Raw genomic sequence first — 57671 nt, forward strand, 5'->3', positions numbered from 1 at the left:
GTCTTTAGTCACTACGCTTCCAGCGCCAATGAGGCTACCACTACCTATTTTGATATTGTTGGAAATCACTGCACCAGAACCTATCACTGTTCCTTCCCCAACCTCAACAAAGCCAGAAACAACTGCACCTGGGTTAATGCAAACAAAATCATGAAGGATAGAATGATGTCCAATGGATGCAGAGCGTTTGATTGTCACTCCGAATTTTAACTGAACCAAAGAAGAAATAACAGTCAATGGTTCGACGAATGCTCCCATTCCAACTTTTGCAGATTGCGCCATGTAGGAAGTGGGATGGATTAGACTAACATAGCTTGATTTATCAATCCCATATTTGCTGTTGAAATGATCAAAAAGGATCTTTTTTGCAGGGCAATTATGAACCCCAAATTGAACTGACCGGCTGCCTATTTTAGAGAAATCAAAATCCCTTTCTGAAAGAAAGCTTATTGAGAATCCGGATTTTTCTAATTCAATATCAGGTAGATCGAAGTTCTTAATTACTATAAACTTTTCAACTCCTAACACTTCTGTGGCTTGATCAACCAAGATCGGGATCCCTCCATTACTATGACCAAGTATAATCAGTTGTTTCATATCAAACCTTCTTTAGAAATCAAATTATTCATTTCAAGATTTAATGAAGTTGACATAATATCTTCTTAATTGATATAACATAGACCGGAGAAAATGAATAGGGTCTTTATGCAAATAGTAAAATAGAAGCCAATTAATCCTATACATTTCCAAATGGTTCTTCTTTTTTGAAGCTGACCTAAAAATCCCTCTTTGGTTGTTCACATAGCAGGAAGTAACTTTTGGGATAAAGATGGTATTTCCTCGAAGCTTGTAAAAAGTAAAAATGAGCATATCTAGATAGGAGGATTTTTCCAAAACCTTCTTTTGATGTAAAATATGCATTTCATTCCTCATCATCCAACTACTTATATGTCCCATATAGTTTTTTTTGCGTAATTGGGAAGGTGTAAAAATCGTGAAATTTGAGGGGAGATCCATTATATGGTCTTTCTCATCCCCCTCAATTAAGGTATTGGTGATACATATCGAGGCATCCGGATACTTTTCCATTACCTCTACTTGCATTTGTAGCTTTTTTGGGTCCGTCCAAAAATCATCTCCATCACAAATACAAACATATTTGCCTCTTGCTTCTCGATGAAGGGCCATATGGTTGTATTTTCCTTTCCACTTTCCTTTCCTACGGGCTTTTTCCTTCTCATCTCTAAGAAACAACCTAATTTTATTCGGGTACCGATCAGCTAAGGCAATACAGATTTCACGTGTTCGATCTGTGCTACAATCTTCTCCTACACAAATCTCATAATCAAAACTTGTTTCCTGTCTTAAGATACTTTCAAGGCATTTTTCGATAAAAGGCTCATGCTGAAATGCAGGAACACAGACCGAAACAAGAGGGATTAGTTGGTTAATTTGTTTATCTTCTCCTAAATATTCCACTATTAATTAATTGGAAGAAACTGGTAAATTAATTTTCTCCAATTTCTTTTTATTAAAAAAACCTATTTTTCTCAAAGTTTCTGAGGTTAGAAGTTCCCTTCCGTGGATTAAGATTAAGTCGTGAATTCGCCTAACCAGCTCTAAATTAGTACAATGGCGTGTTCTTTTTTCATCCCACCAAATATTATCCTCTAATCCTATCCTAACACCGTAGCCTTGAGCAATAGCTATAGAATTAACCGCCAATTGGTGTTCTCCCAGTCCTCCTAAAGAAAAAATATGACTCTCAGGGATTTCCTGAATCGCTGTTCCAATTTGGATTAAACTTGGTTGAAAACCAGCAATATTTCCAAAAAGCAAATTCCAATAAAAGGGTCCTTTTAATATGCCTTTTTTTATTAAATATTTTCCATAATTGATCATCCCTAAGTCAAAGCACTCCAATTCAGGAACAACACCATTATCTACCATTTTTTCTGCTAAGGCAATTATCATATCTGGGTCATTAACTGAAGCTTGCTTCAAAAAATTTAAAGAAGAAAGTGTTAATGAACACATATCTGGCTGAAGCTCTATTACCTCAGACCTTTTTTCAAACTCGCTGAAATTCCTGCCTGAACTACTGCCACAAATTATAAGTTTCGGACAATGCTTTCTTACCCCCTCAAAAATATCCCTATAAGTTGTCTTTTTATAAGTAGGAGTACCCTCTTCATCCCTTGCATGCAAATGGGCAATAGTAATACCTAACTCGTAAGCTTCATGAGTCTGTTCTATTATTTCTTGGGGAGAAATTGGCACATGTGGTGTGATTGATTTTTGTGGGACCATTCCAGTCGGACAAAAATTAATTAGAATTTGATTCTTCATTAATACACAATGCTATTTAGTTGATGGTTAATCAAAATTATAATTTTATTGAAATTATCTGAAATCCAATCACTTATAAAGTGTTCTGATTTTAAAGGAAGCATTCATACTCCTTTAATTACCAAGAAATAGAAAACCATATCCTTCATTTCGACATATGGTGCAAGCAATAAAATCAGAGTAGAATTTAAATTATAGCTCAAAAAACAAAAATCTATTTTAAATAAAAGCATTTTTTTTCCATAATGTTCCGAATCTTTCTAATTGGGGATTGAGCACTAAGCAATATACAAATTGAAAAAGGCTTTTTACAATGTAGATCAAATTCAAAATTCTCCGATAATTCCTTTTTATACTCGAAATTTTTGCTCTATATTTTCAACTTCATTAAAAATTTTTGAAAATGAGTTTTCAAATCAAAGAATCCGGACAAGCTTATGACGTGATCATCGTAGGTTCCGGAGCCGGTGGCGGGATGGCATCCAAAGTTCTCTCTGAAGCAGGATTATCCGTTGCCGTAGTGGAAGCAGGTGGAGATTTTGACCCTGCCAAAGACGAGGACAGAACACAACTTAGACCGCCATGGGAATCGCCAAGAAGGGGTGCTGGAACAAGAATCCGACCTTTCGGAGACTTTGACCAAGCAATTGGAGGCTGGGATATTGAAGGGGAACCTTATACCAGAAAAGACGGCACCCAATTCGATTGGTTTAGATCAAGAATGGTCGGTGGGAGAACCAATCACTGGGGAAGAATTTCTTTGCGATTTGGACCTAATGATTTCAAAAGAGCCAGCATTGATGGATTGGGAGATGATTGGCCGATTGGATACGAAGATGTCAAACCATATTATGACAAAGTAGATAAGCTGATTGGAGTTTTTGGAACTAAAGAAGGCATTTATAATGAACCTGATGGTTTCTTCTTACCCCCTCCCAAGCCTAGACTACATGAACTTTTCATCAAAAAAGGAGCAGACAAGGCTGCTATTCCGATGATTCCGTCCAGACTTTCCATGCTAACCCGACCTATCAACAATGAGCGGGGTGTTTGCTTTTTTTGCGCTCAATGTAATCGGGCTTGTCAGGCATATGCGGATTTCTCAGCAGGAACCTGTTTGGTGCACCCAGCTATGAAAAAAGGAAAAGTGGACCTTTATACTCACTCCATGGTGAGAAAGGTTACCACAGACGACCAAGGTTTGGCAACTGGAGTATCTTTTGTTTCCAAAATGGATATGAAGGAATACAAGTTGAAGTCTCGGGTAGTAGTATTAGGAGCTTCGGCCTGCGAATCCGCAAGAATTATGATGAACTCCAAATCCAAAAGCCATCCGAATGGGATTGGGGCTGATTCCGGTGCATTAGGAAGGTATCTCCATGACTCTACCGGAGCTGATCGAATGGGTATCATGCCTGATTTGATCGATCGTGAACGCTATAATGAAGATGGCGTTGGAGGTATGCATATGTATACTCCATGGTGGCTGGATAACAAAAAACTAGACTTCGCCCGGGGTTACCATATCGAATACTGGGGAGGCATGGGTCAGCCAGCCTATGGCACAGGCATGAGTATGGATAGTATGCGACAGTATATCAAAGATGAGTTTGGAAACCCTAGTCCAAATGGAGGCTATGGTGAAGGATTGAAAAAAGACATTCGAAGAATATACGGGTCTACCTTAGGCATGTCAGGACGGGGTGAAAGCGTTCCTCGTTATGACAATTACTGTGAAATAGACCCCAATGTGGTGGATAAATATGGAATTCCTGTTTTGAGATTCAACTACAATTGGACAGATCAGGAAATCAAACAAGCTAAACACATGCAGGATACTTTTGAAGAAATCCTGACCAATGCCGGAGCAATTCTTTTAGGCAAAAAACCTGGGCCGGAAAGCAAGTATGGTTTGGCTGCTCCGGGTAGAATTATCCATGAAGTAGGAACTACCAGAATGGGAAATGACCCTAAATCATCTGTGTTGAATTCCAATTGTCAGGCACATGACTGCAAAAACTTATTTGTAGTAGATGCTGGGTCATTTGTATCACAGGCAGACAAAAATCCAACCTGGACTATCTTGGCTCTTTCATGGAGAACATCAGATTATATAGTTGATCAGTTGAAAAAGAAAAATATCTAAGCCATGAACAGAAGAGAAAACCTAAAATTACTCTTTACAGGATCTTTGGGGGCAGGTTTGCTGATGACAGGCTGTGATCCTGAAGATAGCAGCATCGCTCATGAGCCTGTATTGACCGGAGGAACTCCGGGAGGAAGAACTGAAGAGGAAAAAATCAGGGATGCGAAATTACTGGCTGATCAATTTTTCACAAATGATGAGCGCAAAAAACTTGACACGCTGATTGATATCATCATGCCAGCTGACAATGAATCTCCTGCTGCGACGGAGCTTAAAGTGACAGATTTTATGGATTTCATGATGCTCGACCAACCCAACTATCAGACGCCTATGAGAGGTGGATTGATGTGGCTGGACTTTGAAGCGGATGAAAAATTCGGAAAACCTTTTAATGAGCTATCTAAAGATCAGGTTCTTGAAATTGTAGAATTAGTAGCTTGGCCTGATAAAGCAGATCCTGCCTATGAAGGAGGAGTGAAATGGTTTAACCTATTGAGAAATCTTACCTGTACTGGGTATTTTACCACAGAGGCAGGCTGGAAATATATGGGTTACAAAGGTAACCAGCCAAATGTATGGGACGGAGTACCAGAAGAAGTTCTGAACAAGCATGGCCTTTCCAATCCGGAAAAATATAGCACTCTCTACCTTAAACCTGAAGATAGAGCCAAAGTCGCCCAGTGGGATGATGAAGGCAATTTGATAGGTTAAACCCAATAAAATCCACAGGTTATTTTCTGTGGATTTTTTTTGATCTATTTTTCCGGAAAATTCCAGCTCTATGTTTAAAAGCTTCAAACCAGTCTCTTTTTTCTTAGTGATTTCTCTCGCTATTGTTTCAATGAGTTGCTCCAAGAGCGTAACTCTCACAAGATTGACACCAGCCCCTATCAATGTACCCTCATCTGTTCAGACCATTGTTATTGTGGACAGAACTAAGCCACAAAATGAAATGGTGAATGTCATTGAAGGCCTGATTACTGGAGAAATGCCCTTTGAAGTAAGAAACAGCATAGATGCTACTTTGGCCACTTTACAGCAACAGCTGAATACAAGCCCGCGCTATCAAATCAAACGTGCTAACCAAAGACTCACGGGTGGAATGTTTGGGCAGGTTTTCCCCCAACCTCTGGATTGGTTTACAATAGAAAGACTATGTGAGCAATATCAGGCTGACGCCGTTTTAGCTCTTGAAAATTTCAATTCTGATTTTATCACCACTGAAAAAGAAGCAATCATCAAAAAAACAGTTGGGGAAGGAAAAGATGCGCAAACAGTAGAAGTCAAAGGATTGAGATTAGAAGGGGTAGCTAACGTTTCAGCAGGATTTCGACTGTATGATCCTCAAAACAAAACGATTGTTGACCAGCAACGATTTCAAAAAACCAATACTTGGACTGCTGAAGCAGAGACCAAAACTCAAGCTCTCGCAATGCTGATTGCAAAAGCAGATGCCACTAGGATAGTTGGAGAGCTTGCCGGCTCCGGTTATGCTTATAAAATCGCCCCGATGTTTGTTAGTATTAGCCGAGACTATTTCAGAAAGTCCAAAACTCAACCAGCACTGGAGAATGGAAACCGCTTTGCAGAAGTTGGAAAATGGGAAGAAGCCATCCAAACATGGGAGGAAGGGATAGTTGGAGCTGATTATAAGACCAGTGCAAAATTACTTTATAATATTGCTGTAGGTTATGAAGTATTAGGAAGCCTACACATGGCTCATGATTATGCATCTCAGGCATACACCCAATATGGTTTAAAAAAGGGTAGAAATTATGCCCAAATGCTTTCTGCTGAAATACGAAATCAGGAACTCTTGGAAAATCAAATGAGAGTTGAGAGTAAATAAAAGATAGACCTTTACTCAGCCTTTTTAGAAGAGTCTTCCACGTTAACAGTTTCTAGACTTTTTGATTATTTATTATTATGGATATCCGCTTTCTTACCAGTATTGACAAAAATACGGCTAATTGTCTGCTAAAAGGATCAGAATCCTGAAGCTTCGGTCTTCGGTCTTCTAGCCTGTCAAGCAAAGAAAATAAGGCAACTGGCATGATTACAGATAATCAGATTTATTATTTTCAAAATAATAATAACCCTCATAATTAGACAACTAATAATTTTTAATTAGGTCATCCTTGACTATTTTTAGCGTTCATCTTTCTTTTTTGTAATATGAAGAATAATATTCTAGGCATCTGCCTTTTTTCAATCAGCCTTTTTGCCTGTAAGACTGAAATAGAACAAAATACTCCTGAGTCTAATGTATGGGAATTGGAAATTGTAGACTCGATTCAAGTTGATTATTTGGGAAGAATTTGGAGTGCTGATTTTAAAAATGGTTACGGCTACCTTAAGGACATCAGCACTAATAGCTTGGTGAAATTTGATACTTTAGGAAAAATTATTTCCCAAAAAACTTATCCTGAACAAGGTCCTTTTGCAGTTTATTTTTTCTCAAGTACTGCAATATCTGAGAATGATGAATTATATGCCTCTACTTACAGGGAAGTAATTCACCACTTTGACAAGGATTTAAACCTTTTAAAAAACTATGAAATGCCATTTATTTCAGAGTCCAGAGGTGGAAGGAGAAATGCTAAAAACATTGGTTTCTGGAAGGATAAAATTCTTCTTTGGTATCCTGGGAGGGATGGAATTAGTCCTTATATCGAGCACTTTTATAGAGATTACTCACTCTTAGAGCTCTTTGATCCAGCTTCACAAACCTCTGATTCTCTAATCCGGCTGGCGCCAACCTCTAAGTTTAATTCTGACCTATTTTTTGATACACCTTCAATCCAGTTTTCTATCTCCGGTGATTATTTATATCTAGCTCTTGGCAACGACCCTCAAGTACATCGCTACTCTTTGGCTGAGGAAGGTAAATGGCTGGAAAGCATTCCATTTAAACCGAGCGAATTTCATGTCATTGAAGGACAAAAGAAACCAGTTGGATACGTATCCGGCAATACAATGTATGAAGCTACTATTGAAAGTTTATATTCCATGGAAGATACTTTAGTAGTGTATTACAATGGAGGAATTTCAGAAGAAATTTTTCAACAGTATGACTTAAAAAAACCAGAAAACTACCCCATGTATCCAGATTTCAGAAAGCAATTTCTGAAAATCTATCATCCCGAAAGTGGACTTTCTAATGAGATAATTCTTCCTCCATCAATTGATTTTATCTTAAATATTGAGTCACTCAATAAGCCTTTTTATGCTCTACGACATGATGAATACTTAGGCGAAGAGCAGGATTATCTAATCTTTTATAAACTTCAACTCAAGCGAAAATGAAAAACCGACTACTGATTTTTCTATCTGCTTTTATTCTTTTGATTGGGTGTAGTCAAGAGAAAAGCGAAAAACCAACCACTCCCCTCAGTGAGCAAGAATTGCAATTTGAAATCTACGACTCTTTAGTTGTGGATTATTTGGGAAATCTTACTTTGATGGATATCAATCCTGCGGGAAATCGCTATTTATTAATTGATCAAAACACAGAGGATATCCTAGTTACGGATCAAAAAGGAACCATTCTTCACCAATACAACCTAAGTCAAGAAGGTCCTGATCAGATTTTGGGTAATCGTCTAGGAGTAGCAAAATTTATGGATAATGAGAAATACCTCGTACCTGGAAGTAATGGACTGACAACCTACACGCTGGATGGAAAACGATCAGATTCCTTCAAACCTGAATTCACCGGATTATCCAGCTTGGTGATTCCATCCAGTCAATCTCATTACGTTTGGGGAAATCAAGTAATTGTTCAAATGCCCGGTAGATTTTCCGATCTGGGTCAACAGGGAATCGATTTACAGCTCAAATCAAAAAGATTGGAAATGGTTGATTTGAATACAGGAAAATATCAAGCAATCATCCCCTTTCCTCAAGAGTCCAAGTTTAACAGCGAGACCAAAGAGTACGGCGCCCTCGATTTTTATTGCAGTTTTACTGTAAGTGGAGATTCGCTTCATTTGAGTTTCCGTAATGAAGCGAAAATCTTCAGCTACTCACTCAAAAACTTGGAAAATCCTCCATTGGTAAAGCCCATCCCTATCCCAAATTTCCAAGGAAGAAATACTGATAAAAAGCCAACAAATGGAGGCTTCAATGCCAGGGACTTTTTCCTAGGTTCTATCAATTCCGTCTTGAGCCTCAATCAGGAAGAACTTTTGATTTCTTATCTACCAGGCCTCGATGATGAAACTGCAAATCAAATAATTTCAGAAGCTGGATCTGATTTTAATAAGATGTTCGATGAAGCAGGTAAACTCAACAAAGGAGGCTTGGTGATTTTTGATGGGAAATCAATTAGCAAACTCATTGAAATCCCTGAAATTCTTGGAAACTTGAATAAAGTCAACTCTAGAGAAGAAATCTGGTTTTCTTTGAATTTTTCTGAAGCTGAAAATGATTACTCAGTGATTTACAAGACTAGGTTAGTGAATAAATAAAACCATTCAACATCCACCTTTTCCTCTTGCGGGCATTTCCATTCGGATTTGCCCGCTTATGCTTATATTCCTGTTCAATCAGAGAAAACCATATGAAAAAAACCACAACTTACCTGATTCTAGCTGCTGGAATCCTCACCTTTAGCAGCCTGCAGGCTCAGGATATCAAACCCACCAGCGAAAAGGCATTCAAGGAGTCTATGGAAAAACATCAACAGATGTTTAGCTCTACGCCATTGAAATCATTTAAAGCCCGAAATATCGGCCCTACCAACATGTCAGGGAGAATTGTAGATATCGAGGTGGCGCAAAACCCCAATACATTCTATATAGCTGCCGCTTCAGGAGGAGTTTGGAAAACTGAGGATAACGGACAGTCCTTCACCCCTATTTTTGACCATCAAGGAGCTTTGGGAATTGGAGATATGGCCCTTTCCCCTTCAAATAATAATATCTTATGGGTAGGAACTGGAGAAAATAATTCTTCCCGATCCACTTATGCCGGTGCAGGAATTTACAAGTCTACAGATGCAGGAAAAACCTGGGAATTCATGGGCCTTCCATATTCGCAGCATATAGGACAGATTCAAATTCACCCTACTAACCCTGATATTGTATGGGTGGGATCCATGGGAAGTCTGTATTCCAAAAACAAGGAACGAGGGCTTTTCAAAACCACTGATGGGGGTAAGAGCTGGAAAAAAGTATTATACATAGATGACAATACAGGGATCATCGATATCAAAATTCATCCTTCTAACCCTGATATATTATTAGCGGCTTCTTGGGAGCGATTCAGACAAGCACATGACTTCGTCGGTCAAGGCAAAGGCTCTGCGATATGGAGATCTGAAGATGGAGGAAACACCTGGAAAAAGGCAGTTGCTGGCTTTCCTCAAGATGAATTTGTGGGAAGAATTGGGTTTGATTTTGCACAGAGCAATCCCGATGTAGTTTATGCGCTATTAGATAATCAGGCAAAATCTGACCAGGTCCAAGAGGAACCTAGACAAAGAAGAGAAGAAGAGGAAAATCCCTTGAAATTTGATGATTTCAAACAAATGAACCTGGCTGAAGCTTTGGGTCTGGAAGAAAAGCGATTGAATTCTTTTTTACGCAGAAATCAATTTGCCAGTAAGTACACGGCTGAAGAGGTAAAAAGACAGCTTCGAACAGGTAAAATCACTTTGGCTCAAATAGCGAATTACAATGGGGATTCCAATGATGCCAACGCTGCATTATTTGATGCACCAATCAAAGGCGCTGAAATTTACAGATCTGCAGATGCAGGTAAATCCTGGACAAAAGTTTCAGAATCAGATTTAAGAAGGCTGTACAATACTTACGGTTATTATTTCGGAGAAATTCGGGTAAATACTCAGGATGAAAATGAGGTGTTCGTATTAGGTGTGCCTTTGATGGTATCTAGAGACGGAGGCAAAAACTTCTCCCGAACAGACTCCATAGGAAGACCACATTCAGACCATCAGTCCATGTGGATTAATCCTAAAGATGGGAAACATATCTTATTAGGAAATGACGGAGGCTTATATAGGAGTTATGGTGGCGGTGCGAGATGGGATCATCTCAACACGCAGATGCCTATTTCTCAATTTTATTCCATCATGACAGATAATGCCCGTCCATATAATGTTTATGGAGGTATGCAGGATAATGGAGTCTGGTTTGGAAGCTCAAAAAATGACCCTTCAGCTCCTTGGGAATCTCTGATGGGTGGTGACGGAATGGTGGTCGCCGTGGATACAAGAGATAACAATATCGTCTATACGGGATTCCAATTTGGAAATTATTTCAGGATAGACAAAAGTTCTGGAGATAGAAAAAGAATCACACCGGGCCATGATATTGGAAATACTCCAAACAGATGGAACTGGAGAACTCCGGCTCGTTTGAGCCATCATAACCAGGACATCATTTATATGGGTTCGCAATATGTTTATCAGAGCTTGGATCAAGGGAGTACTTGGACTACCATTTCACCGGACCTAACTAAAAACAAGAAAAGTGGAAATGTACCATTTGCAACCTTGACAGTAGTTGAAGAGTCTCCATTTGAGTTTGGAACTCTATATGCCGGTTCTGACGACGGCAATGTCTGGATCACCCGCAACAATGGAGGCAATTGGTCATCTTTGAATGCAGGATTACCTCAAGACAGATGGGTAAGTTCCATAGCCCCTTCCAAACATCAAGAGGGCTTAGTCTACATCACCTTGAATGGATATAGATTTGACGAGTTCAATACATATGTATTCAAAAGCACTGATTATGGAAAAACCTGGGTTTCTATCAAAGGAAATATGCCGGAAGAATCCAGTAATATCATAGTTGAAGATCATACCAACCCTAATATCCTGTATTTGGGCACCGACCATGGCTTATATGTTACCATGGACGGAGGAAATAATTGGAATCTATTCCAAGGTGAAATTCCAAATGTAGCGATCTATGATATGGTTATTCAAGAAAGAGAAAATGATCTTGTCATCGGTACCCATGGTAGAAGCGTATACATCGTTGAACTGGAGCCTATCCATAAATTGGCTAAACCAGATCAAAAAATAATGGATTAAGTATAAGCTAAAAAAAGAGAGGGCTGCAATTTATTTTGCAGCCCTTTTCTATTTAAAACAATCTGAACCCAACAGAAAGAACCCATTGATTGATTCTGTTGTCAGTTTGAAAACTCGAAATATTGTCGGTGAATTTACTCAATCCGCCTTCGTACTTTCCATCGATGGACAAGTTGCCAATATCCACCCCTAAGCCTGCCTGGTAGCCTAGAGTAGCACTATTAAAGTCTGCATCTCTGACCGTTCCAGCAGAGTCTTTTAAGTTTGAATCAATGTTCAAACTTGCAATGGGCCCAGCCTGAACGCGTAATACTTTCAGAACCCTAAAGCCCAGCATAACGGGAATATCCAAGCGGTTAAAGTTTGCTTCAAATTTTTCCCCCTGAGCCTGTGGATTTGATCTGAAAATGAATTCACCACTGGTTTGGGTAAATAGAAACTCTGGCTGCACAAAAAATCCTGCCCCACCAAACCTTGCAAATAAACCTACGTGATAACCTAGTTGGGAATCTGAAGGAATAAATTCTTCTGATTTAAAATCGACTTCAGTGCTACTTAAACCGGCCTTAATACCAAGGCCAAAGTTTTGAGAAAATGCTGGAATAGCACAAATAAGAAAGAGTGTGAAAAGAGCTGAAATTTTTTTCATGGTAGTGAAAATTGGTTTAATTCCTTAAACGACAATTTTCAAAAAAGATTTCCCTGGCAGGATAAATCTCAAAAAATCAATTCAAATTGCTGACAGCCTTTTTCTTGGCTAATTGATGTAAATCCCAGAAATCCATAGGCTTCGGAACCAAAATATCAAATGGGATTAAAGATTTTCTTCTGTAATATTCTACATCTCCTGCCGTAAAGCCTATCACTGGAATACTTTGGGTTTTCAAATCACCTTTTATCCTACCCAGTAACTCAAGCCCATCCATTTCAGGCATCATGATATCTGTCAGTATCACATTAAAATTAGGATCCTTCCTCAACTCCTCTATAGCTTCTATACCATTATGAGCTACAACCACTGTATCCTGAGACTTTTCGAAGATTTTTCGAAGAATCAATAGATGTAAATTATCATCGTCGACAACTAGTACTCTCATGAAATACAATTTTGTTGACATAAGATACACAAATACTTAATAAAATCGTTATTCTATGAAAATATTTTCAAAAAAAAAGGAGGCATATAGCCTCCTCATTTACAATTATAATTCAGTTAAGCAGCTTGAGGTGCCCCAAAAAGACCAATCATATTTAAGATAAGCAGTATGATAACAACTGGACAAACCCATTTGATAAAGAAGATCCAGCCCTTTCTATAAATACCTTTAAAACCAGGAGCCCCGCTTGCCAATTCATCAGCATAGTCTGCAATTTTCTGGCCCCACCCGGTATAAAGTGAAAGCATCAAACAAATTATAACCACCGCAAATGTTCCGAAGATGAAGTCCATAGCTCCAAAGAAACCTTGGATAGGATTGCTGAGGAAATTGAAATTAATCGTATTAAAGAAGTTTCCTTCAATGGATGACAAAGCAGACGGAACAGACATGATCATCGCTGCAATACCAACAATCCAAGTTGCTTTCTTACGATTCCACTTTCTATCATCAATCAAATAGGCTACAGGCACTTCCAACATGGATATGGTAGAGGTCAAAGCCGCAACCATAAGCAATAGGAAGAACAAAGAGCCAATGATGTTACCGCCTGGCATGGCATCAAATACTTTTGGCAATACGTCGAACACCAATGCAGGACCTGCCGCTGGATCTTTTCCAGGCAACAAAGCAAACAAGGCAGGGAAAACCATCAAACCACCCAATAGAGCGACCATGGTATCCATACCTGCGATCCAACCTGAAGATTGGATGATATTGGATTCTTTTGGCAAATATGAGCCGAATGTGATCATCAAGCCCCATCCCACTGACATAGAGAAGAAAGCCTGACCAAGGGCCTGCAGAATTACTGTTCCATTGATTTTAGAAAAATCTGGATTCAAGTAATACTGAATACCTGCTTCTGCCCCTTCTAAAGTCACAGATCTACCAGCAATAAAAATGATGATGATAAATAATACCGGCATCAAAAATTTAGCTGCCTTTTCAATACCTCCAGAGACACCTCCCAATACGATAAGGATTGTCAATAATATAAATAAGAAGGTCAATGGAATGACATACATAGGTGTCTGAACAAACACCTCAAAATCTACTGGCAGATTGATAATTTCAGTGAAAATATATCCAACTGTCCAGCCGGCGATCACTGAATAATAACTGAACACAAAAAAGCAGACCAATACGCAGAGTACACCTGCTAGTTGCCAGAACTTATTTCCGCCTGTATCACGAATAGCTCCGATAGGATTTTTACCGGAACGTCTTCCTAAAGCAATTTCATTAAATAAAAGAGGTATTCCGATGAATAAGACGCAGATGATGTAAACAAAAACGAATGCACCACCTCCATTTTGACCGGTTAAATATGGAAATCTCCAAATATTTCCCAAGCCTACTGCCGAGCCTGCTGCGGCCATGATAAAACCGAGACTAGATCCCCATTGGCCCCTGCCTTCGGTATTTGCGCTTACTGCCATAGATTATGCTAAAGTTAAATTAAAGGGTATAAACTGCTTTTCAAGAGCGGGCTAAGATAATTTGTTTTGCTAAAATACCAATTGCCGTTCGGAAACTTTTGGGCTCAAATCCCAGCTCTTTTTGGGCTTTTTCAATTTTAAAGCCTGTTTTCAAAGGCCTTTTTGCGGGTTGAGTAAATTGTGTTGAGTCTGTACGCTTGATCAAACTCTGATCTAGCTTGAAATACTCAGCTGTCTCAACTGCCATCTGGTAGGGAGTTAAAAAGTCAGGGCCGGAAATATTAAATATGCCATCTGCACCCTGATTGGCAATAAGAATACATCCCGCTGCAAGATCTTCTGCCAAAGTAGGAGTTCTGAATTGATCGTCCACTACCTGAATCTCTTTCCCCGCCTCTAAGCTTTCTTTCACCCAAAGAATGATATTGCTTCGGCTCATATCGTGTCCTAAACCAAATACCAAAACCGTTCTGGCAATTGCCCATTTACTTTTCATTGCCTGTACTAGTCGCTCACCTTCTAGCTTGGTCTCGCCGTAATAATTTATAGGAGCAGGAGCCGCTTCCTCAGAAAGTGGGCCCTCTTCACCTGAAAAAATAAAATCAGTGGAAACAAAAATAAAATGGGCTTTCAGTTTCTCAGCTTCATCTATCAAGTACTTGGTAGCCAACACGTTGGCCCTGTAGCAAGCCTCCTGATTCAATTCACACTGGTCCACCTGTGTCATTGCCGCGCCATGAATAATTACATCAGGCTGGGTTTCTGATAGCACTTTCGCCACCTCCTCTTGAATTTCAAGATCCAATTGAAAGTATTCAAAACCTCCCCCGGGTAACCTGCAAGGTCCTCTTCCAGTAGCAATGACTTGAAATTGTTGCTCTTCAACCAGTTGATTTACCAACTTTTGGCCCAAAAGACCATTAGCACCTGTGATTAGGATTTTCTTTTTAGTTGCCATTGGGAAATTGATAGCCGAATTCTTTGGTGATTTTTTCTTTAGACATTGGCTCTACTGACATTTTCAAATAGACCGGATTCAAAGGCTTATCCCTTGCTCCTCGCTGTTCTTGAGCAATCTTTTCCGCTACATCTATCCCTGAAATAACCTCGCCAAAAACAGTGTATTCATCATCCAAATGAGGAGTCCCTCCTACCGTGGTGTAAGCTTCAATTCTTTCAGGAGACATATCTTTGGTAAGCTTCATATTCAAGGACTGTTCGATTTCTTTTCGTTTGGAAATCATCAGATTAGTCAATGAATCAAACTCCTGTAACTCATAGAGTCGTGTATATTCCTGTCTAAGATTGTCCTGACTCTGTAGCTGGACATATTGCATAAAAGCAGCTTGCAATTTAGCCATGTCTGTAATGAGCTCGTCTTGTGTGTAGACTTTGCCTAAAACAATGTAAAACTGAGAACCACTTGACCGCTTTTGTGGATTGATATTATTGCCTTGCCTTGCCGCAGCAATCATCCCTTTTTTATGAAAATGATGGGGTAAGATCTCTGCCGGTAAAGTAGGCCACTCCTCGGCGGGCATTTCTTCTTTGGTAAAAACATCTCCTCCTTGAATCATAAAGTCCGGCAAAACTCTATGAAACTCGGTGGAATCAAATCTGCCTGACTCGGCCAAGTCCAGAAAATTATTTTTATGGGCAGGTGTATCATCAAATAAGATGGCAACAATTTCCCCATGGCGGGTGTCAATTCTGACAATTTGTTCTTTCTGCCCTGCACAAGACATCAAAAGACCTAGGGCTAAAATGCCCCAAAAAGCACAATACTTAATCATGAATTCAATGTTGATTTGATTTGATCTAAGATTCTCTTGCCTCCGGCAGCAAATACTTTTTCGGCGAGTTCTTGGCCAATCGACTCCGGATTTTCAAGACTACCTTTTACTTCCAATGTAATTCTCTCTGCTCCATCCAGACTAACAATCCCTCCCTTTAAAACCAATCGATCTTGCTCTGTCTGGGCCAAAGCAAAAACCGGAATACTACAACCTCCTTCCAACACCCTTAAATATGCACGTTCTGCCCTCAATTTGAGTGAGGTTTCTTGATGGTTACATGCTTGAATAAGTTGATTTTTGATTTCAGAATCCAAAATAGTAGCTACTTCTATGGCTACAGAACCCTGCCCAACTGCCGGCGTAAACTCCTCCAATGATAGCTCTTCAACTATCTGATCGTCGTAACCCATTCTATGTACCCCGGCAAAAGCAAGTAATAAGGCATCGCAAAGACCTTCCTCCATTTTTCGAATTCGGGTTTGAAGATTACCTCTTACCTCAACCGTTTTCACATGAGGATAAAAATGCTTTAATGTCGCTACTCTCCTGGTGGAAGAAGTACCCAAAACCAAAGGCTGAGATACGTCTTTCAAATTGATACCTTTTTTGTGAGAAAGCAGCACATCGTTTTCTTTTTCTCTTTCGGTAAAAGCAATGATTTCAAACCCTTCAGGAAGATTGGACTGCATATCTTTCGCAGAGTGCACAGCTATATCGATTCGGCCATCCAATAGTTGATCTTCCAATTCTTGGGTAAAAACTCCTTTACTGCCAATTTTGGAAATGGAGACATCTAAAATTTGATCCCCTTTGGTATCGATAATCACTATTTCAGACTCCAATCCGGATTTTTTCAGCAAATCCTCTACATGATAAGCCTGCCACAATGCCAATTTGCTGCCTCTGGTTCCGATTTTAATCTTTCTCATTGATCGTTGACCCTCTTTGGGCTATTCTTTTTGTTTACTCTTTCTTCTATAAACTTGATAATCTCAGCTGCTATATCAAGCCCAGTCGCCTTTTCAATTCCTTCCAAACCAGGAGAACTGTTGACTTCCAAGATCAAAGGGCCTCTGGCAGACTGAAGCATATCGACCCCAGCCACGTCAAGGCCTAAGGCTTTGGCCGCTCCCAATGCTGCCTGCTTTTCAGCTCTGCTCAGTTTAATGACGGTAGCTTTTCCTCCCCGGTGCAAATTGGATCTAAACTCTCCTTCTGCCCCTTGCCTTTTCATTGCTCCTACCACCTTTCCATTGACTACAAAGGCCCGAATATCTGCTCCTTTGGCTTCTTTAATAAATTCCTGAACAATGATTCTTGCTCTCAGACCATGAAATGCTTCTATTACTGATTGTCCGGCTTTTTTGGTTTCTGCCAAAACTACCCCTAGACCCTGGGTTCCTTCCAGTAGTTTGATGATCAGAGGAGCTCCACCGACATGTTCTATCAACTGCTTTTCTCCACCTTTAGAAAAGTTGGTAAATGCTGTTTTAGGCATGCCCAAGCCTGCTTTCGAAAGAATTTGTAAGCTTCTCAGTTTATCTCTACTTCGTACAATTGCCTGTGAATTGACAGCCGAAAATGCACCCATCAGTTCAAATTGACGAACTACTGCAGTGCCATAAAAAGTCACAGAAGCTCCCACTCGAGGGATGATAGCATCCACGCCGGTGAGTTTTTCTCCCTTGTAAATGATAGAGGGACCTTCCTGCTCAATAATCAAATCACAGATACTGTGATTGACAATCATAGCTTCATGCCCAGCAGCTTGAATAGCCTGATAAAGCCTTTTGGTAGAGTATAAATTAGGGTTCCTTGATAGGATTGCGATTTTCATAATTATTTTTTTCGGTAGGCTTTTGCGAGATTCATGCCTGACACGTCCACCAAGAATCGGTTTCGGAGTATTTTTCTTCCCAGTAAAATAGCGTTTTTCATACTGGACCTATCGGTAAGTGTCACTTCAGCATCAAAGGTTTCACCTGCCAAAATCATTTTTGTAATAATTAGAAACCGGGTTTCAGCATGACCAAAAGAGTTTTTCACTTTCTTTTCACGGAAATTTTCGACAACCACTTCCTTTCCTGTGAATTTTTTGTGGCCAGGAAGTAATGCTTCAAATACCAGTACTTCTTTTCCTTCTCTGTTTTCTAATCGAATATTTTCAGCATGAACCGAACTGGTATAAGCCCCGGTGTCCACTTTTGCCCAGACTAGCTTTAAACCCAAGTCTGGCAATGATATTTTCTCTTTCCTGCCAATGATTTTCTTTTCCATCTTAGTCTATTTTAGCCATTAGCAGCACAATCTCCATAGAAAGATCAGTAAAAATCAATTTAGCATTGCCATTTCTTTCTAAATGATAATAGGCATTATTGAAGTGCTCGTATAATCCTGGTATATGCTCTTCCTGAAGTACCTTGCCACTGATCTTTTCGATAAAATCCCTATCCTCACCTTTAGTCCTTAAAAGTGAATCTACTGCAGCATTTTTGAGCAGAATCTCTCTCAAAACATTCATTCCAGCCTGAATAATGGATTTTTGAGCCTCCTTATCAAATTTGTGAAATATATCAGCTATTGCGAAAACCTCCTTGAAGTTTTTACTGTGACACATTCTAAACCAGTTTCTGATCCACGAAACTTGCTGATCTTCCACCTGATTGACCAGTCTCATAGCCTCTCTTAAATTTCCATCTGCAATCATGGAAATTTGAGTGGCGGTTTGATCATCACATAGACCGGAATTCACTAGATATTGATGAACTTCCTCATCCCTGAATGCTCTAATAGATACTTTTTGAGTTCTGGAAAGGATAGTGGTCAAAAGCTGCTCAGGCTGGGTAGTGATAAGCATGAAAATAGTTTTCTGCTGAGGCTCTTCCAAAATTTTCAACAAGGCATTCGCAGCTTGTGGATTCAAAAACTCCACTCCCCAAATCATCATGATTTTGTATCCACCTTCAAAGGAAACCAACGACAATGTCTGGATGATCTGTCGAGCTGCGCCTACAGAAATATTCAGTTGCTTCTTTTCAAAGCCATTGAAATAGATGTAATCATGGACATTGCCGTAGGGTTGTTCTTGCACAAACTTCCGCCAATTAGCCAAGTAATCCACTTTTTTATCCTGCCCCTCTTCTCCGCTTTCTTCCTTTTTGGAAGAAATGACCGGAAAGGCAAAGTTCAAATCAGGCATGACTAATTTAGCCATTCGCTGGCAGGAAGAGCAGGTTCCGCAAGAGTCTGAGTCACTTGGATTTTGGCAATATAAGTAAGTTGCCAATGCCAAAGGCATAGTCAAATTGGCAGAACCCTCGGGGCCGTAAAAAAGAAGTGCATGCGCCAAATGGTTGTTTTTGACTGCATTGATCAGATGTTCTTTGGTTTCGGGAAGTCCCGGAATATCGGCGAATTGCATGATTTCTTAATCAGGAGTTCTTTTCCCAAATTCTATAGTTTCTAGACAAATCGAAAACTTTTTGAAGGATCTCGGCTTCCGTATCAGTCCACTCCAATTTTCTTCTGGCCATGACTGCCTTGGCTGTTTCTTCGAATTTAGGAAATTGAAAGGTAGATAATCCTGCAGCTCCACCCCAAGCAAAAGAAGGAATAAAGTTTCTCGGAAATCCATCTCCAAAAATATTTGCCCCTACACCGACTACCGTTCCCGTATTAAACATGGTATTGATTCCACATTTGGAATGGTCTCCCATCATCAATCCACAAAATTGAAGACCCGTATTTGCAAATCCTCCTCGGGTATAATCCCAAAGCTTAACCGGTGCATAGTTATTTTTCAGATTGGAAGTATTGGTATCAGCCCCCATATTGCACCATTCCCCTAACACAGAATTGCCCAAAAAGCCTTCATGACCTTTGTTTGAATAGCCAAAAATGACTGAGTTGGAAATTTCTCCACCAACTTTACTATGAGGTCCTACCGTAGTATCTCCCCTAAGTTTGGCCCCCATATTTACCGTTGAATGATCACAAAGTGCAAATGGCCCCCGAATTAAAGAACCTTCCTGGATCTCTGTATTTTTACCGATGTAGATTGGCCCGCCTTCAGCATTCAAAACTGCAGCTTTGATAATTGCCCCTTCTTCAATGAATACCTGCTCAGGATTGTAAACTTTTGTGAAAGGATCTGTAAGTTCTTTTGATTTCCTTCCCTTGGTCAATAGCTCAAAGTCTTTCTTGATCTCCGATCCATTATATTGGAAAATATTCCAAGTCTTTTGGATCAAAGTAGGCTCGCCTTGAATTTGGATTACTTTCTTTTCAGCTGCGTAACTAAGATTGGATTCACCTGGCTGGATTTTACTCGCCAGAAGTATTTTTCCAAAAAATAAAGACTCATCATCCTTTAAGCTTTTAATAGCCTCAATTGATTTTTCATCCGGAAGCCAAGCACCGTTTATACCCAACAAATGCCCCTCTGCTCTGGGAAATTTCTTTTGCAAATAGTCTTGAGTCAGAAAAGAAACAGATTTACCACTGCGCTTTTCCCATTTTTCAGATATTTTCAAAATGCCAACCCGAAAGTCAGCGATGGGTCTTGTAAAGGCAAATGGCAGCAAGGAACCTCTGATGGAGGGGTCATCAAACAAAAGTATATTTTCCATGGGGCAAAAATAAAAAAGTCTCCCGGAATCCATGCTCCGGAAGACTTTTTAGCTGTAAGCAAATAAGAATTACTTCTTTGCGTATCTTCTGTTGAATTTCTCCACTCGACCAGCTGTATCGAGCAACATTTTCTTACCAGTGTAGAATGGGTGAGACTCAGAGCTCACTTCGATCTTGTACACAGGATATTCTTTACCATCTTCCCAAACGATAGTTTCGTCTGTTTCGATAGTTGATTTAGTTAAGAATTTAAACTCAGAAGAAGTGTCATAAAACACAACGTCTCTGTAGTTTGGATGAATATCAGCTTTCATATTACTAGTATTTTTGGAGTAGCTTTTTCAAATGAGGCACAAAGTTATTCTTTTTCGTAAAACTCACCAAATCTTTATGGAAAATATTGAAGCTCATTGCCTGAATGTTTTCTCAGCAAGGATTATTTACAAGGAGTTTTAAAGCTCCAGAATCTTTCATTCCTATTCAGACTACTCTGAACTTTCAAAGTTTACCTAATTGCCCTCGTCTAGCCATCCTTTTCATTTTTTTATTGGCATAAATAGCCACCTCGACTCTTCTATTCTGGGCTCTTCCAGATGGAGTATCATTGGAGGCTACAGGATAATTTTCTCCTAAACCTTTATTTGTAATTCTTTGAGAACTTACCCCAAGGTTTGTCAAAAATGCGTCCACTGATTGTGCCCGTTGCTTAGATAGGGTCAAATTGTAGCCATCTTCCCCAACATTATCTGTATGTCCCTCAATCAGAATGTTTGTATCTGGGTACTTATTCAGGGTTTTAGCTAAATCCTGAAGGTTTGATTTAGAAGCTGGAGTCAAGGCTGATTGGTCAAAACCAAACAATAAACCTGAATCAAAAGTGATTTTTATTCCTTCTCCAACCCTTTCCACCTTAGCACCCTTGAGGTCTCTTCTCAACTCTTCTGCCTGCTTATCCATTTGCCTTCCAATGATAGCGCCAGCAGTTCCTCCTATTGCCGAGCCAATAATAATACCTGTTGCGGTATTTTTTTTACCCGCAATAATTCCGCCCAAAACCCCTCCAGTTGTACCGCCTATTGCAGCTCCCTTGACAGCATTACTAGTTTTACAAGAGGGAGTCCCCAGTAAAATTCCTCCCAATGCAAGGCCAATTAAAATTTGATTTGAAGTTTTCATATGGAAATTTATTTATAGGCATATGGGCAATTCCCATTCCAAGTAGCTATCTGATCATCCGGTTCGCTGATTATATTTTTGAAACCCTGTTTCAGATGAAATTATCGACAACACTATATCTTTTTGTGGATATTTATTTCGAATTTTCAATTCTTTCCTAGTTTTAAATGATGCAAAAACTTACCTGTCATTACCTTGCTTGGAGCAACCTGTTTTTTTTAATGTTGCTAACATCTCACACATCAACCCTTGCACAAGGAAGCTATATTCCTTACGAAAGAGATTATTATCACCGCATAGAGCGCTACGAAATTTTACAGGGACAAAACAACCCCTTTTTTCAAACTGGATTCAAACCCTACAGAAGGGATATTGTAGCAAAATACTTGGATAGCTTGGTGAACGATCCAATAATTCAGAGTTCTTCTGATAGGTTTAACTTAGCATATTTGGCACAAGACAATTGGGAGTTTGTCAATCAGGAAACCCCAGAATCCAAAAATCCTTTTCTCAAAAAGATCTATAGAAGACCAGGAGACTTCGCCCATTATTACAGTGATGATTTTGACATACATCTGAGCCCTGTCCTTTATATTTCAGGAGGTATGGAAAGCGAAAATGATCAAAACCCTGCACAGTTGAGCAGAGGGATTGTCGTCAGGGGTGCTATTGACAAAAAAGTCAGCTTTTTCACCTACATGACTACTTCGGAGGTTTTCTTTCCTTCTTGGGTTAAAAATTACGCAGCATATAACGGTGCTGTTCCCGGAGAAGGATTCTGGAAAGAGTACAATGCTGATGGATATAGCTATTTTTCAGCGAGAGGACATGTCAATTTCCATTTGACCAAAAGTATTCAAGCGCAGGTTGGGCATGACAGAAATTTTGTAGGAGAAGGTTACCGCTCCTTTTTACTTTCCGACTTTTCCAATCCCTACATGTTTGTCAAATTGAACACCAAAGTCTGGAAGTTTCAGGTGACAAACCTATGGACCCAAATGACTGCGGACGTTCTATACAACAGAGGAAGACCAACTGACGGGCGCTATCCGCAGAAATACTTTTCTATGCACCGACTGGGATTCAATGTGGGCAAAAAATTGAACCTAGGATTCTTTGAATCAGTCATGACAGACAAAGTCAACTTTAATTATTTTAACCCTATTGTATTCTTCCGTTGGGTGGAGCAGCAATTGGGAACTCCGGACAAAGTCATGCTGGGAATGGATGGTAAGTGGAATTTTTATCCAGGCATGCAATTGTATGGGCAATTTGCCTTGGATGAGTTCGTGTTTAATGAGTTTTTTGGCATCGATGGCAAAGGATCTAAAAGAAACAAATACGGAGTTCAAGCCGGATATAAATTTATCAATGCCTTCGAGATTTCTAACCTGGATATGCAGCTAGAATTCAATTCTGCTAGACCTTATACTTTTCAGGAAAAGTTTGACTATCAATCCTTCTCCAACTGGAGAACTCCCCTAACCCATCCTTTGGGTGCCAATTTCAAGGAGTTTTTGGGAATAGTCCGATTCCAACCAATTCCAAAATTGAATATCAGCCTATTGGGAATGTATCAACTTTATGGAGACGATCCTGATCAGAATACCAATTGGGGTGGTGATGTCTTGAAAAACAGATTAAATGGTAGTCCTACCGGCCTTTTCGGAAATACTACAGGACAGGGAATAGAAAATACTGTTGTCCAATCTAACCTAGTGGCGAGCTATATGCTGAAACATAATTTCTTCATTGATGCATCTCATACTTTCAGAAGAAGAACAGCTCAAGACTTAAATGCTCCTGAAAACAGCCAGTTTTTGCAATTGGGAATTCGATGGAACTTTATCCGTCCTGATTTCAATTTCTAGGCGGAATTCAATTTTGCGTAACTTGCCGCCTGGATTACCGAATAAACCTGCATGAAGACTTATTTACGAATTCTATCCTACGCTAGACCCTTTGGAAGATTCGTTCCCACATATATTTTCTACACGCTTTTTTCCATCATTTTCGGCTTAGTAAACTTCACTTTATTAAAGCCCTTATTTGATGTCATATTTGAGCAAGTAGATCCTCAGACCTTGGAGCAATACAGGACTCTACCTGAATTCTCTCTGTCCATTGAATACTTTACGGGCTTATTCAATCATTATTTTCTCGATATTCAGGATGATTATGGAAAAGTGGGAACCCTGATATTCGTCTGTATCATTATTGTTTGCTCCGTTTTTCTTTCCAACTTATTCACCTATCTCTCGGGAGTAGTATTAGCCAAAGTTCGCGCTGTTGTCATCAAGCATATGCGCTCCGATATATTCGGTCAGGTGACCAGGTTTCACATTGGATATTTTTCCAATGAACGAAAAGGTGATTTGATGTCAAAAATGACCAATGATGTTCAGGAAGTTGAAAACACTATTGTACAGTCATTGAGAGTTGTTTTCAGAGAGCCAGCGACCATCATTCTCTATTTTGCCGTGCTGTTTTTCATGTCTGTTAAATTGACTCTGTTCACCATTTTAATTATTCCCATTTCTGGAGCAATTATAGGAGGGATCACCCGTCGCTTGAAAAAAAGAGCTGTTCAAAGTCAGCAATCTTTGGGTAGAATTGTCAATATCCTAGACGAGACTTTAGGAGGAATGCGGGTGATCAAAGCTTTCAACGCAGAGCGATTCATGTTTGGTAAATTTGATCAGGAAACTGATTATTATGCAGCCGTCAATGTGAATATGGCCCGCAAAAATGAGTTAGCCTCTCCTATTTCCCAGTTTTTGGGAGTCACTGTAGTTGCAGGGATTCTTGTTTATGGTGGCAGTTTGGTATTAAGTGGAAATTCAGACTTGAGCGCATCTGACTTCATCACCTACATTATCATCTTTACGCAAGTACTCAATCCAGCTAAAGAAATCTCTAGAGCAGTCAGCAGTATTCAAAGGGGGATAGCCTCTGCGGAGCGGATTTTCGAAGTAGTAGATACTCCCTCTAAAATAAAAAATCCTGAAAAGCCCATATTTCCGGAAGGATTCAATCAAGGCATTGAATTCAAAAATGTCAGCTTTGCTTATCAGGATCAGAGGGTACTTCAGGACATCAATTTTTCTTTGGAAAAAGGGAAGACTATCGCATTGGTTGGCCCTTCAGGGGGAGGGAAATCTACGCTTGCCGACTTAGTTCCCAGATTTTATGATCCTACAGAAGGAGAAATCCTGTTAGATGGAAAAGACCTGAGAAAGTTTGACATGGAAGGTCTTAGAAGGCTCATGGGAATAGTTACCCAAGAATCCATCTTATTCAATGACACTGTTTTCAATAACATAGCTTTTGGGCTTGAAAACATTACCGAGGAACAAGTCATGGAGGCAGCCAAAATTGCCAATGCCCATGAGTTCATCATTAAGATGGAAGATGGCTACCAAAGTAATATAGGAGAACGAGGATCTCTACTTTCCGGAGGACAAAGACAAAGACTGAGTATTGCCAGAGCAGTTCTAAAAAACCCTCCAATTTTGATTTTGGACGAGGCGACTTCTGCACTGGACTCTGAATCTGAATTACTAGTCCAGGAAGCCCTTACCAAATTGATGAAAAACAGAACTACATTAGTAATTGCCCATCGCCTAAGCACCATCCAACATGCAGATGAAATTCTCGTAATTGAAAAGGGAAGGATTGTTCAAAGTGGTACACATACAGAGCTGATGCAAAGAGAGGGCTTATATCAAAAGCTTTCCAGTATTCAGTCAGTTTAGTATATTCGAAAAATTTAATTGATAAAATTATGAAAAAGTTTCACCAAGTACTTCAGATTGTCCTGTTGGTCTATTTCCTTCTTTATTTGGTGTTTTTTATGGCTTTTGACACATTAGGAGGCCTTTTTGGAATGCAGGAAGTCACCTCTCAGTCCATGGTTACTATCCTTTTGATTGGTTTTGTCTTGTTTTTGATTAACTGGGGAATAGGTAAAGCAGTTTCCTCATCCCAAAATTCCAAAATCAACAAAATGGAAATTGAGATTAATAAATTAAAAGCTAAAATCTATGATTTTGAGCATCCTGACTTACCTGAAAAACCTAAATCAGCTCCTACGAAAAGTTCTGAACCTGAATCTGGAACACTTCCTCCAAGACAAAATTTCACGAAGGATTGATAAATAATTATTAACTAATAGTATATTTAAGGAAACCAATCGGTTTCCTTTTTTCATTATGGTCGCAAAAACTTTTGGAAGCGCAGTCTCAGGAGTAGACGCAAATCTTATAACAATAGAAGTCAATGTTGGACAAGGTACCAGTTTTTACATGGTAGGCCTGCCTGATTCTGCTGTGAAAGAATCTCAACAAAGGGTGGAATCAGCTCTGAAATATTTTGGTTTTAGAATGCCTCGCCAAAAAGTAGTCATCAACCTGGCTCCCGCTGATATTAGAAAAGAAGGGTCTGCCTATGACCTTCCTATTGCAATGGGGATTTTGCAGGCCTCTGAGCAGGTGGAATTTCCGGAACTAGACCGATATGTCATTATGGGCGAACTCGCATTGGATGGTAAACTAAGGCCAATCAAAGGAGTACTTCCCATTGCGATTGAAGCTAGAAAAAGAGGTTTTAAGGGCTTTATTCTTCCTTTGGAAAATGCCAAGGAGGCCTCTATAGTCAATAGTTTGGATATCATCGGAGTAGAAACTCTAAATCAAGCAGCCGATTTTTTAATGGGGGACCTCGCCATTGAGCCTTTGATCACTGATACGAGAGAAATTTTCTACCACTCGCTGGATGATGTAGAGTTTGATTTTGCGGATGTACAAGGTCAGGAAAATATCAAAAGGGCTATGGAAATCGCAGCAGCAGGAGGGCATAATGTCATCATGATTGGGCCTCCCGGGGCAGGAAAAACCATGCTGGCTAAAAGACTGCCTTCGATATTGCCTCCACTATCCTTACAGGAAGCTCTGGAAGCTACTAAAATACATTCAGTTGCGGGAAAACTAGGAAAAAATGCCTCTTTATTGGCTAATAGGCCATTTCGAAGCCCCCACCATACGATTTCCGACGTAGCCTTAGTTGGTGGAGGAGGCAATCCCCAACCTGGAGAAATTTCCCTAGCTCATAATGGAGTTCTTTTTTTAGACGAATTACCCGAGTTCAAAAGAACAGTGTTAGAAGTGATGCGCCAGCCTTTGGAAGAGCGGAAAGTGACCATTTCAAGGGCAAAAGTCTCAGTTGATTATCCTGCGAATTTCATGCTAATCGCAAGCATGAACCCTTGCCCATGTGGGTATTACAATCACCCGGAAAAAGAGTGCGTTTGTGGCCCGGGAATAGTTCAACGCTACCTAAACAAAGTTTCTGGTCCACTTCTAGACCGAATAGACTTACATGTGGAAGTGACTCCTGTTAAATTTGATGAGATGACCTCCACCAGAAAGAGTGAATCCAGCAAAGCTATTCGAGAACGTGTAATTCAGGGAAGAGACAGGCAAAAAGAGCGTTTTTCCAACAATCCTGAAGTTTATTGTAATGCAATGATGCCCTCTCATATGGTGAAGGAAGTTTGCCAAATTAATGAAGCTGGCAAGGCTCTACTCAAAACTGCTATGGAAAGGCTTGGCTTATCAGCCAGAGCCTATGACAGAATCCTGAAAGTAGCCAGAACCATTGCTGATATTGCGGATTCAGCCGATATTAAAGTAGAACACTTAGCAGAAGCCATTCAATACCGAAGCCTGGACAGAGAGGGATGGGCAGGTTGATGTTTTGATATTTTTTATTGAATATGAGTTCTCAAGAATTAAAAGAAATAGAAAATAAAATTCTAACAATCAGAGAACAACAGGTGATGTTGGACAGTGATTTGGCCGTACTTTATCAAACCGAGACTAAATTTATAAATCGAGCAGTAAACCGTAACCCTAAGAGATTTCCAAATTCTTTTGTGTTTCAATTGACCAAAAGTGAATGGGGAAACTTGAAGTACCATTCTGGTACTTCAAATACCCACGGAGGAAGAAGAACTTTACCTTATGTTTTCACCGAACAGGGTATAGCCATGCTTTCATCTGTATTACACACAGATACAGCAGTTCAGGTAAGTGTAGAGATAATGAAAGCGTTTGTTGAAATGAGAAAATTACTGATACAAAGCGCTCCACTTTTTCACCGTTTGTTTCAATTAGAAACAAAGCAGCTTGAAAATGAAAAAAAGTTTGACCAATTGTTCAATGCTTTGGAAAAGGACCTATTGAAACCTCAAAAAGGAATTTTTTTCGATGGACAAATTTTCGATGCATACACTTTTGATGCTGGTTTAATTAAATCAGCCAAAAAGGAAATAATACTAATCGACAATTATGTTGATGAAACAATCTTAATACTATTAAATAAACGATCATCGGAAGTTGAAGCAACCATTTACACAAAGGAAATTAACAGAAACTTCAAGCTAGATATAGAAAAACATAATAGTCAATATCCGAAGATTTTTATCAAAGAATTCAATAAAAGTCATGATCGATTTCTAATTGTTGATAATTCTGACTTATACCATTTTGGTGCTTCTCTTAAAGACCTGGGTAAAAAATGGTTTGCCTTTTCACAAATGAATGATTTTGTTGAAATACTTCTGAAAGAAATTAAAGTCAAAAATGAAAAAAAGTAAAAACCAGGCAGAGTTTGTACAATGGTTTGGTCCTCTGTTAGACGCTTTAAGAGAATTAGGTTACTCAGGAAAACCAAAAGAAGTTTCTGAGAGAATAGCTCAAAATCTTGAACTAGATGAAAGTTTCTTGGATGAGACCCTCAAATCAGGGGGAAATCGTTTTCACAATCAGGTAGCTTGGGCTCGTCAATATTTAATTTGGGAGGGTCTCCTAGATTCCTCTACAAGAGGAACATGGAAGCTCACCGAGAAAGGAAAAAAGACTATTTTAACGCCTGAAGAATCAAGGGAAATATTTCTGAAATGGGTTGAAATCAATCAGAAAATCAGAAAGGATAAATCAAAAAAAGAAATAATTGAGAACCAAGAAGAGGAAACACCTGAATCCGCGGAAGTAAGTGCAGAAAACAATCTTTTATCAGTTTTAAAGTCTCTTTCACCAAGTGGATTTGAAAATGTTTGTAAGGAACTTCTAAGGGAACATGGTTTTGAAAAAGTTGAAGTCACAGGAAAATCTCATGATGGAGGAATTGATGGTTTCGGTGTTTTAGAATTAAACCCCTTTGTCAGTTTCAAAGTGATTTTTCAGTGTAAACGTTACGAGGGTGCTGTCTCAAGAGCTCAAGTTGGAGACTTTCGAAATGCAATGATAGGTCGAGCTGAAAAAGGAATTATTCTTACTACAGGATCTTTCTCTAGAGAAGCTGAAAAAGAAGCTTCTCGCGACGGAGCTCCTCCAATTGAACTCGTAGATGGTAAGAAACTCGTTGAAATGTTTGAAAAAGTTGAATTGGGGCTAAAGCCAAAAGTAGTCTATGATGTAGATTTTAGTTATTTTTCGAAATTTAGGGAATAATCAAATTTATGAAATGAGAAAAATCACCAAAAGAGAAATCATCGCCTTTGTTTTAGGATTATTTACTTTTCTAATAATTGACACTGCTCTAAATTGGGAGGAAGCAAAGGCTGCTATTCGAAAAGGGTATGAAAGAGGTTATAACGATATGAAGCCAATAAAAAACAACTAATAATATCTGAAATTATCCTCTTTGTATAATCTAGTCATTCTGACTTTCTAACTCCTCCTTTTTACTGGTTAATAACCATTTGATTTCGTTTCATAAATAACGAACTTTCATGAAGTCCAATCATTTTTATCATGGAGATTTTGTTACGCTACCTTCATTTTGTTTCCATATTTGTTTTAGCAGGAACATTATTCGCTGAGTTTTTTTTGATAGAAAAATCATTAAACAGAAAGCAAATTCAAGTTTTAGGAAAAATCGATGGACTTTACGGTATTTCGGCTCTAACGCTCCTTGCCGTCGGCTTAACCCTCTGGCTTGGAGGATATGGGAAACCCACTGAGTTTTACAGCCAGAATCCTACCTTTCACTTGAAACTAGGTTTATTTATCGCAATTGGACTAATATCGATCTATCCTACTGTATTCTTTATCAAACAAGGGAAAGGACTTCCCGACCAAATTGTCAATATCCCCAAATTGGTCAGGTGGTCCGTTTATACTGAATTAATCCTTTTAATTATCATTCCCATTCTTGCTGGTTTGATGGCTAAGGGAATTAGAATATTATGACTTTCAGTCTCCAAAACTAATCCCTAATCCTTTCGCTGCCGCTACTAAAGTTCCCTTTGGATCTACATAATTGTATGCGGAAATTGCTTCCTTGATTGGTACTGAAGTATACTCATTATTCAACAGGACGATTAATTGCCCAAATTTTTTCTCCAAAACCAACTCAAAAGCTTTGACCCCAAAAACAGAAGCTATCACTCTATCAAAAGCAATAGGAGTTCCACCTCGCTGGGTATGACCTAGAACCGTCTCTCTGATATCTGCATCAATTCCGGCAGCCTTCAATTGTTCACTGAGGGTGTAGGCTACTCCACCCAGACGAACAGAAATCCTTCCCTCTTCTCCCTGACTGGAAGTAATTGAGCCTTCTTTGGCATGTGCTCCTTCGGCAATGACAATGTTCACAAATCCTCGCCCCTTATTATATCTGGACTCGATTTTCTCGACAACTTCATCAAGGTCATAGGGAACTTCAGGAATCAGGCAGATTTCAGCACCTCCTGCAATGGCAGTGTAAAGCGCAATCCAACCGGCATTTCTGCCCATCACTTCCATGATCATCACCCTATGGTGACTGGCTGCAGTTGTTACTAACCTATCAAATGAATCTGTGGCTATCTGAACGGCAGTTTGGAAACCAAAAGTGAAATCAGTGGAAGACAAGTCATTATCGATGGTTTTAGGTACTCCGACTACTGGCATTCCTGCTTCATGCATAGCCTGAGATATTTCCTGTGAGCCATCACCTCCAATATTGATTACTGCTTCAAACCCTTCAGCTTTTAATTTGGCCACCAAATCTGGAATCTTGTTAACCACCTTAATGCTTCCATCAGCTTGCTTTTCGGAGAATCTGATAGGATTTCCCTTATTGGTAGTTCCTAGCATAGTCCCTCCCAAAACATGAATCCCCGCTGTATTTTTTTCATCTAATTTGATCAGCCTGGCAGGTTCTTCCATCAATCCATTAAATGCTTCAAAACTTCCCCAAACTTCCCATCCCCCTTCCTGTAACGCTCTTTTGGTGATGCCCCTAATAACTGCATTCAATCCCGGACAATCACCTCCGCCAGTCGATATTAAAAGTTTCTTCATAATGTGAACCTTGTAAAATATTGTGGAATATAATCGATAAATACCCGATATTAAATCAAATATCCAAACAGCGATTAGGCTTTTCTTGTTAAACCCCAAATACATTCGCCATGAAAAAACTGACCATTCTTTTTCTCTTCTTTACAAGTATCGGATTTGCCCAAGATATAATTCCTACAGAAAAAAACCCTGTAAAAGTTACTCCTATCCTGCATGGTACGGTGGTATTGGAATATGAAAACTTAACAATCTATGTCGATCCTTACGGTGGCGCTGAGCGATTCTCCAATCAAAAAAAGGCAGATATAGTACTGATCACTGATATTCACGGAGACCACCATAATCAAGAAACATTGGATGGCTTAGATTTAAGTCAAACCATTATCATCGCACCTTCGGCTGTGGCTGAAAAACTGCCAACCAATACATACAAGAGTGTGGAAGTTTTGGGGAATGGAGAGTCGAAAAGTATTTTAGGGGTGGGAATTTCAGCCATACCCATGTACAACCTACCGGAAACTTCTGACTCTAGGCATCCAAAAGGACGTGGTAATGGATATATTTTGAATCTCGGAGGAAAGAACTTTTACCTATCAGGAGATACAGAGGACATACCTGAAATGAGGTCCTTAAATAATATTGATGTTGCCTTTGTATGCATGAATCTTCCTTACACCATGGATGTAGAACAGGCTGCAAGTGCAGTGTCAGCATTCAAACCGGGAATAGTTTATCCCTATCATTACCGAGGAGGAAATGGTTTGAGTGATGTAGAAAAATTTAAAACCTTGGTAAGTGGATCTACTCCAGAGGTAGAAGTTAGACTGAGAAACTGGTATCCGGAAAATTGATTATAAACGATTGTAATAGCTTCAAAAAGAATAAGTATTGCCCTCCCTACACATCTCGATTTGAAAATCGAAAGTTTGATCTTTCAAATTATTCAAAAGAATCTCATCTAATTGCTGATCGGTATTGGTCGGTTCATGATGAAATACAGCAAGTCTCTTCACCTTACACATTTGGGCAAATAATATAACGTCTTTTACAGCACTATGTCCCCAACCTATTTTTTGGGGATACTCCTTGATAGTATATGACCCATCGTGAAAAAGTAAGTCTGCATTATTGGCTATTTCAAAGCCACTTGTCCATTCTGGATTATTAGGAAAATCAGCTGACCCAATTCTTAATTCGTGATCTGGAATGTAGGCAAAAATTGAATTTTCATATTGAATTCTATACGCGAGAGTCGGCCCAGGGTGGCATACGTATTCAGACTTAATTTTAAATCTTCCAAGTTCAAAATCAGTCATACTCAACTCATGAATAATCGGATGATTGGGCAGATCTCCAAGTCTCACAGGAAATAAGGGAGCTGAAAAATATCTTCTCAATCGTTGCAATAAAGGATCTGTGCTGGAAGAAGGTCCCCATAAATGAACCTCAACCGTTGGATTGTATAATGGCAGAAAAAAACCCAGACCCATCGTATGATCTATGTGAAGATGAGTCAGTAAAATATGTATTTCCTTAATTTCAGGACTCAAAAATCTTCCAAGGCGTTGGATACCAGAGCCAGCATCCAAAATAATACAGGTATCCTTATCGTAGACCTGAACGCAGGATGTATTCCCTCCGTATTTATTATTTTCAGGTCCTGGAGAAGGAAGGGATCCTCGACAGCCCCAAACTTTGATATTCATAGCATTTCGCTTTTCCAAAACATAGCCATAGCTCCTAGATACCTATCTGGCCTACCAATAATTGGAAATGCCGTCACCGTGATAAAAATCCTTTCACCGTTCAAATTATCTATATAAAAAGATCCATGGGCCGGTTCTTTGGATGTCAGGGTCTTTACGAGTGGTAGTCCTTCTGGAGGGAGCAGTTTGCCATCTTTATCTGTAGGAGTAAAAATTGTAGACCATTCCTCTACTCTCATCCCACCAGTCTCACCGAATCTAAGCCCAAATATTTGTTCTGCAGGTTCATTATAAAACAATAAATTACCCTCGGTATCTACCAAAAATGCGGGCATACTGAGACTATCTACAAATTGTCTACCTAAGATTAATTCTAAGGCTTGTGCTGGCATGGTTCTTTTTTATTATATAACCTTCTAAAAAGTTAAGAAAAATCCTAATATAATTCGCTAAATTATTGAAAAACAATCAATTTGTAAGGAAATTAATATACATCCAAAATCTCATATTGCTTTTGATTGATAGAAAAAGTATCTCCCTTTTTCTTTCCTTTCATGGCCTTATACAGTGGAGCCTGAACGGAGATACCGAAGATTTTACCACCATTTACATTCAACTCTTCAGCAGAAATCGAAACAAAAAAACTGAGAGAATCAGTAATTACTACCGCTCCAAGCTCAACTGTTTCACAAATCTTTTCAGCAGAAATAGAATCCAAAACACCTAACTCCTGTTCCAAATGTTCAAGCTCCTGCTCATATCTGAGCAAGACCTGGTGGCGCTCTGAAGAACTTGAGTCACCTTGACTTGGAATAACATCCCGATCATAGATTTCACTCTTTAAATTGGATATTTCTGTCTTAAAATCAGAAATAATCTGCTCTTGCTTGAGTTTACACGCTTCGAATATTTGAGCCTTGGGAATTCTCATCATTTTGCCATTTGCTTCCCTAAGTATAAAACTAATTTTCTAAAATTTCTATGATTTGTATCAGCTTTTTCTTTGTATCCTCATGAAGAAATGTGAAAAAAATCACCAAGAATTAGAATAAACCTTCTTTTTTTTGCTGTATGAAAAACCTAGCTCTATTACTTTTCCTCATAACCAGCGTATTGGCCTGTACTCCAAAAGGAGAAAATCAATCCAATGAAGAAGCAGCAAATTCGGTTGTCTCACTGGACGAGAAAGAATTTTCTGAAAAGCTTTCCTCTGGAAAAGCACTTTTGGTAGATGTTAGAACTGCCGAGGAGATCGCGTCAGGTAAAATTCCCAATGCCATTTCCATCGATTTTTATCGAACCGATTTTCAGGATGAAATTCTAAAACTCCCCAAGGAACAAGAAATCTTGATTTATTGCAGCGCAGGAGTCAGGAGCTTGCAAGCTTCTGAGTTCTTGGCTAAAAATGGGTATAGCAAAATATACCATTTAGAAGGTGGTTTAGGTAACTGGATTAGAAAGGGATACCCTTTTGAATGATTAAACCTTGGAAAAAGCATGATCCAAATCCTCCAGCAAATCATCGGTATGCTCTAAACCTACAGAAATTCGAATCAAATTTGGCGGAGTTTTAGTTTCTGGACCTTCTACAGCAGCTCTTCTTTCGATCAAACTCTCCACTCCTCCTAGACTGGTTGCATTTGCAAAAAGTTGAAGATGAGAGATGAATTGATCTGCCCTTTGGGCATCTCCCTTAATTTGAAAAGAAACAATTCCTCCAAACCCGCTCATTTGACCCGCTGCCACCTCATGTCCCGGATGAGATTTCAATCCTGGATAATGTACTTTTTCTACTTTTGGGTGAACGCTTAAATACTCCGCCAGAATCATGGCATGCTCAGCATGACCTTTCATCCTATAGGCAAGAGTCCTTATGCTGCGACACAACCAATAACAATCCATCGCAGAAGGAACAGCTCCTCCTACTTTCTGAACGGTTTTGATTTTCTCCCAAAAATCATTTTTACTTTTAGTAACCAAGGCTCCACCTAAGATATCGCTATGCCCTCCAAAATACTTTGTACTGCTATGCATGACCATGTCTGCGCCAAGCAATAGTGGATTTTGAAATACTGGCGTTGCAAAAGTATTATCGCAAACCAATAGCGCTTTTTGGGCTTTTGCAAGCTCGGAGATTTTCCTGATGTCTGTGACTTTCAACAAGGGATTGGAAGGAGTCTCAACCCAAAATAATTTAGTGTTAGGCCGAATTGCTTTTTTCACTTCTTCAAGATTGGACATGTCTACAAAGCTTACCTCATGAACTCCCTTGAATAACATGGTCATGGAATTATGAAGTCCATGATACATGTCATCAGGAGCTACAATGTGAGAACCCGGTTCCAATGCCTGAAAAACAGCTGTTCCTGCAGCATTCCCTGAGGAAAAAGCAGCTGCATCTTCTCCCCTTTCCAAAACTGCAATTACTTGCTCCAAGGACTGCCTATTGGGATTATTTGCTCTAGTATAAAGCATTTCACCCTCTCCGTGATGGAAAGTAGTACTCAGTGTGATAGGTTGAACAACCGGATTATTTTTATCCGAATTGGTATTTCCTTTATGTATGGCGAGGGTTTCGAATTTCATGTTAAAAGTATTTGCCATGAAATTAAGAAATGAAAATAGAATTCAATTCATTCCAAAATTTTAAACCCATAAAAAACCCTGAGAATTTAAATCCTCAGGGCATCTTTTATCTGATTCTATCTACTGACCTGACCAGAGCCTCATCTTTTCTAATAAACCGATTGGCTAGCATGTTAAAAACCATTGCAGCCAAAATAACCCAAAAACCTAACTGATAGCTGCCTGATTCTACTGCATTGATTGCTGAGTTGATTCCATTAGTAGTAAGAAACACGGCAACAACCAAGCCTACCATAATCAAACTATTGATCATATTAAACATCATCTGACGGGTTCGATTCTTGTACTGAAAAATTGAAATCAAAGCTAATAAACCGGCAAATGAAGCTAATGTGGCAATATACCATTTGGAAGAGGATTGAATCACTTCTCCGCTAGAATCCACATTATTCAACATAAAGGCAGTTAACTCCCAAGAATCTCCAGTACCTGAGCCAGTTTGGCTTTGTACCCAAAGAGTTGAACCAATAGTCACTCCCATACAGATGACTACCAAGAAAAGAAATATGGTTTGAACGCGCTGAATCATTTTTCTATAATTTTTGGCAAAGAAAAGCCCAAATCCCCGCTTTCACAAGGAAAGCCTTATGGAAGCTATCGGAATCAGGCAGGAATTGTATCTTTGCGCCTTATGAGCAGGATTCAGCGATATTTTCTGGAATTGAGTTACCACGGAGGTCCTTTTCATGGTTGGCAGATTCAACAAAACGCCTTTACGGTGCAGGAATCCATCGAGTCTGCCCTGAGCACCTATTTTAAAACACCCTTGACTATCATGGGAAGCGGAAGAACTGACACCGGTGTTCATGCCAGCATGCAAGTTTGTCACGTGGACATTCCTCAGGAATTTGACCGGGAAAAGTTACTGAAAGGGCTCAATGGAATTCTCCCTAAGGAAATTGCCATTCATTCGATTAGAAAGGTTACAGATGATGCACATGCCCGCTTCGACGCGATAGAAAGATCTTATGTTTACCGGATGATTTTCAGAAAAAGCCCATTTTTAGATGAGTTTGCCTGGACTTCTTTTTTCACTCCTGATCTCCAGAAAATGAATGATGCGGCTTTAGTTTTACTGAATCATGAGGACTTCGAATGTTTCAGTAAAGTCCATACTGAAGTCAATCATTTCAGATGTCAAATAAAACAAGCCCACTGGGAACAAAAAGATGGGGAATTGTTATTCCATATAACCGCTAATCGTTTTTTACGTGGCATGGTACGGGCGATTGTCGGAACTTTAGTGGATATAGGTTTGGGAAAAAAGCCAGTGGAATCAATGGATGAAATAATTAAATCCAAAGATCGAAACAAAGCTGGAAAAGCTGCTCCGGCAAAGGGGCTATTCCTGAGCAAAATCGTATATCCGGAAAATATTTACTTAGATTAGCATACCTTGAGCTTACAGAAAGAAAAAGAATCATCCGGCGAAATAGTCGACACCAAAGTACTGAGGCAGCTTTATCAATACGTAAAGCCTTATAAGGCCCAATTCTATTTTTTGGTATTCTTAACTATTACTTTGGCTCTTTTGGCCCCAACAAGGCCCTACTTTATTCAGGTTGCCATCGATGACTATGTTGCAATTGGAGATAGTCAGGGACTGATTCGAATGATCTACATTCTAGTGGGTCTTATGATTTTACAGGCCATAGTTCAATGGGCGCAAACCTATTATTCAGGCTGGATTGGTCAAGTGATCATCAGGGATTTAAGGGTTCGACTTTATAATCACCTGTTAAAATTAAAATTGAAATTCTTTGATACTACTCCTATCGGTAGATTGGTTACTAGAAATATCTCCGATATCGAAACGCTGGCAGATGTATTCAGCGAGGGCCTTGCTGCTATTATTGGTGATCTTCTCCAGTTGGTAACCATTTTAGGAGTGATGTTCTACATCGACTGGAAGCTTACTTTAGTCAGTTTATGTACGCTGCCATTGATGATCATTTCGACCTACATTTTCAAAGAGAAAATCAAGGTGACGTTCAATGATGTAAGGAATGCTGTTTCTAACCTCAACTCATTTCTTCAGGAGCATATCACCGGGATGAACATCGTGCAGATTTTCAATCGGGAAGATAGAGAGTTTGAAAAATTCAAAGAAATAAATCGAGAGCATAGAAGAGCGCATATTCGATCAGTTCTTTACTATTCCATTTATTTCCCGGTTGCTGAAATCATCCAAGCTATCGGTATTGGATTAGTGGTATGGTATGGAGCTGTGGGAGTTTTGGGCATGGAACTCCAAATAGGCGTTTTGATTTCCTTTATCATGTATTTGCAGCTTTTCTTCCGTCCAATTCGGATGATTGCTGATAGATTCAACACACTTCAAATGGGCGTGGTGAGCTCTTCCAGAATCTTCAAATTGCTGGATAGCAAGGAACATATTGCAAATGAAGGAAATTTCAATCCTGAAAAAGTCAAAGGAGATATTCAAGTCAAAGATCTTTGGTTTGCTTATGTTGATGAAGATTATGTATTGAAAAATATCAATTTCGAAGTAAAACCGGGACAAACAGTAGCACTGGTCGGAGCTACAGGGGCCGGGAAATCTTCAATAATCAATTTGCTTTCCCGCTTTTATGAAATCAACAAAGGCTCCATCACCATCGATGGTACGGACATTAGGGAGTTTGAATTAAGCACCTTACGAAAACACATTGGGGTTGTATTACAGGACGTGTTCCTTTTTTCCAATACCATTTACTACAACATCACCTTAGGCAATCCCAATATCAGTAGAGAGCAAGTAATGGAGGCGGCTGAAATGGTTGGGGCAAAGAAATTTATTGAGCGCCTTCCAGGAGGTTTGGATTACAATGTAATGGAAAGAGGTGCGACTTTATCAGTTGGACAGCGTCAGCTGATATCCTTTGTCAGAGCGATGGTATATAATCCTGAAATTATCATCTTGGATGAGGCGACATCTTCTGTAGATACTGAGACAGAAGAACTAATTCAGGAGTCTATAGAGAGGATGATGAAAGGGAGAACCTCCATAGTCATTGCTCACAGGCTTTCCACTATTCAAAAAGCAGATAAAATTATCGTCTTGCATAAAGGTGAAATAGTAGAGCAGGGAACGCACGATTCTTTACTGAATCAGGGTGGCTATTATACCCAATTGCATCAAATGCAATTGAAAACGATGGCTATTTAGCCCGAATTTTGCTTAGAAGTTCAAAAACCAACTATTATCGTGAAATACAGATTAGTAACACTTTTATTTCTGTTGCCTTTTCTTGCTATGGCACAGGAAAGAGGAGCAGGCGTTCGTCTAGGAGAACCATTTTCTTTGACTTACAAAGACTTCTTTGATGACTACATCTCTTGGGAATTGATGGTCGGAAGCGGAGGAGTCAATGGAAACTCTTATTATCAGAGAGATTTTGAAAATAATCCTCCTGCATCCAATGCCTTTTACATTGGTCACAGTGCCAAAAAAGGAGCATCAATCCACGGCAGAATAGCTTTGCATGAAGACATCACAGATATGTTTGAGATCACTGAAGGCTATCTTTTAGGCTATGCAGGGATAGGCGCCCAATTGCGCTCCACGAGAGTGAATTACTCATATAGCCAAGGCCAGGTCGGAGGTCCCGGATTAGTACCAAGGACAGAAGAAAGAAGCAATATTGATTTTGGGCCTGAGCTATTCGGGGGAGCGGAATATTATTTCAGTGAAGCCCCAATTTCAGTTTTCGCTGAGGTAGGATTCTTTTTAGAGCTGTTAGATAGAGTGGGCCATATCAAAGGTCAAGGCGGGATTGGAGTTCGATACTTATTCTGATTATGGCAAAGAAGGTTTTTGTAATTCTATTGGTTCTTCTTTTTCTTGGAGCTTCAGCCTATTACGTTTTTGTAAATCTTGGAGGAAAAAATCCAATTGAAATTACTTGGGAGCAAAAAAACCCTCCACCTCTCAGCGGAATCTATTTTATAGGCATACCTCAAGATGAGAAGCTTGCAGAAGCCTTTAAGGAAATGGAAGGGCAAAAAAACTTACGTCCAGGATCTAGCCTTCATACCATCTATGAAGTGGAGCCGGCAGGTAAATTAGACACGATGAAAGTATTCATCGGATTAAATCAATCGCTCACAGGCGAGAATTATGAAACTCGGATTTTTACTGAATCAAGCTATTTACTCGCTACGATTAGGGGAAATAAATGGGTGATGCCTGGACCGGAAACAGTGAAGGAGGAATTAAAAACTTATGCTGACTCAGCCAACCTGACTTTGACCGGAATATTTATCGACCAGATTATTTCGGAAAGTGAGGTAAGAGTTATTGCTCCGATTAAGGAGTAAATCTCCTCTTAAGGATTTTTAACCAACTTTCTATTCCGAAATTTCGTGTTAAAGATTAAATCAATTACCAAATAATATTTTAATAAACTAAACTATTTTGAACAAGAGTTGCGTCTCTAAGTTTTCGATCTAGTTTAAACTCTTTTAATCACTTAACCCATAATTAAACATGAAAAGACTTAGCGCAATTTTCAGCCTTATAGCCTTATTGGCTTTTCAGGCATGTGAAGGTCCAATGGGACCTCCAGGACCTCCGGGATTGGATGGTTTAGATGGAGTAACTATTGTAGGGAAAGCCTTTGAATTTGGGGGCAATTTTACAGCCGCCAATGATTACCAAATTTCATTTACATTTCCTTCTGCCAATTTAGCAAGTGATAAGGTCTTGGTCTACTTATTAGTAGGAGAATTTGAAGGTGAAGACATTTGGAGACTAATGCCTCAAACTTATTATCTGGACAATGGTATTTTGGTTTATAATTTTGACTTTACCCGAAGAGATGTGATTTGCTTCTTAGATGGCGCAATTGATCCTTCCACTTTAGGTTCAGATTTCACCCAAAATCAAATTTTCCGGGCAATTGTAATTCCTGCAGATCCTGCCAACTTTAGAATGGACTACTCGGATTACACGGCTACCATGGAATATTATGGAATAGAAGAAGAGGATTTTATAAAAACCTATCCTAGAAATTAAAAACAACTGTGCGCTTTAAAGAAAATTAGGACCGGAACTTGATTCCGGTCTTTTTTTATGTGCAAGAATTATCAGCCAAATATTATTTGCTTCCTATCTTTGCACCATGCAAATCCAAAACGATCTGCTGCTAAGAGCAGCAAAAGGTGAAAAAGTGGAGAGAACTCCTGTTTGGCTCATGCGCCAGGCAGGTAGAATTCTTCCGGAATACAGAGCGGTAAGAGAATCTGTTTCCGGTTTTATTGAATTAGCACAAACTCCAGAGCTAGCGGCTGAGGTGACCATTCAGCCTGTTGATCTTTTGGGAGTGGATGCAGCGATCATTTTTTCAGACATTTTGGTAATTCCGGAAGCTATGGGCTTACCTTATGAAATGGTAGAGAAAAGAGGACCTTGGTTTCCAAACACTGTGAGCTCGGCTTCTGATCTTCAAAAACTTCGGGTCGCTGATGGAGCAAATGACCTAAGCTATGTTATCAAAGCCATAGAAATCACCAAAAAAGAATTGAATGGACGCGTTCCTCTGATTGGATTTGCAGGTGCACCGTGGACAATTTTCGCCTATATGGTAGAGGGAAGCGGCAGCAAAACTTTCTCCAAAGCAAGGGCTATGCTCTATACTGAGCCTAAATTATCGCACCTACTGCTTCAGATGATTACTGACAGCACTATCAACTATCTCAAAGCTCAAATTCAAGCAGGTGCAGACTTGGTTCAGATTTTTGATAGTTGGGCTGGAATATTAGGACCAGAACAATATGAAGAGTTTTCTCTTCGATATATCCGACAAATCTGTGATGCAGTAAATGAAGTTCCTAAAACAGTTTTTGCAAAAGGAGCCTTTTTCGCAAGAGAAGCCATGGGAAAATTAAACTGTGAAACTATCGGCTTGGATTGGAATATGGGGATCTCTGAATCCAGAAAGATGATTGGAGAAAATAAGACCTTACAAGGAAATCTGGATCCTGCTGCTCTATATGGCAACCACGACCAGGTAAGGACCGCCACTATACAAATGATGGAGCAATTTAAAGGCAGCAGACATATTGCGAATTTAGGACACGGAGTATATCCAGACATAGACCCTGACATGGTCAAAGTATTTATACAAACAGTAAAAAGTTTTAAATGATTAAGAGCCTTCGGGCTCTTTTTTATTGGATGCTAACCTGATCACCCACCTTGAGTATTCCATGAGATAGTGCTACCATATTCTGCCCAAAAAGCACTTTGTTATTGACAGTTCTAAAGCTTGCTAAAGTTTTAAGAGGCTCCTTACTTTTTGTTGCATTCTCCTGATCTATGGTAGTCATCACACAACGGGCACAAGGTTTCACAATTTGAAAATCGACCTCGCCTACCTTGAGCGTCTTCCAAGAATCTTCCTCATAAGCTTTGGCTCCACTGAAAACCAAATTAGGTCTAAACCTATCCATAGGCACAGAGCTCTCCAACCTGGAGTTGAGATCATCCAAGGACTCTTGTCCTATCAGCAAATACGGCATACCATCTGCAAAACTGACAGACTCATTGTCAACAGCGTACTTAGGACTCACAAGTCTATGGGTGGTTTCAGGCATTTTGACCAAATGAACCTCCATGCCCAATTTTTCAGAAAACCATTTATCGATATTGGGATCTAATTTTTTGGCGAGCATGGTATCATCCCATACTACTACTTCCACTGATTCATATCCTTCTAAAATTAAAGGGATTTGAATGTAATCCTCAGGTCTTTCTGAAGAATATACTTTCAGAAAATCAGATTCCAACTGTACTTTCAACAAGGCCAATCGGGGATATTCTCTCTGAGTGACAAACCTTCCCTGAGGATCAATCAACATCCATCTTCTGTCAAATTGAAATCCTCTTTCCTCCACCCGACAGACCTCCATTCGGATTCCCCCCAATGATTTAATGGGGTATATGTAAATATCCTGTAAAAAAATATCTTGACTCATATATGTTTTTTTTTGACCCTTCAAGATAAAACAGGTTTGGCTGAGAATCTTCTTTTCCAGCATACAATTTTTACTAGCGAATGCTTAAATCAAAATAGCCTGTATTTGGAAAAAGGCACTATTTGCTAAAAATCGTAAACAATACTCGTTTAAAGTCTAAAAAATGATAATCAGGAATCCAGCTTTCCCAAGTCTCCCAATTACATAAATACGTCAGGAATAACTCCCTAATGCTCCAAAATGAGAATCCTAGAAGCAAAACAAACATCCATTTAGCTTTATCCGATTTGAAGGATTTAAAAATTACTTTTCTCATAACCTAAAGATGCTACATAGCCAATGAAAGTTGCATGGCACAATATTTTTTTGCCTGTCATAATCTCAGCCAAATTCCGAGTTGTCTTGACAAAAACTGAAAATCCAGCTAAAAAATTGTCTTGTTTTCTGCCATTGTGACACGAATAATAGAAAAATATGGGCTGGCATAAGCATTGAAGATAGGGAGACGTATTAATTCAGCAACTAAATTAAAATTTATAATCATGGGAAAAATTATAGGCATTGACTTGGGTACCACCAACTCCTGCGTAGCTGTAATGGAGGGTAACGAGCCTGTAGTCATCCAAAACAGTGAAGGAAGAAGAACCACTCCATCAATTGTGGCTTTTCTTGACAATGGAAATGGAGAGCGCAAGGTGGGTGATCCTGCAAAGCGTCAGGCAATTACCAACCCGGGCAATACCATTTCCTCCGTAAAGAGATTTATGGGTAAGAAGTTCTCTGAAGTTTCAGAAGAGAAAAAACATGCTTCTTATAAAGTAGAACAAGGATCAAACGATACAGTTGCCGTAAAAATCGGTGACAGATCATACACTCCTCAGGAAATTTCTGCGATGATTCTTCAAAAAATGAAGAGTACAGCAGAAGACTTCTTAGGACAGGAAGTAACGGAAGCAGTAATCACAGTACCAGCTTACTTCAATGATGCAGAGCGTCAGGCTACGAAGGAAGCCGGTCAAATCGCTGGTTTGGAAGTAAAGCGTATCATCAACGAGCCTACTGCAGCTGCATTGGCTTATGGTATGGATAAGAAAAACCAAGACATGAAAATTGCAGTGTATGACCTTGGTGGTGGTACATTCGATATTTCAATTCTTGAATTAGGTGACGGTGTATTTGAAGTAAAGTCTACCAACGGTGACGTACACTTGGGTGGTGATGACTTCGACCAGGTTATCATCAACTGGTTGGCTTCTGAATTCCAAGCTGAAGAGCAAATCGATTTGAGAAAAGATCCAATGGCTCTTCAGAGATTGAAAGAAGCAGCTGAGAAAGCAAAAATTGAATTATCCAGCTCATCATCTACAGAAATAAACCTTCCTTACATTACTGCCACTCAGTCAGGCCCTAAGCACTTGGTGAGAAACTTAAGCAGATCTAAGTTTGAGCAACTTTCAGAGGATTTGGTAAAAAGATCAATGGAGCCATGTAAAAAGGCTTTGTCAGATGCAGGAATGTCTCCATCTGACATAGATGAAGTAATCTTGGTAGGTGGTTCTACCAGAATACCAAAAATCCAGGAAGAAGTAGAGAAATTCTTCGGCAAGAAACCTTCTAAGGGTGTAAACCCTGATGAGGTAGTAGCTATCGGTGCTGCTATCCAAGGTGGTGTATTGACTGGAGAAGTGAAAGATGTATTGCTATTGGATGTAACTCCTCTTTCTCTTGGTATCGAAACCATGGGTGGAGTAATGACCAAATTAATTGAAGCAAATACGACTATCCCAACCAAAAAATCAGAGGTCTTCTCTACAGCAGCTGACAATCAGCCAGCAGTAGATATTCACGTCCTACAAGGTGAGAGACCATTGGCGAAGGATAACAGAACTATTGGTAGATTCCAGTTAACGGATATTCCGCCAGCACCGAGAGGAGTACCTCAAATTGAAGTTACTTTTGATATCGATGCGAATGGTATCCTGAATGTGTCTGCTAAAGACAAAGGAACTGGCAAAGAGCAAAAGATTAAAATAGAAGCTTCTTCTGGTCTTTCTCAGGAAGAAATCGACAGAATGAAGAAAGAGGCAGAAGCAAATGCAGCTGCTGATAAAGCTGAGAAAGAAAAAATCGAAAAGTTGAACCAAGCTGATAGCTTGATCTTCCAAACTGAAAAGCAGTTGAAAGAATATGGTGAGAAACTTTCTGAAGGCAATAAAACTGCCATTTCAGGAGCACTTGACACCTTGAAAGCCGCTCATCAGTCTCAAGATTTGGCTGGAGTTGATTCTGCCATGGAAGGCTTGAATAAGGCTTGGGAAGCAGCTTCACAAGAAATCTACAATGCAACTCAGGGAGCTGGAGCTCAGCCGGGTGCTGATGCAGGAGCTTCATCTGGAGCAGAAAATGCCGGTGACGGAGTTTCTGATGTAGATTACGAAGAAGTAAACGAAGAAAAGAAATAATAAACTAAACCAACTTAGGCATCCGTCATTGGCGGATGCCTAATCCTTTTAAGAGCCAAGGATCAAGATGATAGTATCTCGACTCTTGGCTTTTTTCATGTGTTTATAATTTGTTTCTCAAAGGTCACATGGAATCTCACTTATGTTCCCCGATACATCGGGGCATCCCAGTGTGTGTCGGCTCCGACATGCTCGATTTCATCAATAATCATTCGATTATGCAACTCACGGCAGACAATAAATTGAAAAAGCTAATTGTAGTGGGAGATAGGGTATTAATTCGCCTGAAAAAACCCAACGAAAAAACAAGCACCGGACTTTATCTGCCTCCTGGAGTTCAGGAAAAGGAAAAAGTTCAACAAGGCTACATCATAAAGGCTGGCCCGGGATATCCTATTCCTATGCCTGCAGATGATCATGAACCCTGGATGGAAAATGAAGAAAAAGTAAAGTATGTCCCTTTGCAGGCAAAAGAAGGAGACTTAGCCATATTCCTTCTTTCTGGAGCTCACGAAGTAATGTATGAAGGAGAAAAATACTTTATAGTCTCACAGGCATCAATCTTGATGCTGGAAAGAGAACAAGATCTATAATTAAAAAAGCTCGGAATATAAACCGAGCTTTCTTTTTTAATGCCACCAGAGTTTTTTCTTCCTCATGGATTTAGGCTCAATATAGGATGCCTTTGAATTAACCTGAATTTTTTGAGATTTCTCCCAGACCTTTCTGTTTTTAGCTTCGAGACCTTTAGGATTGTTGATTTCCGATCTAGTTCTAATCTGAAGTTTTGCCGACTCAGAATTCCACTGCTTAAAATTTTTAGCTTCTGCTCCGGTTAGAGTTTGAGGAGAAGAATGGAAAACAACTTTGAGCGACTTATCTTGGGTTTTCCAGACTTTAGCATTTTTGGCTTTAGGTCCTTTGGATAAGCTTTGTGCTTGAGCGAAACCTAGGATGCAAAAGGCTGATAGAAAGAGCAATAACTTTTTCATATCTGTATATTTGGGTTGTACAAAGATATACAGCAGAAAAAAGAAATTGTTTCACTTTTCAGTATTTTTTCTTCAAAAAATCCGATCATTAGAAATTAAATTTTAAAAAATGTTTAAAAACTTATTTTCTGTTCAGTTTTAATTTCATCCTAATTATTGAAAAATCGCAGCATTATTGTTGGTTCATCATTCCATTTGATCCAAAAATCCTAAAGAAATTATGAAATAAAAAAAACCGAGGCGAAAATCACCCCGGCTTTCACACAACAATAGACCCTGTTTATTAGCTTAAAATGCAAATACTGCAGCCAGTAAAAACGAAGAAAGATTTTTGGTTGCAGCCAAATCTTTATTCATAAAGAATTCATTTCCCATGGTATCCAATCGGATTTCAGGGATTAGGGTCAAATTCTTGCCAATTTTTGCATTCCCTGAAAGAGTCACCGCAAATACATTTCCATCACCGGAACTATCTAATCCTACAACACCGTCCAACCCTGAGTTGAATACGCTGAAGTACTCACCTCGTAAGCCCAAGGCAAATTTTTCAGAAGTTGTAGCTTGCAAGTAGCCCGCAAATCCATAAAAACCATAACCATCACCTTCGGAGTCTTGCACGTCCGAACCACTGAAAAACTCTCCAGAAGAAGTGGTGTTATAGGTGGTATTTACACCTAAATACACGGCATCAGTTAGATTAAAGCCCGTAGTCAAATCTACCTGAAAGGTATTTCCTCCGGAAGTTTGCCCGGACATTAATGATCCGTCGTTGCTTAGTTTCCCGTCCTGATCTCCGTACACCACATTCAAGAATGTACTTCCCGCATCAGTTGAATACCCCAACTGAGCTCCTAGCGTATAGGTCCCATTTAGGTTAAACTCCGTCATATCTGTTGGATTCATCACAGCGGCCATGAAAGAAAATTTATCAGAAAGTGCGATATCAGCCTTCAAGCCTGTATGAGAGAAAGGTCCATAAGAAAACATGTAGGAAGTCGAGTAATTAAAATTTCCAGTCGGAGAAATCACTTCGTAACCCAAGAAGGTGTTGAAGTTCCCCAAAGTGAAAGTCACTTTGTCACTCGCATTCCAATAGACGTACATCTGATTGATAATCTGGGAGCTTCCAGCCATTCCTCCTGCATAAAGTGGAGATCCAAAAACGGCGTCTTCGCCTCTTGGGCCAAATACTAAATCAACCACAGCTCCAATCTTATCGCCCTCATAAGTGGCTATAATATTTGCCATACCCAATGAAAATCCAGGGAGATTTCCGAAAGAAGTGGCCGGAGCCATGATGTTTTCACCTTTATTAGGTGCATTGAGATTAGTTCTGAAATACGCATCAACAGAACCGGAAAGTGTCAAAGAGGGAGGAGCTTTTTCAGTTTCTTCTTGAGCAAAAGATACATGGAAGGAAGAAACAACTATGCATAGGATTAGTAGTAATGTATTTTTCATTTTAATTTTGAGTGTTGGTGAATGATAGAGTTGACCAATAGGACCCCTGCCCGCTTGAAAGAGAGTCGCATTTTTTTCTACGGGCGGGGTTCTTTATTTTTTTGATACTATTCGTCGTAAACGATAGTGTAACCTCTGATTCCATGTTCGTGGGAATCAAGACCTGTACGCTCGTGCTCTTCTGAGACACGGATACCAACCGTCTTCTTCAAAACAAAGAAGATCACAAAAGCTGCAGTAAAGGCAGTAACGCCACAGATTGCAACACCGATAAGTTGAGTTAGCAATGTATGCTCAGGATTAGTGGAAAAAATACCCACTGCCAATGTTCCCCAAACCCCACAGGTCAGGTGAACCGACACGGCTCCTACTACATCGTCAAGGTGAAATTTATCTAAAAGGATGGCAGAAAGCACTACCAAAACGCCTCCGATTAAACCAACCAGCACTGCGGAACCTGGGTTAATTACATCGGCTCCAGCTGTAATGGCTACAAGACCAGCCAGAATACCGTTCAAAACCATCCCTAAGTCTAATCTCTTGAAAGCAAAGTAGGCTGTAAGGAATCCACCCAATCCTCCTGCACAGGCTGCAAGAGAAGTGGTTACCAAAACAAAGGAAACCAATCCAGGATCAGCAGATAGCACTGAGCCACCATTAAATCCAAACCAGCCTAACCAAAGTAAGAATACACCGATTACGGCCAAAGGCACAGAAGCACCAGGCTTTTCTACAATTTTTCCGTTTACGTACTTACCGATTCGAGGGCCAACCAAGATCACACCGGCTAAGGCTCCCCATCCACCTACAGAGTGTACCAGCGTACTTCCTGCAAAGTCATAGAATCCCATGGCATCCAACGCGCCTCCACCCCATTTCCAGCTGCCTATCAAAGGATAAACAATTCCAACAAAGAAGAGAGTAAACACCAAATAGGCACCTAGTTTCACACGCTCAGCTATCGCGCCAGATACAATTGTGGCAGCTGTTGCGGCAAACATGGCTTGGAACAAGAAATCAGTCCAATAGGTGTAGCCTCCATCTGCATAAGCAGAACTTACATCAGCACTGGCAGGTGAAAACCAGAACATGTTCCAACCGGCGAAATCAAAACTTAGCCATCCTGGTGTTTCAAAACCAGGATACATTAGATAAAATCCAATGGCGGCATAGGAGATAATTCCGATAATTGGGGTGACGGTGTTTTTGAACAGGATGTTCACCGTGTTTTTGGCTTGGCCAAATCCTGCTTCCACTCCAGCAAATCCGAGGTGCATAATAAATACCAAGGCGGTGGAAAGCATCATCCAGACATTGTTCGTCGTGAGGATGTTTTGAGATATCTCCAAAGAGAGATCCATCGCGGCCACATCATTGGCCAACAGGGTTGCGAAATACTTCATAGGTTTGAGATTAAAATTTGAACTTATTTCAAAATTTTCGATAGGTTTGAAAGCAAAAGCTTTGAACGAATGTAATTTAATTTTTGATTAAAAAACAAATCACATTTTTATAAAAAGTCATATTTACTTGAATTTTTAATTGATTTTTGAACCAAATATTAACGATTTTTCAAAAAATTATTTAAAATAGATCATTTTACAGACCAATTGATTGATAAAATAATATTTTGAAGAGGTAAGTATTATTTTTTGAAATCGGTTGCGGGAAATTGAAATCAGAATAAATAAAAATTAAATAACCTATTTTCGAACTATTATTCTGAAAAACAGAAAAAAACTAAATTTAATACTAAAGTATCAGGATTATCAAATATATAAATTTTAAAAAATCAGTATTTTTTTTAATCAAACCTCGAAAAAAAATCAGTTTTAACCGAAATAGAGGGTTAATTTTTAACTACAAAAATAAAAAAACCCGATAATTACCGGGCCTTAGGATTTAAATAAATCTAACTATTTACCTGGAAAGAAGAGCAAACTCCTTTGCAAAATAAGTTAGGATAATCTTAGCTCCTGATCTCTTGATACTTGTAAGCATTTCTATCATAGCACGATCATTATCGAGCCAACCTTTCTCTGCTGAAGCTTTCAGCATACTATACTCACCAGACACATTATAAGCAGCAATAGGCAAGGGATAATTATCTTTTAAAAGCTTGATAATATCTAAATAAGCTAAGGCAGGCTTAACCATTAAAAAATCTGCACCTTCCTCCATATCCAGATCAGCCTCAACTAGTGCCTCCTGAGAATTTGCAGGGTTCATTTGATAGGTCTTTTTATCTCCAAACTTCGGAGCTGAATCCAATGCATCCCGGAAAGGACCATAAAATGCACTTGCATACTTTGCAGTATATGACATGATAGAAGTATCCGAAAACCCATTCTGATCCAATAATTCTCGGATATAGCCCACTCTTCCATCCATCATATCAGAAGGCCCTAAGATATCAACCCCGGCATCAGCCTGAGCCAAGGACATTCTTCCCAATACTTCCAAGGTTTCATCATTCAAAATCTTTCCACCTTTCACTACGCCATCATGACCATCGCTGCTATAAGGATCCATAGCAACATCAGACATCAAACAGATTTCAGGAAAGTTTTTCTTTATTTCCCTCAAGGCTTTTAGATAAAATGTCTCCGGATTATAGCTTTCAGTAGCCATCGCATCCTTTAGACTTTCAGGATATGCCGGAAAAACATCAATTGCCCGAATCCCCAACTTCATACAGGATTCAACCTCGCTTAGTAAGGTATCAAGAGAATATCTATAAATGCCAGGCATGGAGTCTACAGGAATTCTCTTTCCACTCCCTTCCACCAAAAACATTGGAAAAATCAAATCCTTGACAGATAAGGAAGTCTCTTCTACCAAGTTTCTGACAGCCTCTGACTTTCTGTTTCTTCTGGGTCTTCTATTCATTTTTTGAAAATTTCAATCACAAAGGTATGCTCCTATCTTATTTGAATACTAAATCAAGAATTTAAAATTTCCAGCACTAAGTCTGGAGTTATCTCCCTGTAATCCTGAATGTAATAATTACTTGAAGGTAATTCTTCTTTTTTATGGGAGGATAACACCGCTACAACTTTCATCCCTGCATTCAACCCCGCAGTTACCCCAGAAAAAGAATCCTCAAACACCAAACAATTCTCCGGCTTTACCTTAAGATTTGAAGCAGACTTCAGATAAACTTCCGGGTCAGGCTTATGTTTATTCACATCCTCACTTGCCATGCTGGATTCAAAATGCGGAAATAGATCCAGCTTCCCAGCAATTAATTCCAAATTTGCTTTTGGCGCTGATGTCGCTACTCCGGTTTTTAGGTTGTTTCTTTTCAGACCGTGAAAAAATTCCAAGAAACCATCAATTGGATTGACATGGTGCTGATAAATTTCACGAAACAAGCCTTCTTTTTCATCTTCCAAACTCAATAGCTCCTCTCCTTCTATCTTTCGCCCAAAAAAATGACTCATTATATATGAGTTACTTTTCCCATACATATGGGCCGCAAACTCTTCTTCTGTTGGAAATAAGTTTCTTTTTGCAAAAAACTCTTTGAATGCCATCGAATGAAATGGATTGGTATGACAGATCACTCCGTCCATATCAAAAATCACTGCTTTACTCATAGTTATATAATAAAAGAGTCGCTTTCCATATTCAAATGAAAAGCGACTAATAGAAATGACAAGAAATTATCGGTTGAATTCAGCAATTACTCTTTCTATAATATCGCAGCACTCATGCAATTGCTCCTCGGTCATCACCAAAGGTGGCGCAAAGCGGATAATATTCCCATGCGTTGGTTTAGCCAAGAGACCATTTTCTGCGAGTTTAACACAAATATCCCATGCTGTAGAACTATCTTCAGAGTCATTAATGACAACAGCATTCAACAACCCTTTGCCACGAACCAATTTTGCAATAGGGAATTTGTCCACCATTTTCTGCATGCGATCCCTGAAAAGTTGTCCAAGTTTTCTAGCATTTTGGGCTAATTTTTCATCTCGAACAACCTCTAAAGCTGTCATAGCTACTTTTACCCCCAGAGGGTTTCCTCCAAAAGTAGACCCATGCTGACCTGGCTTGATCACGTCCATGATATCTTTATCTGCCAAAACTGCAGAAACCGGATAGAAGCCGCCTGAAATTGCCTTCCCCAAAATCAGCATATCCGGTTTTGTATAAGTCTCCTGCTTTTCACAATGACCTTGGCAAGTACAGTTGCCGCAAACTGCCAATAAAGACCCGGTCCTTGCAATTCCTGTTTGAATCTCATCAGCAATCAACAACACATTTTGCTCCTGACAGGCTGCCTTTGCTTGTCTGATATAATCATCTGCCGGTGTATACACTCCAGCTTCACCTTGTATAGGCTCCACCAAAAATGCAACTACATCTTCCTGTTTCAAAGCGACCTTTAATGCTGTTATATCATTATAAGGTATGCGAATGAATCCATCAGTATAAGGACCAAAATTTTTCCTAGCATTGGCATCATTGGAAAATGAAATGATAGTAGTGGTTCTTCCGTGGAAGTTGTTTTCAGCAACTATGATTTTGGCCTTGTTTTCAGCAACTCCTTTTCTCTCATAACCCCATTTCCTAGCGATTTTGATGGCAGTTTCCACACCCTCCGCACCAGTATTCATCGGTAGCACTTTGTCAAAGCCGAAATACTCGGTGATATATTTTTCAAAAGGCCCAAGCACATCATTATAAAAAGCTCTGGAAGTCAAAGTAAGAGTTCCAGCCTGCTCAATTAATGCATCTTTTATACGAGGATGACAATGTCCTTGATTGACCGCGGAATACGCAGATAGGAAATCATAATATTTTTTTCCTTCCACATCCCATAGGAACACCCCCTCACCCTTGCTTAATACCACAGGCAAAGGATGGTAATTATGTGCTCCATATTTATCTTCCAAGGCGATTGCCTGCTTGCTCGAAGTGATAGTCTCCATGTTTTTTCGTAAATTTGAGTTCTTAATTAATTCCTCTAATGCAAATATAACAAATGCAGAAGAGGGCTACTATGAAATCAGAAAAGAAGCAGGGTAAATTACCTGCCTTGGAGCCGGGAGATTATTATTTGAATGAGCAAGGCCTGATGGTCTTCACAGAAAAGTACCACCTCAAACGTGGTTATTGCTGTGGCAGTGGCTGCAAACACTGTCCCTATCCCAAAGGCTGAAAATATTCCTGGATATTTTTAAAAGCCTTTGTTGTTAATTCCCAAAAAGTTCCGATATTTGCAGACTCATTACAGAAACGCATACAAATTACGATACATAATCATGGCAAAAGTTTGTGACATTACCGGAAAAAGACCTCGAGTAGGTAACAACGTGTCCCATGCAAACAACAAAACGAAGCGTAGATTTTACCCAAATCTTCATAAGAAGACATTCTACGTACCTGAAGAGGATGCATGGATCACTTTAAAAGTGTGCTCTAAAGCATTGAAGACGATCAACAAAAAAGGTATCACTGCAGTTTTGAAAGAAGCTCAGGATAAAGGAATGATTGTAATCAGATAATCAAAGTCACGACGCAATAAAAGAATAAGAAGATGGCTAAGAAAGGAAATAGAGTACAAGTGATAATGGAATGCACAGAGCACAAGAACTCTGGCATGCCAGGTACTTCCAGATACATCACTACCAAGAACAGAAAGAATACAACTGAGAGATTGGAGTTGAAAAAATTCAACCCTATTCTTAAGAAAGTTACTGTTCATAAAGAAATTAAGTAATTTAAGCTCGGATTTAATCCGATAAAACGACAAAGATATGGCTAAGAAAGTAGTAGCAACCCTAAAAAAAGAAGGTGGCGTGTCTTACGCCAAAGTGATTAGAGCCGTGAAGTCTGAGAAGACCGGTGCATACACCTTCAGAGAAGAAATGGTTCCTTCCACATTGGTTCAGGATACCCTTAAGAAATAATTTGCCGAAAGCATCGTAATGATTTCTAGTCCCTCTGTCCATCGGTCAGCAGGGACTTTTTCATTATATTCCACTTTTAAATCATACTATCATGGGAATCTTTGGTTTCTTTTCAAAGGATAAAAAAGAAAGTCTGGATCAAGGACTTCAAAAGTCCAGCGACAATATCTTTTCCAAACTCAGCAAAGCTGTAGTTGGGAAATCCAAGGTAGACGAAGATGTATTGGATGAGCTGGAGGAGATCCTAATCACCTCTGATGTGGGTGTTGACACCACCATTAAAGTCATCCGAAGAATTGAGGAAAGAGTAGCTCGTGACAAATACCTGAATACTGAGGAGCTGGATGTTATCTTAAAAGAGGAAATAGCGGCTTTGTTGGAAGAGAATAATTCTCAGGATTTTCTGGACTTTGATTTACCTGAAGACAAAAAGCCTTATGTCATAATGGTTGTTGGGGTGAATGGAGTTGGCAAAACAACTACTATCGGAAAACTCGCTAACCTTTTTAAAAGTGCCGGTAAAAATGTGATTTTAGGAGCTGCTGATACTTTTAGAGCAGCCGCGGTAGACCAATTGATTCTCTGGGGCGATCGTGTCGGAGTACCTGTAATTTCTCACGGGATGAATACTGATCCAGCTTCTGTAGCATTTGACGCGGTTAAGCAAGGCGTCGACCAAAAAGCTGACGTTGTAATTGTAGATACTGCAGGTAGACTTCATACGAAAATTAATCTGATGAATGAGTTGAGCAAGATCAAGCGGGTAATGCAAAAGTTTATCCCGGACGCACCTCATGAGATATTACTCGTACTTGATGGTTCTACGGGACAAAATGCCTTCATTCAAGCAAAAGAGTTTACCAAGGCAACGGAAATCACATCCTTGGCCATTACCAAGTTAGACGGAACAGCCAAAGGAGGAGTAGTTATTGGTATTTCTGACCAATTCAAAATCCCGGTTAAATACATAGGGGTTGGGGAAAAAATGACTGATCTACAAATCTTCAATCGAAAGGAGTTCGTTGATTCTCTTTTCACCAAGAAATAATAGAAAGCCACAAACCAAAGAAGCTCTGGAATTTCCGGAGCTTTTTTTTTGCAAAAATTTGAACATTTAATTTTTTCTATCGTAATTTAATATGATATCATTTTAACATCATATTGAAATGGAAAAAATAACCAAACCCATCTCAGGCTATGTGATTCTTTTATTGAATCTAGCCTTAATTCCAGCAGCCATCTTTTCATTAATAAATGAACAAGCGGTGCTGGGAGTAGCCTCTATACTTGCATTCGTCCTACTTATACCGGGCTACTTTATAGTAGAACCCAATAAAGCCATGGTATTGCTTTTGTTTGGAGAATACAAGGGAACAGTGAAGGCAAATGGTTTTTTCTGGGTCAACCCCTTTATGACCAAGAAGAAAATTTCACTTCGGGTAAGAAACTTTGAAAACAAGCCATTGAAGGTGAATGACAAAATCGGTAATCCGGTCATGGTTGGTACCATCGTAGTTTGGCAGGTGGAAGACACTTTCAAGGCTACTTTTGATGTGGACGATTATGAAAACTTTGTACATCTTCAATCGGATGCGGCAGTTCGAAAAATGGCCGGATCCTATCCTTACGATAATTTTGAAGATGAAGAGGCCGAGGTTACTCTACGTTCAGGTGTGGAAGAAGTAAATCATTCCTTAGAGGAGGAGATTGTAGAAAGACTTAATCATGCCGGGATTAAAGTAATTGAAGCTAGAATTTCCCACCTAGCCTATGCTTCAGAGATCGCCTCAGCCATGCTTCAAAGACAGCAAGCCACTGCAATCGTAGCAGCAAGACAGAAAATTGTAGAAGGGGCTGTTGGCATGGTGGAAATGGCTTTAGAAGACCTCAAAGTGAAAGATATTATCGAGTTTGATGAGGAGAAAAAAGCTACCATGGTTTCCAACTTGATGGTAGTTCTTTGCTCAGATAAGAGTGCTAGCCCGGTGTTGAATGTAGGAACCTTACATCAATAAAATGGCTAATAGAGTCTTCAACGAAAATCAAAACTATAGAGGAACTTGGGTCATGTACCTTTTGCTCATGACAGAACTGCCCATACTCATACTTCTTTCTGTGGTTTTGATAAACTCTGACAAAGAAGTCACAGAGAACTTGGTGGGCCTTACTATTGCATCCATCGCCATCATTGGCACATTCTTGTTAATAATGAATATTCAACTGCAAACAAGAATTGATGATCAGGGTATATCCTATAAGTTTTTCCCATTCATCAACAAATGGAGACATATTCCAAGAGAAAAAATCAATTCTATAGAAGTGATCCATTACAGTCCAATCACCGATTATGGAGGATGGGGTTTGAAAGGAAACAAGTCCACCAAGGCTTATAGCATAGTAGGGGATGAAGGCTTATTAATCGATACTGGAGAGTCTAAAAAGATAATGCTGGGAACACAAAAAGGGCCTGAGTTACGAGTTTTTATCAATGATTGGAGGGAGGATTAGATTATGTCAAAAAAGAAAGCATTTGCACTTCGTATCGATGAAGAAACCATGAAGGCCATCGAAAAATGGGCTGCAGATGAATTTCGTAGTACCAATGGTCAATTAGAATGGGTGATCAGAGAAGCGCTTAAAAAAGCAGGCAGGCTTCCGAAAAATTCTTAGTCAAAGGCTAATAATTGAACTCCAAAGAGAATCATTTCCTTATATTAAGTGAGTAAATTAGATAAACGAACTTTAAAATGAACACGATAAAGAAAACACTTCTTTTAAGCCTGATTGCAGTTTTTGGATTGATTACAATTCCAAATCTTGCTTCAGCTCAGACGTCGGAGATGTCTAAAGAAGAAAAAAAAGAAATCAAATCGGCCGAAAAGCTAGTCAAGGCGAAGATTGATTTGGGGAAAAAATTAGAAAAGCTTCAAAAAGAAGAAGCAAAGCTGGTCAAAACCCAAACCAAATTTGAAAAAGACAATGCAGCGGGGAAACTTTCCCCAAATGATGTCGAGAAAATCACAAAGAAAATTTCCAAGCAAAAGAAAAGTATTGAAGGCTTGAAAAAGGACATTGAAAAACTCGAGAAGTATATTAGAGAAAATGAAGACGGCATATAGCCGTCTTTTTTCATTTAAATCTCAGGTTTATACAATAATTCCTCTTTTTCAAAGTCATACAAGGTCAAAGCCCTTAATTCATAATAGGCGACCCAAAAATCTTTCAATGCATCGAAATAAGCTCTCTTATTGCTGTCTTTTTCATTTTGAGCAATATTCAGATCAGTCACCGTGACATTGCCTGTCTGGTATCGTTTCAAAGCAATTTCGTATCTTCTTTGAGCCACTTCATCGGAAGTTTTGGTCACATTCAGCCGTTCCTTGATCATAAGGAAGTTTTTGACTTTGGTAAATATTTCCTGTTCAAAATTTATCACATCCTGCTGCACAGTATAATTTACGAGCTGCTGATTAGCTTCCGCCTGAGCCATTCTCGCCTTATTTCTTCCCCAATCCAAAATAGGCACCGAAACCCCTAAATTCACCAGAGCCTGGGTATTTGGATTATTGAAAATATCAGGAAAAGCAAAAGCTGCATTATTATAACCGTAACTCGCATTCAGTTGCATTCCTATTCTCTGACCTTTGGCTTCTGCCACCTGAGCTTCTGCCTCCAATTTCCTGCGATCAAACCCCAGGGCTTCAGACCGGTTTTGAAAAGCCAATCGAATTGCTTCTTCCACATTGACTTCAAAATCAGGCAAGTTTTCAGGAGACAACAAATTGATTTTGGTGCTTGGATCTAATCCAATAAATGAGTTGACTGAAAGCGCCGAACTCTCCAAGTCTAATTTCGCCTGAGCTAAATCCTGTCTTGCCTGTAAGGCCTGTAATTCAACCTGCAAAAGTCTATCTTCGAAAGTAGTTCCTAATTCGTAACGCTTCTTTTCAATAGAGAAAATCTCCTCTGTATTCTCGAGATTTTGAGTTGCGACCTGTAAGTTTACCTGAGCTATCAGGTAGTCAAAAAACAATTGAGTCACAAACAACGAAACTTCTTCCATCTCCTGTACATACTCTCTTTTGCTTTCTTCGAATAGCAAAGGCTGAATCTTCTTATCCCATTTGAATGGATTATAAGCAAAAAGCGGCTGTTGCAATCTGACATTTACAGGAACTCCCGACCAGCGAGTTTGTATCTCATTAGGTCCAGCTAAGAAATTATCAAAGCGGTTGGTTGAAGTATTCACCGAAATTACACCACCCGTAGGTGCTATTACCTGCTGCAGCCCCAGCTCCAAGTCCATGAAATTCTGTCTTACCTGCAAAAACTCAATGCTACCATCTGGCTGAGTGATACTATTAAAAGCCTGAGAGTAACTGGGAATTGTCCCATTAAGGCGA

The 57671-nt window shown here is 39.4% G+C and carries 62 protein-coding genes (2 of these 62 running past the window's edge); 33 read left to right on the forward strand and 29 right to left on the reverse strand.

Annotated elements, in window-relative coordinates; all coding sequences use genetic code 11:
• The 3 genes in view from B2906_RS16135 to B2906_RS16145 are tightly spaced (at most 33 nt apart) and all read right to left on the reverse strand, a layout consistent with a single transcriptional unit that may run on beyond the window.
• Positions 1-597, reverse strand: the 5' portion of a protein-coding gene (locus B2906_RS16135) for a hypothetical protein (RefSeq protein ID WP_286941721.1). The gene continues 63 nt to the left of window position 1, outside the view; 597 of the gene's 660 nt are visible here — the first part of the coding sequence; the start codon lies at positions 595-597; its stop codon lies off the left edge, out of view.
• 33 nt (positions 598-630) lie between these two features.
• On the reverse strand, positions 631-1479 hold the full coding sequence (locus B2906_RS16140) for a glycosyltransferase family 2 protein (protein WP_286941723.1): 849 nt from the start codon (positions 1477-1479) through the stop codon (positions 631-633).
• Between the two features lie 6 nt (positions 1480-1485).
• A complete protein-coding gene (locus B2906_RS16145) occupies positions 1486-2349 on the reverse strand; it encodes a 3-keto-5-aminohexanoate cleavage protein (RefSeq protein ID WP_286941724.1) in 864 nt (287 codons plus the stop codon).
• A 403-nt stretch (positions 2350-2752) separates the two neighbouring features.
• Here B2906_RS16145 and B2906_RS16150 point away from each other — a divergent pair, with 403 nt between their 5' ends.
• From B2906_RS16150 to B2906_RS16175, 6 genes are all read left to right on the forward strand, one after another.
• Positions 2753-4495 carry a GMC family oxidoreductase gene (locus B2906_RS16150; RefSeq protein WP_219956802.1) on the forward strand — a complete coding sequence of 581 codons (1743 nt, stop codon included), beginning with the start codon at positions 2753-2755 and terminating at the stop codon, positions 4493-4495.
• A 3-nt stretch (positions 4496-4498) separates the two neighbouring features.
• Complete coding sequence (locus B2906_RS16155; RefSeq protein WP_219956803.1) at positions 4499-5206, forward strand: gluconate 2-dehydrogenase subunit 3 family protein; 708 nt, start codon at positions 4499-4501, stop codon at positions 5204-5206.
• 70 nt (positions 5207-5276) lie between these two features.
• Positions 5277-6344, forward strand: a complete 1068-nt coding sequence (locus B2906_RS16160; protein ID WP_219956804.1) for a DUF6340 family protein — start codon at positions 5277-5279, stop codon at positions 6342-6344.
• 326 nt (positions 6345-6670) lie between these two features.
• Positions 6671-7801: a hypothetical protein gene (locus tag B2906_RS16165; RefSeq protein ID WP_286941728.1), complete on the forward strand. Its 1131-nt coding sequence runs from the start codon at positions 6671-6673 to the stop codon at positions 7799-7801.
• Positions 7798-8964 carry a DUF4221 family protein gene (locus tag B2906_RS16170; RefSeq protein WP_219956806.1) on the forward strand — a complete coding sequence of 389 codons (1167 nt, stop codon included), beginning with the start codon at positions 7798-7800 and terminating at the stop codon, positions 8962-8964. Before B2906_RS16165 ends, B2906_RS16170 begins: the two co-directional genes overlap by 4 nt.
• A 92-nt stretch (positions 8965-9056) precedes the next feature.
• Positions 9057-11558, forward strand: coding sequence for a WD40/YVTN/BNR-like repeat-containing protein (locus tag B2906_RS16175; RefSeq protein ID WP_219956807.1), 2502 nt, complete (start codon positions 9057-9059; stop codon positions 11556-11558).
• A gap of 52 nt (positions 11559-11610) precedes the next feature.
• Here the strand turns inward: B2906_RS16175 and B2906_RS16180 are convergent, their stop codons facing one another.
• The 12 genes from B2906_RS16180 to B2906_RS16235 all read right to left on the reverse strand — a co-directional run bounded on the left by B2906_RS16180 (position 11611) and on the right by B2906_RS16235 (position 21758).
• Positions 11611-12207: a porin family protein gene (locus B2906_RS16180; RefSeq protein WP_219956808.1), complete on the reverse strand. Its 597-nt coding sequence runs from the start codon at positions 12205-12207 to the stop codon at positions 11611-11613.
• Positions 12208-12283: 76 nt separating this feature from the next.
• Positions 12284-12655 carry a response regulator gene (locus tag B2906_RS16185; RefSeq protein ID WP_091648662.1) on the reverse strand — a complete coding sequence of 124 codons (372 nt, stop codon included), beginning with the start codon at positions 12653-12655 and terminating at the stop codon, positions 12284-12286.
• A 116-nt stretch (positions 12656-12771) separates the two neighbouring features.
• Positions 12772-14157 carry a sodium-dependent transporter gene (locus B2906_RS16190; RefSeq protein ID WP_091648659.1) on the reverse strand — a complete coding sequence of 462 codons (1386 nt, stop codon included), beginning with the start codon at positions 14155-14157 and terminating at the stop codon, positions 12772-12774.
• Positions 14158-14197: 40 nt separating this feature from the next.
• Entirely contained in the window at positions 14198-15115 is a 918-nt protein-coding gene (locus B2906_RS16195; protein ID WP_219956809.1) for an SDR family oxidoreductase, read from the reverse strand.
• Entirely contained in the window at positions 15105-15950 is an 846-nt protein-coding gene (locus B2906_RS16200) for a peptidylprolyl isomerase (RefSeq protein ID WP_219956810.1), read from the reverse strand. Before B2906_RS16200 ends, B2906_RS16195 begins: the two co-directional genes overlap by 11 nt.
• A complete protein-coding gene (hemC, locus tag B2906_RS16205; RefSeq protein WP_219956811.1) occupies positions 15947-16882 on the reverse strand; it encodes a hydroxymethylbilane synthase in 936 nt (311 codons plus the stop codon). Before hemC ends, B2906_RS16200 begins: the two co-directional genes overlap by 4 nt.
• On the reverse strand, positions 16879-17790 hold the full coding sequence (gene rimK / locus B2906_RS16210) for a 30S ribosomal protein S6--L-glutamate ligase (RefSeq protein ID WP_091648646.1): 912 nt from the start codon (positions 17788-17790) through the stop codon (positions 16879-16881). The genes hemC and rimK overlap by 4 nt, the downstream gene beginning before the upstream one ends.
• A gap of 2 nt (positions 17791-17792) precedes the next feature.
• On the reverse strand, positions 17793-18230 hold the full coding sequence (locus B2906_RS16215) for an ATP-dependent zinc protease (protein WP_219956812.1): 438 nt from the start codon (positions 18228-18230) through the stop codon (positions 17793-17795).
• Position 18231: 1 nt separating this feature from the next.
• Positions 18232-19374, reverse strand: a complete 1143-nt coding sequence (locus tag B2906_RS16220) for an ATP-binding protein (protein ID WP_219956813.1) — start codon at positions 19372-19374, stop codon at positions 18232-18234.
• Positions 19375-19384: 10 nt separating this feature from the next.
• Positions 19385-20581, reverse strand: coding sequence for a GlmU family protein (locus tag B2906_RS16225; RefSeq protein ID WP_219956814.1), 1197 nt, complete (start codon positions 20579-20581; stop codon positions 19385-19387).
• A 69-nt stretch (positions 20582-20650) separates the two neighbouring features.
• Positions 20651-20896 (reverse strand): type B 50S ribosomal protein L31, encoded by a 246-nt coding sequence (locus tag B2906_RS16230; RefSeq protein ID WP_026956569.1) that lies wholly within the window; start codon positions 20894-20896, stop codon positions 20651-20653.
• Between the two features lie 184 nt (positions 20897-21080).
• On the reverse strand, positions 21081-21758 hold the full coding sequence (locus tag B2906_RS16235) for an OmpA family protein (protein WP_219956815.1): 678 nt from the start codon (positions 21756-21758) through the stop codon (positions 21081-21083).
• A 221-nt stretch (positions 21759-21979) separates the two neighbouring features.
• On the opposite strand from B2906_RS16235, the gene B2906_RS16240 reads away from it, so the two are divergent.
• From B2906_RS16240 to B2906_RS16275, 8 genes are all read left to right on the forward strand, one after another.
• Positions 21980-23629 (forward strand): hypothetical protein, encoded by a 1650-nt coding sequence (locus tag B2906_RS16240; protein ID WP_286941737.1) that lies wholly within the window; start codon positions 21980-21982, stop codon positions 23627-23629.
• A 51-nt stretch (positions 23630-23680) separates the two neighbouring features.
• On the forward strand, positions 23681-25513 hold the full coding sequence (locus B2906_RS16245; protein ID WP_286941739.1) for an ABC transporter ATP-binding protein: 1833 nt from the start codon (positions 23681-23683) through the stop codon (positions 25511-25513).
• A 29-nt stretch (positions 25514-25542) separates the two neighbouring features.
• Positions 25543-25911 carry a hypothetical protein gene (locus B2906_RS16250; RefSeq protein ID WP_144603851.1) on the forward strand — a complete coding sequence of 123 codons (369 nt, stop codon included), beginning with the start codon at positions 25543-25545 and terminating at the stop codon, positions 25909-25911.
• A gap of 58 nt (positions 25912-25969) precedes the next feature.
• Positions 25970-27508 carry a YifB family Mg chelatase-like AAA ATPase gene (locus B2906_RS16255; RefSeq protein ID WP_144603852.1) on the forward strand — a complete coding sequence of 513 codons (1539 nt, stop codon included), beginning with the start codon at positions 25970-25972 and terminating at the stop codon, positions 27506-27508.
• A gap of 23 nt (positions 27509-27531) precedes the next feature.
• Positions 27532-28413, forward strand: coding sequence for an ORF6N domain-containing protein (locus B2906_RS16260; protein WP_286941744.1), 882 nt, complete (start codon positions 27532-27534; stop codon positions 28411-28413).
• Positions 28400-29269 carry a restriction endonuclease gene (locus tag B2906_RS16265; protein WP_286941747.1) on the forward strand — a complete coding sequence of 290 codons (870 nt, stop codon included), beginning with the start codon at positions 28400-28402 and terminating at the stop codon, positions 29267-29269. Before B2906_RS16260 ends, B2906_RS16265 begins: the two co-directional genes overlap by 14 nt.
• Before the next feature lie 13 nt (positions 29270-29282).
• On the forward strand, positions 29283-29441 hold the full coding sequence (locus tag B2906_RS16270; RefSeq protein ID WP_286941753.1) for a hypothetical protein: 159 nt from the start codon (positions 29283-29285) through the stop codon (positions 29439-29441).
• Between the two features lie 131 nt (positions 29442-29572).
• Positions 29573-30010 carry a DUF2214 family protein gene (locus tag B2906_RS16275; RefSeq protein ID WP_286941755.1) on the forward strand — a complete coding sequence of 146 codons (438 nt, stop codon included), beginning with the start codon at positions 29573-29575 and terminating at the stop codon, positions 30008-30010.
• Between the two features lie 3 nt (positions 30011-30013).
• Here the strand turns inward: B2906_RS16275 and B2906_RS16280 are convergent, their stop codons facing one another.
• Entirely contained in the window at positions 30014-31105 is a 1092-nt protein-coding gene (locus tag B2906_RS16280; RefSeq protein ID WP_286941757.1) for a 6-phosphofructokinase, read from the reverse strand.
• 110 nt (positions 31106-31215) lie between these two features.
• Here B2906_RS16280 and B2906_RS16285 point away from each other — a divergent pair, with 110 nt between their 5' ends.
• Positions 31216-31956 carry an MBL fold metallo-hydrolase gene (locus tag B2906_RS16285; RefSeq protein WP_286941759.1) on the forward strand — a complete coding sequence of 247 codons (741 nt, stop codon included), beginning with the start codon at positions 31216-31218 and terminating at the stop codon, positions 31954-31956.
• Positions 31957-31977: 21 nt separating this feature from the next.
• On the opposite strand, the gene B2906_RS16290 is transcribed toward B2906_RS16285, so the two are convergent.
• The 3 genes from B2906_RS16290 to B2906_RS16300 form a co-directional block, all read right to left on the reverse strand.
• Positions 31978-32811, reverse strand: a complete 834-nt coding sequence (locus B2906_RS16290; protein ID WP_286941761.1) for an MBL fold metallo-hydrolase — start codon at positions 32809-32811, stop codon at positions 31978-31980.
• Complete coding sequence (locus tag B2906_RS16295) at positions 32808-33203, reverse strand: PAS domain-containing protein (protein WP_091648613.1); 396 nt, start codon at positions 33201-33203, stop codon at positions 32808-32810. Before B2906_RS16295 ends, B2906_RS16290 begins: the two co-directional genes overlap by 4 nt.
• Before the next feature lie 92 nt (positions 33204-33295).
• Positions 33296-33745: a hypothetical protein gene (locus B2906_RS16300; protein ID WP_286941764.1), complete on the reverse strand. Its 450-nt coding sequence runs from the start codon at positions 33743-33745 to the stop codon at positions 33296-33298.
• A gap of 137 nt (positions 33746-33882) precedes the next feature.
• Here B2906_RS16300 and B2906_RS16305 point away from each other — a divergent pair, with 137 nt between their 5' ends.
• Positions 33883-34290 carry a rhodanese-like domain-containing protein gene (locus tag B2906_RS16305; RefSeq protein ID WP_286941766.1) on the forward strand — a complete coding sequence of 136 codons (408 nt, stop codon included), beginning with the start codon at positions 33883-33885 and terminating at the stop codon, positions 34288-34290.
• Here the strand turns inward: B2906_RS16305 and B2906_RS16310 are convergent, their stop codons facing one another.
• Entirely contained in the window at positions 34291-35397 is a 1107-nt protein-coding gene (locus B2906_RS16310; RefSeq protein ID WP_219956825.1) for a trans-sulfuration enzyme family protein, read from the reverse strand.
• A gap of 106 nt (positions 35398-35503) precedes the next feature.
• The gene (locus B2906_RS16315) at positions 35504-35986 is read right to left on the reverse strand and encodes a DUF4293 domain-containing protein (protein WP_144603863.1); all 483 of its coding nucleotides are present in this window, start codon (positions 35984-35986) and stop codon (positions 35504-35506) included.
• A 102-nt stretch (positions 35987-36088) separates the two neighbouring features.
• On the opposite strand from B2906_RS16315, the gene truA reads away from it, so the two are divergent.
• The 6 genes from truA to hemE all read left to right on the forward strand — a co-directional run bounded on the left by truA (position 36089) and on the right by hemE (position 41606).
• Complete coding sequence (truA, locus tag B2906_RS16320; RefSeq protein WP_286941771.1) at positions 36089-36847, forward strand: tRNA pseudouridine(38-40) synthase TruA; 759 nt, start codon at positions 36089-36091, stop codon at positions 36845-36847.
• Positions 36848-36853: 6 nt separating this feature from the next.
• A complete protein-coding gene (locus B2906_RS16325) occupies positions 36854-38626 on the forward strand; it encodes an ABC transporter ATP-binding protein (RefSeq protein WP_286941775.1) in 1773 nt (590 codons plus the stop codon).
• Between the two features lie 39 nt (positions 38627-38665).
• Positions 38666-39256 carry a hypothetical protein gene (locus tag B2906_RS16330; protein ID WP_144603866.1) on the forward strand — a complete coding sequence of 197 codons (591 nt, stop codon included), beginning with the start codon at positions 38666-38668 and terminating at the stop codon, positions 39254-39256.
• 2 nt (positions 39257-39258) lie between these two features.
• On the forward strand, positions 39259-39777 hold the full coding sequence (locus B2906_RS16335) for a hypothetical protein (RefSeq protein WP_286941776.1): 519 nt from the start codon (positions 39259-39261) through the stop codon (positions 39775-39777).
• 169 nt (positions 39778-39946) lie between these two features.
• Positions 39947-40474, forward strand: coding sequence for a hypothetical protein (locus B2906_RS16340; protein ID WP_144603868.1), 528 nt, complete (start codon positions 39947-39949; stop codon positions 40472-40474).
• 106 nt (positions 40475-40580) lie between these two features.
• Positions 40581-41606: a uroporphyrinogen decarboxylase gene (hemE, locus tag B2906_RS16345; RefSeq protein ID WP_286941777.1), complete on the forward strand. Its 1026-nt coding sequence runs from the start codon at positions 40581-40583 to the stop codon at positions 41604-41606.
• Positions 41607-41628: 22 nt separating this feature from the next.
• On the opposite strand, the gene B2906_RS16350 is transcribed toward hemE, so the two are convergent.
• Positions 41629-42435, reverse strand: a complete 807-nt coding sequence (locus tag B2906_RS16350) for an MOSC domain-containing protein (RefSeq protein WP_286941778.1) — start codon at positions 42433-42435, stop codon at positions 41629-41631.
• A gap of 542 nt (positions 42436-42977) precedes the next feature.
• On the opposite strand from B2906_RS16350, the gene dnaK reads away from it, so the two are divergent.
• The gene (gene dnaK / locus B2906_RS16355) at positions 42978-44897 is read left to right on the forward strand and encodes a molecular chaperone DnaK (RefSeq protein ID WP_144603870.1); all 1920 of its coding nucleotides are present in this window, start codon (positions 42978-42980) and stop codon (positions 44895-44897) included.
• A gap of 218 nt (positions 44898-45115) precedes the next feature.
• A complete protein-coding gene (locus B2906_RS16360; RefSeq protein WP_144603871.1) occupies positions 45116-45490 on the forward strand; it encodes a co-chaperone GroES in 375 nt (124 codons plus the stop codon).
• 36 nt (positions 45491-45526) lie between these two features.
• On the opposite strand, the gene B2906_RS16365 is transcribed toward B2906_RS16360, so the two are convergent.
• The 6 genes from B2906_RS16365 to rocD all read right to left on the reverse strand — a co-directional run bounded on the left by B2906_RS16365 (position 45527) and on the right by rocD (position 52287).
• Positions 45527-45889: a hypothetical protein gene (locus B2906_RS16365; protein WP_144603872.1), complete on the reverse strand. Its 363-nt coding sequence runs from the start codon at positions 45887-45889 to the stop codon at positions 45527-45529.
• Positions 45890-46177: 288 nt separating this feature from the next.
• Positions 46178-47350 carry a porin gene (locus B2906_RS16370; protein WP_286941781.1) on the reverse strand — a complete coding sequence of 391 codons (1173 nt, stop codon included), beginning with the start codon at positions 47348-47350 and terminating at the stop codon, positions 46178-46180.
• A 107-nt stretch (positions 47351-47457) separates the two neighbouring features.
• Positions 47458-48753 carry an ammonium transporter gene (locus tag B2906_RS16375; RefSeq protein ID WP_091648569.1) on the reverse strand — a complete coding sequence of 432 codons (1296 nt, stop codon included), beginning with the start codon at positions 48751-48753 and terminating at the stop codon, positions 47458-47460.
• Between the two features lie 517 nt (positions 48754-49270).
• Positions 49271-50239: a porphobilinogen synthase gene (gene hemB / locus B2906_RS16380; RefSeq protein WP_219956840.1), complete on the reverse strand. Its 969-nt coding sequence runs from the start codon at positions 50237-50239 to the stop codon at positions 49271-49273.
• A 53-nt stretch (positions 50240-50292) separates the two neighbouring features.
• Entirely contained in the window at positions 50293-50949 is a 657-nt protein-coding gene (locus B2906_RS16385) for an HAD family hydrolase (RefSeq protein ID WP_219956841.1), read from the reverse strand.
• A 66-nt stretch (positions 50950-51015) separates the two neighbouring features.
• Positions 51016-52287, reverse strand: a complete 1272-nt coding sequence (rocD, locus tag B2906_RS16390) for an ornithine--oxo-acid transaminase (protein WP_219956842.1) — start codon at positions 52285-52287, stop codon at positions 51016-51018.
• Positions 52288-52358: 71 nt separating this feature from the next.
• Between rocD and B2906_RS16395 the strand changes: the two genes are divergently transcribed.
• The 9 genes from B2906_RS16395 (at position 52359) to B2906_RS16435 (ending at position 56387) form a co-directional block, all read left to right on the forward strand.
• Positions 52359-52517 (forward strand): DUF5522 domain-containing protein, encoded by a 159-nt coding sequence (locus tag B2906_RS16395; RefSeq protein WP_175557828.1) that lies wholly within the window; start codon positions 52359-52361, stop codon positions 52515-52517.
• A gap of 103 nt (positions 52518-52620) precedes the next feature.
• Positions 52621-52863 (forward strand): 50S ribosomal protein L28, encoded by a 243-nt coding sequence (rpmB, locus tag B2906_RS16400; protein WP_091648551.1) that lies wholly within the window; start codon positions 52621-52623, stop codon positions 52861-52863.
• 32 nt (positions 52864-52895) lie between these two features.
• Positions 52896-53078, forward strand: coding sequence for a 50S ribosomal protein L33 (gene rpmG / locus B2906_RS16405; RefSeq protein WP_009036148.1), 183 nt, complete (start codon positions 52896-52898; stop codon positions 53076-53078).
• A gap of 37 nt (positions 53079-53115) precedes the next feature.
• Entirely contained in the window at positions 53116-53268 is a 153-nt protein-coding gene (locus B2906_RS16410) for a DUF4295 domain-containing protein (protein WP_091648549.1), read from the forward strand.
• 91 nt (positions 53269-53359) lie between these two features.
• Positions 53360-54316, forward strand: a complete 957-nt coding sequence (gene ftsY / locus B2906_RS16415; protein ID WP_091648546.1) for a signal recognition particle-docking protein FtsY — start codon at positions 53360-53362, stop codon at positions 54314-54316.
• Between the two features lie 118 nt (positions 54317-54434).
• On the forward strand, positions 54435-55283 hold the full coding sequence (locus B2906_RS16420) for an SPFH domain-containing protein (RefSeq protein ID WP_219956843.1): 849 nt from the start codon (positions 54435-54437) through the stop codon (positions 55281-55283).
• 1 nt (position 55284) lies between these two features.
• The gene (locus tag B2906_RS16425; RefSeq protein WP_219956844.1) at positions 55285-55776 is read left to right on the forward strand and encodes a hypothetical protein; all 492 of its coding nucleotides are present in this window, start codon (positions 55285-55287) and stop codon (positions 55774-55776) included.
• 3 nt (positions 55777-55779) lie between these two features.
• On the forward strand, positions 55780-55938 hold the full coding sequence (locus tag B2906_RS16430; RefSeq protein ID WP_091648538.1) for an Arc family DNA-binding protein: 159 nt from the start codon (positions 55780-55782) through the stop codon (positions 55936-55938).
• Between the two features lie 77 nt (positions 55939-56015).
• A complete protein-coding gene (locus tag B2906_RS16435; RefSeq protein WP_219956845.1) occupies positions 56016-56387 on the forward strand; it encodes a hypothetical protein in 372 nt (123 codons plus the stop codon).
• Between the two features lie 14 nt (positions 56388-56401).
• Here the strand turns inward: B2906_RS16435 and B2906_RS16440 are convergent, their stop codons facing one another.
• Positions 56402-57671: the 3' portion of a TolC family protein gene (locus tag B2906_RS16440; RefSeq protein ID WP_414631669.1), read on the reverse strand. Its footprint extends 209 nt past the window's final position; the window shows 1270 of its 1479 coding nt (coding positions 210-1479); its start codon lies off the right edge, out of view — the gene reads right to left on this strand; its stop codon occupies positions 56402-56404.

The sequence above is a fragment of the Algoriphagus sp. UBA3586 genome, from assembly GCF_002376385.1.
Lineage (GTDB): Bacteria > Bacteroidota > Bacteroidia > Cytophagales > Cyclobacteriaceae > Algoriphagus > Algoriphagus ornithinivorans.

Bases quoted from the DNA above. Each gene is read 5' to 3' on its own strand.
- B2906_RS16340 (WP_144603868.1), top strand. From the start codon at position 39,947: ATGAAAAGACTTAGCGCAATTTTCAGCCTTATAGCCTTATTGGCTTTT.
- rpmG (WP_009036148.1), top strand. From the start codon at position 52,896: ATGGCTAAGAAAGGAAATAGAGTACAAGTGATAATGGAATGCACAGAG.
- dnaK (WP_144603870.1), top strand. From the start codon at position 42,978: ATGGGAAAAATTATAGGCATTGACTTGGGTACCACCAACTCCTGCGTA.
- B2906_RS16280 (WP_286941757.1), bottom strand. From the start codon at position 31,105: ATGAAGAAACTTTTAATATCGACTGGCGGAGGTGATTGTCCGGGATTG.
- B2906_RS16200 (WP_219956810.1), bottom strand. From the start codon at position 15,950: ATGATTAAGTATTGTGCTTTTTGGGGCATTTTAGCCCTAGGTCTTTTG.
- B2906_RS16170 (WP_219956806.1), top strand. From the start codon at position 7,798: ATGAAAAACCGACTACTGATTTTTCTATCTGCTTTTATTCTTTTGATT.
- B2906_RS16195 (WP_219956809.1), bottom strand. From the start codon at position 15,115: ATGGCAACTAAAAAGAAAATCCTAATCACAGGTGCTAATGGTCTTTTG.
- B2906_RS16290 (WP_286941761.1), bottom strand. From the start codon at position 32,811: ATGAATATCAAAGTTTGGGGCTGTCGAGGATCCCTTCCTTCTCCAGGA.
- B2906_RS16335 (WP_286941776.1), top strand. From the start codon at position 39,259: ATGGCAAAGAAGGTTTTTGTAATTCTATTGGTTCTTCTTTTTCTTGGA.
- B2906_RS16240 (WP_286941737.1), top strand. From the start codon at position 21,980: ATGTTGCTAACATCTCACACATCAACCCTTGCACAAGGAAGCTATATT.
- B2906_RS16300 (WP_286941764.1), bottom strand. From the start codon at position 33,745: ATGATGAGAATTCCCAAGGCTCAAATATTCGAAGCGTGTAAACTCAAG.
- B2906_RS16215 (WP_219956812.1), bottom strand. From the start codon at position 18,230: ATGGAAAAGAAAATCATTGGCAGGAAAGAGAAAATATCATTGCCAGAC.
- B2906_RS16395 (WP_175557828.1), top strand. From the start codon at position 52,359: ATGAAATCAGAAAAGAAGCAGGGTAAATTACCTGCCTTGGAGCCGGGA.
- rimK (WP_091648646.1), bottom strand. From the start codon at position 17,790: ATGAAAATCGCAATCCTATCAAGGAACCCTAATTTATACTCTACCAAA.
- B2906_RS16260 (WP_286941744.1), top strand. From the start codon at position 27,532: ATGAGTTCTCAAGAATTAAAAGAAATAGAAAATAAAATTCTAACAATC.
- B2906_RS16305 (WP_286941766.1), top strand. From the start codon at position 33,883: ATGAAAAACCTAGCTCTATTACTTTTCCTCATAACCAGCGTATTGGCC.
- B2906_RS16295 (WP_091648613.1), bottom strand. From the start codon at position 33,203: ATGCCAGCACAAGCCTTAGAATTAATCTTAGGTAGACAATTTGTAGAT.
- truA (WP_286941771.1), top strand. From the start codon at position 36,089: ATGAGCAGGATTCAGCGATATTTTCTGGAATTGAGTTACCACGGAGGT.
- B2906_RS16410 (WP_091648549.1), top strand. From the start codon at position 53,116: ATGGCTAAGAAAGTAGTAGCAACCCTAAAAAAAGAAGGTGGCGTGTCT.
- B2906_RS16430 (WP_091648538.1), top strand. From the start codon at position 55,780: ATGTCAAAAAAGAAAGCATTTGCACTTCGTATCGATGAAGAAACCATG.
- B2906_RS16360 (WP_144603871.1), top strand. From the start codon at position 45,116: ATGCAACTCACGGCAGACAATAAATTGAAAAAGCTAATTGTAGTGGGA.
- B2906_RS16245 (WP_286941739.1), top strand. From the start codon at position 23,681: ATGAAGACTTATTTACGAATTCTATCCTACGCTAGACCCTTTGGAAGA.
- rocD (WP_219956842.1), bottom strand. From the start codon at position 52,287: ATGGAGACTATCACTTCGAGCAAGCAGGCAATCGCCTTGGAAGATAAA.
- B2906_RS16155 (WP_219956803.1), top strand. From the start codon at position 4,499: ATGAACAGAAGAGAAAACCTAAAATTACTCTTTACAGGATCTTTGGGG.
- rpmB (WP_091648551.1), top strand. From the start codon at position 52,621: ATGGCAAAAGTTTGTGACATTACCGGAAAAAGACCTCGAGTAGGTAAC.
- B2906_RS16175 (WP_219956807.1), top strand. From the start codon at position 9,057: ATGAAAAAAACCACAACTTACCTGATTCTAGCTGCTGGAATCCTCACC.
- B2906_RS16315 (WP_144603863.1), bottom strand. From the start codon at position 35,986: ATGATTCAGCGCGTTCAAACCATATTTCTTTTCTTGGTAGTCATCTGT.
- B2906_RS16270 (WP_286941753.1), top strand. From the start codon at position 29,283: ATGAGAAAAATCACCAAAAGAGAAATCATCGCCTTTGTTTTAGGATTA.
- B2906_RS16435 (WP_219956845.1), top strand. From the start codon at position 56,016: ATGAACACGATAAAGAAAACACTTCTTTTAAGCCTGATTGCAGTTTTT.
- B2906_RS16220 (WP_219956813.1), bottom strand. From the start codon at position 19,374: ATGCAATTCGCCGATATTCCGGGACTTCCCGAAACCAAAGAACATCTG.
- B2906_RS16235 (WP_219956815.1), bottom strand. From the start codon at position 21,758: ATGAAAACTTCAAATCAAATTTTAATTGGCCTTGCATTGGGAGGAATT.
- B2906_RS16310 (WP_219956825.1), bottom strand. From the start codon at position 35,397: ATGAAATTCGAAACCCTCGCCATACATAAAGGAAATACCAATTCGGAT.
- hemC (WP_219956811.1), bottom strand. From the start codon at position 16,882: ATGAGAAAGATTAAAATCGGAACCAGAGGCAGCAAATTGGCATTGTGG.
- B2906_RS16385 (WP_219956841.1), bottom strand. From the start codon at position 50,949: ATGAGTAAAGCAGTGATTTTTGATATGGACGGAGTGATCTGTCATACC.
- B2906_RS16160 (WP_219956804.1), top strand. From the start codon at position 5,277: ATGTTTAAAAGCTTCAAACCAGTCTCTTTTTTCTTAGTGATTTCTCTC.
- B2906_RS16165 (WP_286941728.1), top strand. From the start codon at position 6,671: ATGAAGAATAATATTCTAGGCATCTGCCTTTTTTCAATCAGCCTTTTT.
- B2906_RS16265 (WP_286941747.1), top strand. From the start codon at position 28,400: ATGAAAAAAAGTAAAAACCAGGCAGAGTTTGTACAATGGTTTGGTCCT.
- B2906_RS16425 (WP_219956844.1), top strand. From the start codon at position 55,285: ATGGCTAATAGAGTCTTCAACGAAAATCAAAACTATAGAGGAACTTGG.
- B2906_RS16275 (WP_286941755.1), top strand. From the start codon at position 29,573: ATGGAGATTTTGTTACGCTACCTTCATTTTGTTTCCATATTTGTTTTA.
- B2906_RS16420 (WP_219956843.1), top strand. From the start codon at position 54,435: ATGGAAAAAATAACCAAACCCATCTCAGGCTATGTGATTCTTTTATTG.
- B2906_RS16150 (WP_219956802.1), top strand. From the start codon at position 2,753: ATGAGTTTTCAAATCAAAGAATCCGGACAAGCTTATGACGTGATCATC.
- B2906_RS16185 (WP_091648662.1), bottom strand. From the start codon at position 12,655: ATGAGAGTACTAGTTGTCGACGATGATAATTTACATCTATTGATTCTT.
- B2906_RS16190 (WP_091648659.1), bottom strand. From the start codon at position 14,157: ATGGCAGTAAGCGCAAATACCGAAGGCAGGGGCCAATGGGGATCTAGT.
- hemB (WP_219956840.1), bottom strand. From the start codon at position 50,239: ATGAATAGAAGACCCAGAAGAAACAGAAAGTCAGAGGCTGTCAGAAAC.
- B2906_RS16350 (WP_286941778.1), bottom strand. From the start codon at position 42,435: ATGAGTCAAGATATTTTTTTACAGGATATTTACATATACCCCATTAAA.
- B2906_RS16370 (WP_286941781.1), bottom strand. From the start codon at position 47,350: ATGAAAAATACATTACTACTAATCCTATGCATAGTTGTTTCTTCCTTC.
- ftsY (WP_091648546.1), top strand. From the start codon at position 53,360: ATGGGAATCTTTGGTTTCTTTTCAAAGGATAAAAAAGAAAGTCTGGAT.
- B2906_RS16255 (WP_144603852.1), top strand. From the start codon at position 25,970: ATGGTCGCAAAAACTTTTGGAAGCGCAGTCTCAGGAGTAGACGCAAAT.
- B2906_RS16180 (WP_219956808.1), bottom strand. From the start codon at position 12,207: ATGAAAAAAATTTCAGCTCTTTTCACACTCTTTCTTATTTGTGCTATT.
- B2906_RS16250 (WP_144603851.1), top strand. From the start codon at position 25,543: ATGAAAAAGTTTCACCAAGTACTTCAGATTGTCCTGTTGGTCTATTTC.
- B2906_RS16375 (WP_091648569.1), bottom strand. From the start codon at position 48,753: ATGAAGTATTTCGCAACCCTGTTGGCCAATGATGTGGCCGCGATGGAT.
- hemE (WP_286941777.1), top strand. From the start codon at position 40,581: ATGCAAATCCAAAACGATCTGCTGCTAAGAGCAGCAAAAGGTGAAAAA.
- B2906_RS16145 (WP_286941724.1), bottom strand. From the start codon at position 2,349: ATGAAGAATCAAATTCTAATTAATTTTTGTCCGACTGGAATGGTCCCA.
- B2906_RS16285 (WP_286941759.1), top strand. From the start codon at position 31,216: ATGAAAAAACTGACCATTCTTTTTCTCTTCTTTACAAGTATCGGATTT.
- B2906_RS16230 (WP_026956569.1), bottom strand. From the start codon at position 20,896: ATGAAAGCTGATATTCATCCAAACTACAGAGACGTTGTGTTTTATGAC.
- B2906_RS16225 (WP_219956814.1), bottom strand. From the start codon at position 20,581: ATGGAAAATATACTTTTGTTTGATGACCCCTCCATCAGAGGTTCCTTG.
- B2906_RS16365 (WP_144603872.1), bottom strand. From the start codon at position 45,889: ATGAAAAAGTTATTGCTCTTTCTATCAGCCTTTTGCATCCTAGGTTTC.